This is a genomic window from Nocardiopsis sp. NPDC006938, assembly GCF_042869555.1.
Classification (GTDB): Bacteria; Actinomycetota; Actinomycetes; order Streptosporangiales; family Streptosporangiaceae; genus Nocardiopsis.
This window is the reverse complement of sequence record NZ_JBIAGA010000007.1, coordinates 236,232-287,394: the sequence shown is the minus strand read 5'-3', so window position 1 is coordinate 287,394 and position 51,163 is coordinate 236,232. Positions and strand designations below refer to the sequence as shown.

42 protein-coding genes are annotated in these 51,163 nt (G+C 71.1%); 12 read left to right on the top strand and 30 right to left on the bottom strand.

Features of this window, described 5'->3' with window-relative positions; all coding sequences use genetic code 11:
* Positions 1-1,124 (bottom strand): trehalase-like domain-containing protein (locus ACFYL4_RS14020; protein WP_387518621.1); only part of this gene is annotated, 1,124 nt, incomplete at its 3' end.
* A 268-nt stretch (positions 1,125-1,392) separates the two neighbouring features.
* On the opposite strand from ACFYL4_RS14020, the gene ACFYL4_RS14015 reads away from it, so the two are divergent.
* On the top strand, positions 1,393-3,078 hold the full coding sequence (locus tag ACFYL4_RS14015; protein WP_387518619.1) for an ATP-binding cassette domain-containing protein: 1,686 nt from the start codon (positions 1,393-1,395) through the stop codon (positions 3,076-3,078).
* A gap of 28 nt (positions 3,079-3,106) precedes the next feature.
* On the opposite strand, the gene ACFYL4_RS14010 is transcribed toward ACFYL4_RS14015, so the two are convergent.
* Positions 3,107-3,358: a hypothetical protein gene (locus tag ACFYL4_RS14010; protein WP_387518617.1), complete on the bottom strand. Its 252-nt coding sequence runs from the start codon at positions 3,356-3,358 to the stop codon at positions 3,107-3,109.
* Between the two features lie 757 nt (positions 3,359-4,115).
* On the opposite strand from ACFYL4_RS14010, the gene ACFYL4_RS14005 reads away from it, so the two are divergent.
* The 4 genes from ACFYL4_RS14005 to ACFYL4_RS13990 all read left to right on the top strand — a co-directional run bounded on the left by ACFYL4_RS14005 (position 4,116) and on the right by ACFYL4_RS13990 (position 9,027).
* Entirely contained in the window at positions 4,116-4,817 is a 702-nt protein-coding gene (locus ACFYL4_RS14005) for a hypothetical protein (protein WP_387518615.1), read from the top strand.
* Positions 4,814-6,040 carry a hypothetical protein gene (locus ACFYL4_RS14000; protein ID WP_387518614.1) on the top strand — a complete coding sequence of 409 codons (1,227 nt, stop codon included), beginning with the start codon at positions 4,814-4,816 and terminating at the stop codon, positions 6,038-6,040. The genes ACFYL4_RS14005 and ACFYL4_RS14000 overlap by 4 nt, the downstream gene beginning before the upstream one ends.
* The gene (locus ACFYL4_RS13995) at positions 6,037-7,251 is read left to right on the top strand and encodes a hypothetical protein (RefSeq protein WP_387518613.1); all 1,215 of its coding nucleotides are present in this window, start codon (positions 6,037-6,039) and stop codon (positions 7,249-7,251) included. Before ACFYL4_RS14000 ends, ACFYL4_RS13995 begins: the two co-directional genes overlap by 4 nt.
* A 330-nt stretch (positions 7,252-7,581) precedes the next feature.
* On the top strand, positions 7,582-9,027 hold the full coding sequence (locus ACFYL4_RS13990) for a nucleobase:cation symporter-2 family protein (RefSeq protein WP_387518612.1): 1,446 nt from the start codon (positions 7,582-7,584) through the stop codon (positions 9,025-9,027).
* A 181-nt stretch (positions 9,028-9,208) separates the two neighbouring features.
* Here the strand turns inward: ACFYL4_RS13990 and ACFYL4_RS13985 are convergent, their stop codons facing one another.
* The 7 genes from ACFYL4_RS13985 to ACFYL4_RS13955 all read right to left on the bottom strand — a co-directional run bounded on the left by ACFYL4_RS13985 (position 9,209) and on the right by ACFYL4_RS13955 (position 15,563).
* A complete protein-coding gene (locus ACFYL4_RS13985) occupies positions 9,209-10,153 on the bottom strand; it encodes a hypothetical protein (protein WP_387518610.1) in 945 nt (314 codons plus the stop codon).
* A 168-nt stretch (positions 10,154-10,321) separates the two neighbouring features.
* The gene (locus tag ACFYL4_RS13980) at positions 10,322-11,563 is read right to left on the bottom strand and encodes a cytochrome P450 (RefSeq protein ID WP_387518608.1); all 1,242 of its coding nucleotides are present in this window, start codon (positions 11,561-11,563) and stop codon (positions 10,322-10,324) included.
* A gap of 75 nt (positions 11,564-11,638) precedes the next feature.
* Positions 11,639-12,856, bottom strand: a complete 1,218-nt coding sequence (locus ACFYL4_RS13975) for a cytochrome P450 (protein ID WP_357769989.1) — start codon at positions 12,854-12,856, stop codon at positions 11,639-11,641.
* Positions 12,853-13,467, bottom strand: coding sequence for an ATP/GTP-binding protein (locus ACFYL4_RS13970; protein ID WP_357769988.1), 615 nt, complete (start codon positions 13,465-13,467; stop codon positions 12,853-12,855). Before ACFYL4_RS13970 ends, ACFYL4_RS13975 begins: the two co-directional genes overlap by 4 nt.
* Positions 13,448-13,804 carry a DUF742 domain-containing protein gene (locus ACFYL4_RS13965; protein ID WP_357769986.1) on the bottom strand — a complete coding sequence of 119 codons (357 nt, stop codon included), beginning with the start codon at positions 13,802-13,804 and terminating at the stop codon, positions 13,448-13,450. Before ACFYL4_RS13965 ends, ACFYL4_RS13970 begins: the two co-directional genes overlap by 20 nt.
* Positions 13,801-14,205: a roadblock/LC7 domain-containing protein gene (locus tag ACFYL4_RS13960; RefSeq protein ID WP_357769995.1), complete on the bottom strand. Its 405-nt coding sequence runs from the start codon at positions 14,203-14,205 to the stop codon at positions 13,801-13,803. The genes ACFYL4_RS13965 and ACFYL4_RS13960 overlap by 4 nt, the downstream gene beginning before the upstream one ends.
* The gene (locus ACFYL4_RS13955) at positions 14,205-15,563 is read right to left on the bottom strand and encodes an ATP-binding protein (protein WP_387518606.1); all 1,359 of its coding nucleotides are present in this window, start codon (positions 15,561-15,563) and stop codon (positions 14,205-14,207) included. The genes ACFYL4_RS13960 and ACFYL4_RS13955 overlap by 1 nt, the downstream gene beginning before the upstream one ends.
* A gap of 902 nt (positions 15,564-16,465) precedes the next feature.
* Here ACFYL4_RS13955 and ACFYL4_RS13950 point away from each other — a divergent pair.
* Positions 16,466-16,849, top strand: a complete 384-nt coding sequence (locus ACFYL4_RS13950; protein WP_211717860.1) for an RNA polymerase-binding protein RbpA — start codon at positions 16,466-16,468, stop codon at positions 16,847-16,849.
* A gap of 89 nt (positions 16,850-16,938) precedes the next feature.
* On the opposite strand, the gene ACFYL4_RS13945 is transcribed toward ACFYL4_RS13950, so the two are convergent.
* The 5 genes from ACFYL4_RS13945 to ACFYL4_RS13925 form a co-directional block, all read right to left on the bottom strand.
* Entirely contained in the window at positions 16,939-17,742 is an 804-nt protein-coding gene (locus ACFYL4_RS13945; protein ID WP_387518604.1) for an HAD-IIA family hydrolase, read from the bottom strand.
* 70 nt (positions 17,743-17,812) lie between these two features.
* The gene (locus ACFYL4_RS13940; protein ID WP_387518603.1) at positions 17,813-18,613 is read right to left on the bottom strand and encodes an SCO1664 family protein; all 801 of its coding nucleotides are present in this window, start codon (positions 18,611-18,613) and stop codon (positions 17,813-17,815) included.
* Positions 18,614-18,620: 7 nt separating this feature from the next.
* Entirely contained in the window at positions 18,621-19,205 is a 585-nt protein-coding gene (locus ACFYL4_RS13935) for a DUF3090 domain-containing protein (protein ID WP_387518602.1), read from the bottom strand.
* 163 nt (positions 19,206-19,368) lie between these two features.
* On the bottom strand, positions 19,369-20,154 hold the full coding sequence (locus ACFYL4_RS13930) for an MSMEG_4193 family putative phosphomutase (protein WP_387518600.1): 786 nt from the start codon (positions 20,152-20,154) through the stop codon (positions 19,369-19,371).
* A gap of 113 nt (positions 20,155-20,267) precedes the next feature.
* Positions 20,268-21,107 carry an undecaprenyl-diphosphate phosphatase gene (locus ACFYL4_RS13925; protein WP_357768660.1) on the bottom strand — a complete coding sequence of 280 codons (840 nt, stop codon included), beginning with the start codon at positions 21,105-21,107 and terminating at the stop codon, positions 20,268-20,270.
* Positions 21,108-21,289: 182 nt separating this feature from the next.
* Between ACFYL4_RS13925 and ACFYL4_RS13920 the strand changes: the two genes are divergently transcribed.
* On the top strand, positions 21,290-22,243 hold the full coding sequence (locus ACFYL4_RS13920) for an aldo/keto reductase (protein ID WP_357768662.1): 954 nt from the start codon (positions 21,290-21,292) through the stop codon (positions 22,241-22,243).
* A 64-nt stretch (positions 22,244-22,307) separates the two neighbouring features.
* On the opposite strand, the gene ACFYL4_RS13915 is transcribed toward ACFYL4_RS13920, so the two are convergent.
* Positions 22,308-24,572: an LLM class flavin-dependent oxidoreductase gene (locus tag ACFYL4_RS13915; protein ID WP_387518599.1), complete on the bottom strand. Its 2,265-nt coding sequence runs from the start codon at positions 24,570-24,572 to the stop codon at positions 22,308-22,310.
* Positions 24,573-24,666: 94 nt separating this feature from the next.
* On the opposite strand from ACFYL4_RS13915, the gene ACFYL4_RS13910 reads away from it, so the two are divergent.
* Both ACFYL4_RS13910 and ACFYL4_RS13905 read left to right on the top strand, forming a co-directional pair.
* Positions 24,667-25,185, top strand: coding sequence for a MarR family winged helix-turn-helix transcriptional regulator (locus ACFYL4_RS13910; RefSeq protein ID WP_387518597.1), 519 nt, complete (start codon positions 24,667-24,669; stop codon positions 25,183-25,185).
* A gap of 129 nt (positions 25,186-25,314) precedes the next feature.
* Positions 25,315-27,450, top strand: a complete 2,136-nt coding sequence (locus ACFYL4_RS13905) for a helix-hairpin-helix domain-containing protein (RefSeq protein WP_387518595.1) — start codon at positions 25,315-25,317, stop codon at positions 27,448-27,450.
* Positions 27,451-27,910: 460 nt separating this feature from the next.
* Here ACFYL4_RS13905 and ACFYL4_RS13900 read toward each other — a convergent pair whose 3' ends face one another.
* The 14 genes from ACFYL4_RS13900 to ACFYL4_RS13835 form a co-directional block, all read right to left on the bottom strand.
* Complete coding sequence (locus tag ACFYL4_RS13900; protein WP_387518594.1) at positions 27,911-31,342, bottom strand: phosphodiester glycosidase family protein; 3,432 nt, start codon at positions 31,340-31,342, stop codon at positions 27,911-27,913.
* Positions 31,343-32,357: 1,015 nt separating this feature from the next.
* On the bottom strand, positions 32,358-32,708 hold the full coding sequence (locus ACFYL4_RS13895) for a hypothetical protein (RefSeq protein ID WP_387518593.1): 351 nt from the start codon (positions 32,706-32,708) through the stop codon (positions 32,358-32,360).
* A 403-nt stretch (positions 32,709-33,111) separates the two neighbouring features.
* The gene (locus ACFYL4_RS13890) at positions 33,112-33,666 is read right to left on the bottom strand and encodes a pentapeptide repeat-containing protein (protein ID WP_387518592.1); all 555 of its coding nucleotides are present in this window, start codon (positions 33,664-33,666) and stop codon (positions 33,112-33,114) included.
* A gap of 9 nt (positions 33,667-33,675) precedes the next feature.
* The gene (amcA, locus tag ACFYL4_RS13885) at positions 33,676-33,840 is read right to left on the bottom strand and encodes a multiple cyclophane-containing RiPP AmcA (protein ID WP_387518591.1); all 165 of its coding nucleotides are present in this window, start codon (positions 33,838-33,840) and stop codon (positions 33,676-33,678) included.
* Positions 33,841-33,843: 3 nt separating this feature from the next.
* Positions 33,844-34,944, bottom strand: coding sequence for a cyclophane-forming radical SAM peptide maturase AmcB (gene amcB / locus ACFYL4_RS13880; RefSeq protein WP_387518590.1), 1,101 nt, complete (start codon positions 34,942-34,944; stop codon positions 33,844-33,846).
* 342 nt (positions 34,945-35,286) lie between these two features.
* The gene (locus tag ACFYL4_RS13875) at positions 35,287-35,823 is read right to left on the bottom strand and encodes an ATP-binding protein (RefSeq protein ID WP_387518589.1); all 537 of its coding nucleotides are present in this window, start codon (positions 35,821-35,823) and stop codon (positions 35,287-35,289) included.
* Positions 35,824-36,067: 244 nt separating this feature from the next.
* Positions 36,068-37,279 carry a helix-turn-helix domain-containing protein gene (locus ACFYL4_RS13870; RefSeq protein WP_387518588.1) on the bottom strand — a complete coding sequence of 404 codons (1,212 nt, stop codon included), beginning with the start codon at positions 37,277-37,279 and terminating at the stop codon, positions 36,068-36,070.
* A 14-nt stretch (positions 37,280-37,293) separates the two neighbouring features.
* Positions 37,294-37,800 carry a flavoprotein gene (locus tag ACFYL4_RS13865; RefSeq protein ID WP_387518587.1) on the bottom strand — a complete coding sequence of 169 codons (507 nt, stop codon included), beginning with the start codon at positions 37,798-37,800 and terminating at the stop codon, positions 37,294-37,296.
* Positions 37,801-37,935: 135 nt separating this feature from the next.
* Positions 37,936-39,900, bottom strand: coding sequence for an NACHT domain-containing protein (locus ACFYL4_RS13860; RefSeq protein WP_387518631.1), 1,965 nt, complete (start codon positions 39,898-39,900; stop codon positions 37,936-37,938).
* Between the two features lie 756 nt (positions 39,901-40,656).
* A complete protein-coding gene (locus tag ACFYL4_RS13855; protein ID WP_357768676.1) occupies positions 40,657-41,415 on the bottom strand; it encodes an SDR family oxidoreductase in 759 nt (252 codons plus the stop codon).
* A gap of 122 nt (positions 41,416-41,537) precedes the next feature.
* Positions 41,538-42,302 carry an enoyl-ACP reductase FabI gene (fabI, locus tag ACFYL4_RS13850; protein WP_357768678.1) on the bottom strand — a complete coding sequence of 255 codons (765 nt, stop codon included), beginning with the start codon at positions 42,300-42,302 and terminating at the stop codon, positions 41,538-41,540.
* A 54-nt stretch (positions 42,303-42,356) separates the two neighbouring features.
* Positions 42,357-43,061 (bottom strand): 3-oxoacyl-ACP reductase FabG, encoded by a 705-nt coding sequence (gene fabG / locus ACFYL4_RS13845; protein WP_357768680.1) that lies wholly within the window; start codon positions 43,059-43,061, stop codon positions 42,357-42,359.
* A 228-nt stretch (positions 43,062-43,289) separates the two neighbouring features.
* Positions 43,290-43,949, bottom strand: a complete 660-nt coding sequence (locus tag ACFYL4_RS13840; RefSeq protein ID WP_387518586.1) for a response regulator — start codon at positions 43,947-43,949, stop codon at positions 43,290-43,292.
* Entirely contained in the window at positions 43,924-45,231 is a 1,308-nt protein-coding gene (locus ACFYL4_RS13835) for a sensor histidine kinase (protein ID WP_387518585.1), read from the bottom strand. Before ACFYL4_RS13835 ends, ACFYL4_RS13840 begins: the two co-directional genes overlap by 26 nt.
* Positions 45,232-45,576: 345 nt before the next feature.
* On the opposite strand from ACFYL4_RS13835, the gene ACFYL4_RS13830 reads away from it, so the two are divergent.
* The 3 genes from ACFYL4_RS13830 (at position 45,577) to ACFYL4_RS13820 (ending at position 50,781) form a co-directional block, all read left to right on the top strand.
* Positions 45,577-46,341 (top strand): ABC transporter ATP-binding protein, encoded by a 765-nt coding sequence (locus ACFYL4_RS13830; RefSeq protein ID WP_387518584.1) that lies wholly within the window; start codon positions 45,577-45,579, stop codon positions 46,339-46,341.
* A 5-nt stretch (positions 46,342-46,346) separates the two neighbouring features.
* Positions 46,347-49,085 (top strand): ABC transporter permease, encoded by a 2,739-nt coding sequence (locus tag ACFYL4_RS13825; protein WP_387518583.1) that lies wholly within the window; start codon positions 46,347-46,349, stop codon positions 49,083-49,085.
* A 103-nt stretch (positions 49,086-49,188) separates the two neighbouring features.
* Positions 49,189-50,781, top strand: coding sequence for an MFS transporter (locus ACFYL4_RS13820; protein ID WP_387518581.1), 1,593 nt, complete (start codon positions 49,189-49,191; stop codon positions 50,779-50,781).
* A 6-nt stretch (positions 50,782-50,787) separates the two neighbouring features.
* On the opposite strand, the gene ACFYL4_RS13815 is transcribed toward ACFYL4_RS13820, so the two are convergent.
* Positions 50,788-51,081, bottom strand: a complete 294-nt coding sequence (locus tag ACFYL4_RS13815) for a hypothetical protein (RefSeq protein WP_357768692.1) — start codon at positions 51,079-51,081, stop codon at positions 50,788-50,790.
* Positions 51,082-51,163: the final 82 nt, after the last annotated feature.

The following is a 51,163-nucleotide window of genomic DNA, read 5'->3' as shown; positions in this document are numbered from 1 at the left end:
GGCCCGAACACGTCGAGCTGGACCTGGTGGTCGGCGAGGTTCCCGATCCGGACCGGCCGTGATCCGGCGTACCCGGACAGGGACTCGATGACCTCTTCCGGGCCCAGGTCGGTGCCGCGCAGGCTGTACAGGGGACGCAGCAGCTCGGGAGAGGGCAGGGAGGCCACGACCCGGTGCACCCAGTCCAGGAACGCCTCGGCCTCGGTGGTCGAGCCCAGCGAGACCAGGGCCTGCACGGTCAGGGCGCCATCGCGCAGCCAGCAGTACCGGTAGTCCCAGTTACGGACCCCGCCGATCTCCTCGGGAAGCGAGGTCGTCGCGGCGGCCATCACACCACCGGTCGGGGTGCACAGACCCCGCAACGTCAACGCCGAACGGGCGACCAGATCACTCTGGGTCCGCGGCAGGTCGACCCCCGCCAGCCAGTCGCTCCACTCGCTCTCGGCGCGGGTCCGGCGCCGGGTCTCGGGGACGGGGTGCGCGGTGAGGGAGTCGGTGCCGCAGCGCAGTTCCAGTACGACCGGCGCGCCCTCGACCGGTTCGAGGGTGGCGCGGGCGGTGTCGTGGCCGTCCTCGGACCCGATGTGCCAGCGCACTCCCGGGGAGCGCAGGACCAGTGGGAAGTCGGCTCCGTGGACACGCAGTCCGTCGTCCTCGGCGACGATCCGTACCGGGGCGCGGCCGAAGTCGGGGCGGGGCGCGAACTCGACCGTGGCGGGGGTGACGCCGCCGATCACCCGGACCAGGTCGGTGCGGCCCGGCCCGGTGTCGTGGGAGAGGTAGTCGGTGACCTCCAGGCGTGACCAGCGGGTGCGTACGGTCATCGTGCCCGGCAGGTAGCGCTGGCCCAACGGCATCCGGCCGTGGGCGGGCGCGATCGCGAACACCCCGGCCCGGCGGCCGCCCAACACCTCGGCGAACAGGGCGTTGGAGTCCGGTTCGGGGTGGCAGAACCACAGCAGACGCGCGTCCGGGCCCAGGAGCGCCACCGACGCCTGGTTGGACAGCATCGACATGCGCTCGATCGGAACCGGGCGCTCGCCGGGCTCGGCGCAGCAGGCCCGATGGGCCGGGCCGAACCCCGTCGCCTCGTGTGTGCCCGCCGCTCCCTGTGTGAGAGTCACCCCGCCGCCTTTCTCCGCCGCCTTCCGGTCCGGTGACCACGTCGTCCCCGGTCCGCCGGTCACTGACCGGCGAGAAGAACCTAGAACAGGGGTGAACGCGCACACACCGGACTTCACCGGACCTTAGGTGTCAGCTAAGGGACTCTTAAGGTCGCGCGGGCCCCGGACCGGCGAAAACCCTTTGCCGGGCCGCGAACCGCCGTGGAACGCTGACCTTCCGCGCCGCCGACGGGCCCGCGGGAGTTCACGGGAGTGGGGAAGAGCGGTCGTGGGTTACGTCGACGTCAACCAGGTGACACACACCCTGCCCGACGGGAGGGTGCTGCTGGACGGGGTGTCGTTCCGGGTCGGCGAGGGGTCCAAGACCGCGTTGGTGGGGGCCAACGGCGCGGGCAAGAGCACCCTGCTGCGACTCGTGCGCGGCGAGTTCCCGCCCCAGTCGGGCGCGGTCACCGTCGACGGTGACCTGGGGGTGATGCCGCAGTTCGTGGGGCACGTGCGGGACGCCACCACGGTGCACGAACTGCTGGTGTCGGTCTCCCCCGAGCCGGTGCGGCGGGCCCACGCGGACCTGGAGGCGGCCGAGGCCGCCATGATGCTCGCGGAGGACGAGGCCACCCAGATGCGCTACGCCGGGGCGATCGCCCGGTACGGCGACGCCGGGGGCTACGAGGCCGAGGTGGTGTGGGACCAGTGCTGTGTGGCCGCGCTGGGCCTCGCCTACGAGCGCTGCCGCTGGCGGGAGGTGCGCACGCTCTCGGGCGGTGAGCAGAAGCGGCTGGTCGTCGAGGCTCTGCTGCGCGGCCCGGCCCCGGTCCTGCTGCTGGACGAACCGGACAACTACCTGGACGTGCCCGGCAAACGCTGGCTGGAGGAGGCGCTGCTCGCCACCCCCAAGTCGGTGCTGTTCGTCTCGCACGACCGTGAGCTGCTGAGCCGGGTCCCGGACCGGATCGTCACGGTGGAGTTGGGCGCGGCGGGCAACGACACGTGGGTGCACGGGGGCGCCTTCGACACCTACCACGAGGCGCGGCGCGAGCGGTTCGCCCGACTGGAGGAGCTGCGCAGGCGGTGGGACGAGGAGCACGCCAAGCTGCGGTCCCTGGTGGCCATGTACAAGCAGAAGGCGTCCTACAACTCGGACATGGCCACCCGGTACCAGTCCGCGCGGACCCGGTTGCGGCGGTTCGAGGAGGCGGGTCCGCCCCAGGAGCGGCCCCGGAACCAGAACCTGCGGATGCGCCTGCGCGGCGGTCGCACCGGGAAGCGCGCCCTGGTGTGCGAGGGTCTGGAGCTCACCGGGCTGATGCGCCCCTTCGACCTGGAGGTCTGGTACGACGAGCGGGTGGCGGTGCTGGGCTCCAACGGGTCCGGGAAGTCGCACTTCCTGCGTCTGCTGGCCGGGGGCGGTGACGACCCGGAGTCCTCCCTGGTGCCGGAGGAGGAGCGTGCCCGGATCGAACCGGTGCCGCACACCGGGCGGGCCCGGTTGGGCGCGCGGGTGCTGCCGGGGTGGTTCGCGCAGACCCACGAGCACCCGGAGTTCGCGGGTCGGACGCTGCTGGACATCCTGCACAGCGGGCAGGGCGAGCGTGGGGGCCTGCCCCGGGACGAGGCGGGCCGCGCCCTGGACCGCTACGAGCTGGCCCTGAGCGCCGACCAGACGTTCGACACCCTGTCAGGCGGCCAGCAGGCGAGGTTCCAGGTGCTGTTGCTGGAACTGTCGGGCACCACCATGCTGCTGCTCGACGAGCCCACGGACAACCTGGACGTGGTCTCGGCGGAGGCGTTGGAGGCCGCCCTGGACGCCTACCAGGGGACGGTACTGGCGGTCACGCACGACCGCTGGTTCGCGCGCGGGTTCGACCGTTTCGTGGTGTTCGGCGCCGACGGCCGGGTGTACGAGGCGGACGAGCCGGTGTGGGACGAGTCCCGGGTCCGGCGCGCCGGATAGGGCGGCCGGGCCCGGGTCCCGCCTGGGGTCAGTCCAGCGGCAGGGAGAGGAAGACCTCGCCGTCGCATCCGGTGACGCACTGGAGGACCACTTCGACGGTGCCGCCCAGTTCGGAGGTGTCGAACAGGAGCCGGACCTGCCCGGGAGAGCCGGGGGTCACGTAGTCCTGGCCGGTGACCCCGTTCATGAGGTCCATGGGCGCGAGGGCACCGCCGGGTCCCTCCAGGGTGGAGTCGACCAGGCTGACCTCGGCCGATTCCGTCTCCAGGTCGACGAACACGGTCGTGTTCCCGCCCCCCGCTCGCGTAGTAGCCGCTGGCGACGGTTCCGGTGACACCGTCGCGGGAGTCGCTGCCTCCGCCCGGGAGGAAGTTGTCGCTGACCAGGTTGCCGTTCACGCGGAAGTCGGCGACCAACCCGTCCACGAAGAGGAAGTCGCCGAAGGTGACGCATCCGTCGTCCAGGCACAGCTGGATGTTGTCACCGCGCACTTCGGTGGAGCCGTCGGGCGAGGAGTAGCCGCTGACACGGTTGGCCCGGACGCCGTCCGCCTGGTGCTGGAGGTACCCGTGGGCGGGCCAGTCCGGGTGGGCGAACTCCAGGCCCTTCTCCACCAGCTCGGGGGCGCCCCTGGCGGCCAGGGGCTCGATGTAGGGAAGGGCGTCCTCGGCGCTGCCCGGTGCGGGGGTGGCGTCCTCGGTCCGGGTCTCCTCCGCGGCCTCCACAACCTCGGTGTCGTCGGAACCGGCCCGGGACTCGACGGGTTCCGGGGCCTCGCCCAGGACTCCGCACGAGGTGAGGGGAACGATCAGGGTCAGGACCAGGGCGCCGAGCGCCAGCCTGGATCGGGTCATGTGGGGGACCTTCTGGTTCGGGGGATGGGGCGTGCCGCGAGGGCACGCGCCCCCGGACACACGGGAAGGCTCCATGGGCGCGGGAGGGAACCGATTCCTTTCTAGCAGACGTCGGATGAGGGACCCTCTCGGAAACGGACATAAACTGCCGCTCGACAACAGAACATGAGAAGAAGGCCGCACATGCCACATCCCCCAGGCCGTGGGAACCGTCTGACCCCACTGCTTCTCCTCGTCGTTTGGCTGGTCGCGGTTTCGGCCACCCCCGCGCGGGCCTACCCCAGCACGGAGTCGCCCGACTTCTACGCGGACATGCTCTTCGCCCACGACCGCGTGTTCGTCAGCGAGGAACTCGCCGGTCACCTGGACCGGCCCCAGCTCGCCGACGACCTGCGCGCCCGTGTCCACGAGGAGGGTCTGCGCCTGGACGTGCTGGTGGTGGCCCACCCAACCCACACCGACCTCGACTGGCTGGCCCAGAGCGTCCGCCTCAGCAGCGGTCGGCCGGTCGTGGTGTTCTCCCCGCACACCAACCGCGTGGGCGCCTCGCACCTCTCCAAGGCGGGGCTCCCCTCCCTGGTCGCCGACTTCACCACGTTCACCGGCGCCTATCCGGAGGACCCGCGCGAACAGCTGGACCGGTTGCTGCGCGCCGCCTCCTACCCCGACCTGGAGGAGCGGACCGCCCGCGCCGAGACCGAGGTCCTCCTCAGATCGGGCCACGAGGTGGGAGGGGACGCCGCCCCACCGGGGTGGCCGACCCAGCGCTGGCTCACCGTCACCTGGCCTTCCACGGTGGGTCTCGTCGTCAGCGCCGCCGGTACCACCTTGCTGGTGATGGGTGGCGTGGGCGTGCTCCGCCGGTTGCGGAGGGGAACGGTATGAGGCTCCCCCGCTTCCCGGCGCTCGCCCTGGCCGCGCTGTCGGCACCGGCGCTCCTGCCCGGGGCCGCCGCCCTGGCGGAGACCGCGTCCGCGGGCCCGGGCACGGTGGCCGAGATCGACGACCCGTCACGCGTCCTGCGCGTGGCGGAGGCCCTCCAGCGGGAACCGGTGTACGTGAGCCACCTCGTGGACCCGCAACCCGACCGGGGGGAGCTCCGCGCGATCAACGCACGGGTTTCGGAGGCGTTCGACGGCGAGGTGCCGCTGTACGTCGTCCTGTACGCGGCGCCGCCGACGGACGAGACCGGCGGGCAGCCCACCCTCTTCCTCCACGCCCTGCACGAGATGAGCGGGGCGGACGGGGTGTACGTGGCGGTGACGACGGACGGCCGCCACGCCACGGCGGCCTTCGACAGCCCGGTGACCCCGGTCCTCGACGGGGAACGGCTCCCGGACTCGTTCCGTCCCCTGGAGACCGTCAGCGCGATCGTGGAGGCGGTGGAGGAGTCTCCCCGGAACCCGGTGGCGGCCACCCCGCTCACCCGGGACGCCGAACCCGAGGTGGAACAGCGGACCTTCTCGCCCTTGTCGCGCTCCGCGACCCTGTGGAACCTGGCGTTCCCCGGGGTCCTGACCGGGCTGCTGGTCGCGGCGCCGTACCTGTGGTGGTCCTCCCGGACCCTCTCCCCCGCCCCCGACCAGGGCTCGGGGCCGTGGTTCGCGAACGCGGGCCGGGGATCACGGTGGCGTGTGCGCAGGCGCCTGGACGGGGAGCTGCGCTCGCTGCGCCGGGAGTTCGAGTCGGCGCCGTCCCGGCACGCGGGGCTGCCTCGGGCACGGGAGGCCTACGACGCGGCCGGACTGATCGCCGCGACCCCGGGCCTGCCCGTCACGGCGCTGGTCTGCGGCATGGTGCTGGCCCGGCACGGGCGGCGGGCCCTGACCCGCCCCCGGGGTGGTGACGGACTCCCGCCCTGCCAGGTGAACCCGCTGCACGCCCCGGCCGCGGAGCGCCGCACGTTCTACCTGGACGGCAGGCTGCGCAAGTGGCGGGTCTGCCCCGCCTGCTTCGACGCCCAGGTGCGTACGAAGCAGGCCCTGTACCTGCGCCACGACGGAGCGCGCGTCCACGTGTCCGACCTCGACGACCCCTGGGCCGAGACGGCCCTGAACCTCCGGGACCCCTTCGCGCGGGCCCGCTCGCTCCTGGGAGTGCGATCATGACCCGAGTCCTCACGGCCCTGCTCCTGGCGGCCCTGGTCCTGCTGCCCGTTCCCGCTGGAGCGGCCGGGGCGCCGGCGGACCCCGCCACGAGCCGAGTGCTCTCCCCCGGGGTCGTGGCCGACCACCTGGCCGAGGCCCCCCTGTACGTCCACCCCGACCGGTTCGGGGCCGCCGATGGGGAGACGGCGCTGTCGCGGGAGCAGTCCCGCGAGCTGAACCTGCGGGTGGCCGAGGAGGTACCGCACCTGTACGTCGCGGTGACGCCGTGGGGGGACGAGCCGCTGTCGATGGGCACCGCCCTGGCCAACCGTGCCGGCCTGGAGGGCACCTTCCTGGTCGTGGGCGAGGGCCCCACGATCGTCGCCGTCCACTCCGCCGCCGACGAGATCCCGGGCCCCGCCCCGGAGACGGTGCGCATGGCCGTGGAGCTGGTCAACGAGCGCTCCGACCTGGCTCGGGCCGACCTGTACGACCGGTTGGGCGTCCTCGTGGACCTGGTGACCGACGAGGAGTCGACGGCCCGGGCCCACGAGGCGATGACGTCGGGCCCGTCCACGGCCCGGTTCCCGTTCCCGGTCTGGACGGTGATCCCGGGCTTCCTCGTCGTGCTGCTCGTCGCGGGTGTCACCGCGTGGGTCCTGCGCAGGCGGGCCCTGCGCCCGCTCCGGGTCGCCCCGCTCACCGAGGCCGTGGCCGACACCGTGGACTCCTCCGTCAGGGAGCACGAGCACCGGGAACTGGTCCGGGTCCTGCCCTCCTACGGGCGCAGGGTGGCCCGCTTCGAGGGGCCGGAGCGTCGCACGGCCGACGCCCTGGCCGCCTACGAGGCGGCCGCGCGGGTGCTGGACTCCGCCTCGGACACGTCCGACCTGGTCGGGGTGCGCGTGCTCCTGGACCACTGCGAGGCGGCGTTGACCGGGGCCGCCGCCCCGCGCCACTGCTTCTTCGACCCCCGGCACCGGGGCCAGACGCGCCCGGTACGCCTGCGGGTGCCGGCCAGCCCTCGGGCGGTGTCGGTTCCGGCCTGCGCCGAGTGCCGTGCCGACGTGCGGGCACACCGGGTGCCCGCGTCCGTACCGGACTCGTCACAGGGGCAGCCCGTCCCCTACTACTCGGTGCCCTCGGAGCGGAGCGTGTGGGCGGCCACCGGATACGGCACGCTCGCGCCGGACCTGGTCAACCGGGTCCTGGGCGGTGGTGTCCGGGGGTGACCCCCACGGCACCCGCCGCCGTCCACGGCGGCGGGTGCCGGAGGGCGTTCTTCGTCACGTCGGGGCCCGGTCGCGCGGGGGTGCGCGACCGGGCCCCGACGTCGGTACGGCGGTCGTCCCGCGCCCCGTAGGCGCCGTGGGGCAGGCGGTGCGGACTCCGGTGGCGGCCCGGGGCCCGGTGGCGGGCGCGCGGTGCCGGCGACGGAGGGTCACACCACCGACCCCTTCCGCTTTTGGTGGTTCCTCCAATCCGACCCCCCGAATTTGCATGTCAATTCGGATCATCCGATGATTTGGAGCGCGACAGATCCACACGGAAGGCCCCACCACATGAAGTTCCCCAAGGGCGGCTCGGACACCGCGCCCGCAGACCGGGCCCCCGCCACGGCCGAGCGGCCCGAGGACGAGCGCCCGCCCCTGCGCCACCTGGTCACGTACGGCGTCCAGCACATCCTCGCCCTGTACGCGGGAGTGGTGACCCCACCGCTCATCATGGCCGCGGCCGTGGGGCTGGACCCGGTGGAGACCGGCCTGATCATCAGCGCGGCCCTGCTGGTCGCCGGTCTGATGACGCTCGTCCAGACACTGGGCGTGTGGCGGTTCGGTATGCGCATGCCGCTGGTGATCGGCGCCTCGTTCATCCCCATCACCGCGATGACCGCGATCGGCGGGTCCAGCGGACTGCCCGCCGTCTTCGGCGCCTCGATCGTCGCGGGGCTGTTCGGCATCCTCATCGCCCCGGTCATGGCGAGCCTGATCCGCTTCTTCCCCCCGGTGGTCACCGGAAGCGTGATCACCATCGTCGGCGTCTCCCTGATCCCCGTCGCGATCGGCTGGATCACCGACAACAGCGAGACCGGGACCCCCTCCGACACCAACCTCCTCCTGGGCGGCGGGACCCTGGTCATCATCCTGGTGCTGTCCCGGGTGCTGCGCGGGGTGTGGGGCCGGGCGAGCATCCTCCTCGGCATGGTGCTGGGCACCCTGCTGGCCGCCGCCCTGGGCGAGGTCGACTTCGGCGCCGTGGGCCAGGGCCCGGTCTTCTCCCTGCCCACCCCCTTCCACTTCGGTCCGCCGGAGTTCCAGGTGGCCGCGATCGTCACCATGTGCGTGATGATGATCGTCATCCTCTCCGAGGGCATGGCCGACATCCTCGCGGTCAGCGCGGTCGTGGGCAGCAAGGTCGACAGGCGCCGTCTGGCCGACGGTCTGCGCGCCGACGCCGCGACGGCCGTGGTCGCACCGGTCCTCAACTCCTTTCCGGGCAGCACGTTCAGCCAGAACATCGGCCTGATCGCCCTGAACAAGGTCCGGAGCCGCTACGTGGTCGCGGCCGGCGCCGTGCTCCTGCTCGTCATGGGTCTCTTCCCGATCCTGGGCCGGGTCGTGGCGATGATCCCCTCGCCCGTCCTGGGCGGCGCCGGGCTGGTCCTGTTCGGCTCGGTGGCGGCCGCCGGCATCCAGACCCTGGGCAGAGTGGACTACGAGGACAACCAGAACATCGTGATCGTGGCGGTCGCGCTCGGGTTCGGCGTGCTGTCGATCGTCTCGCCCGACTTCTTCGCCACCTTCCCGGACTGGGCCACGATGATCCTGCACTCGGGCATCGTCACGGCGACGGCCTCCGCGCTCCTGTTGAACGTGTTCTTCAATGTCTGGGGCCTCGGCCGGAGGAAGGCCGCCGACGACCCGGACGGTACGGGGACGGACCCGGCCCCCGGGACCGTCGACGACGGCTCCACCCAGGGCTCCCCGACCTCCTCAGCCGGAGTCTGACCCGCACACTCCCAGCGGGCACGCTGGAACGCGGCCGGGGCCGCCGACACTGTCGGCGGCCCCGGTTCGCGTCGCCGAGGGGGGTTCAGTGCTCCGGCGCGCCTCGCGCAGGACGCCGTCCATCGGGGTCCCGTCGGTGAGGGGGCGGGGCTCAGGTCAGCCAGCGCGACGCGGGTGCCGGTCACTCGACCGGGAAGCGCAGGTCGACCAGGGCCTGGCACTCGCTGAGACATCCGGTGACGGTGAGCTCCCCGCCGAGCCGTGCCCCCGGGTAGGTGAGGACGGTCTGGGTGGTGGCTCCGGGGTCGAGCTCGTACTCGCCCACGGCGTCCCGCGGGCGGTGCGTGTCGCCGTCGGGACCGGTGTAGACGGCGCCGGGGAGGTCGATGTCGGCGGCGTCGACCGTGGTGAACTCGGCGGTGACGACGAGACCGTCGACGGCGGCGTCCTGGTAGGCGGTGAGCAGGTGCACGTCGACGCCCTCGGAGCTGGCGGTGACACCGTGCCCGGTCACCAGTCGTTTGCCGGGGTCCGCCCCGTCGACGAGGAAGCCGGTGAGCAGGCCGTCCTCGGCGGCGAAGTCGGTGAAGACGGCGCAGTCCGTGCCCGGGTCCGCCCCTCCCGCCCCCGGGGAGCCGCCGCAGAGCTCGAATCCGTCGTCGGCGGGTGTGAGCGAGGCGTCCGGGGAGGGTTCTCCCGCGGCCTCCCTGGCGCTGGCGACCTGCGTGGCGTGGCGCAGGTAGGCGTGGGCGGTGGAGTCCTCCTCCGCGAGAGTGAGGCCGTCGCGCATCCGTGCGGGGTCGTCAGCGGCGGCGAGCGCGGCCATGTAGGCGGCCGCCTCCTCGGGCACTCCCTGTCCCGCGTTCTCCTCCGCTCCCCCTCCTGCTCCGTCGGAGGCTGAGGCGGAGGGGGAGGGGGCGGTGGTGGGCGCCTCCGGGGAGGGGCCGGGGGTCGGGTCGGGGCTGACCGGCGCGTCGGCTCCGGGGACGGGCGGGGACTCCGACGGTGCGCCGCCACTCGGTGGCCACCGGTCCTCGGGGGCCGACCCGGTGCCCCCGTCCTGCCCCGGGCCGCAGCCGGCCAGGAGGAGGGACAGGGCGACCACGGCCGCGGCCGTTCTCGACATGTCCCACCCCCAGGCACGGCACTCGGACTGCCGATCCTAGGGGCGATTTTTATCCATTGTCCGCTTTCGTCCATATTTGGCGAAGTCCTGGGCCTCCCCTGCCCTGGCATGACCCGGAGCCGCCCCGACCCCTCGCGAAGCGGCCCCGGCAGACGCCGAACAGCCGGACTACCCCTGTGGACGCAGCAGGACCGGCAGCTCCTTGAGGCTGTTCACCACGATGGACGGGTGGTTCTCCAGCTCCTCGTCGGCGACCGCGAGCCGCAGGTCCGGGAAGCGCTCGAACAGCAGCGGCAGGGCGATCTGCCCCTCCATACGGGCCAGATGGGAGCCCGGGCACACGTGCGGCCCGTACCCGAAGGAGATGTGGTGCCCCCGCTCACGCGTGAGGTCGAAGGTGTCCGGGTGCGGCTCCTCACCGTGCTCGTCCCGGTCCCGGCTGATCGCACCGTAGGAGGTCATCAGCGCCTCCCCCTTACGGATGGTCCTCCCCCCGAGCTCCACGTCCTCGGTCGCGAACCGGAAGACCATGTTGGAGGTGGGCGGGTCGAAGCGCAGGGTCTCCTCCACCACAGCGTCCCAGCCCACCCGGCCCTCCTTGACCAGGTCGAACTGCTCGGGGTGGGCGAGCAGGGCGCGCACCGCGTTGCACAGCAGGTTCACGGTCGTTTCGTGCCCGGCCGCCACCACCACCTGGAGCGTGCCGCGCACCTCCAGGTCGGAGAGGGCGTCCCCGTCCTCCCCGGCGTTGAGCAGCTCGGTGGTCAGGTCGTCGCCCGGCTCGGCCCGCTTGGCCTCGATCATGCCGTCGTAGTAGCGCTCCAGCGTCGCGTAGGTCTCCATGAACTCCCGGGGGCTCGTGACCGCGCTGAAGAACTTCACGTACATGTCGCGCAGGTAGCCGTGCTCGGCCTCCTCCACGCCGTACAGCTCACCGATCACACTCATCGGAAGCTTGAAGGCGAACTCGTTCTTGAGGTCCAGCGGCTCGTGCGCCCCCGCCTCCAGGGCGTCCAGCAGACCCACGGTCAGCTCACGCACGCGCGGGCGCAGCCGCTCCACCCTGCGGGCGGAGAACGCCTTCGCGGTGAGCAGGCGCAGCCGCCGGTGCTCCGCGCCGTCCGTCCCCAACAGGTTGGTCGGGGTGGGCGGGATGGTGCTCAGCAGCGGCCAGGCCTCGGGAATCCGACCCTGCTGGAAGTCGTCCCAGTGCGCGACGTCCTTCACCAACCGGGGGTCGGTGAGCGCCGCGCGGGCCGCCTCGTGCCGGGTCACCGCCCAGGCGGTGACCCCGCCGGGCAGCTCGACGCGGGTGACCGGACCGGCGGCGTGGAGGATCTCCCGCTCGGCTCGCAGGTCCTTGACGTAGGGGTCCAGGGTCACGGTTCCATGCTGCACGGGACAGGACATCGGTGCTCCTCGGGTCAGTTCGGGGGAAGGTGGGATCGACGCGGGGATCGGGAACGCGGGGACGTACGGACCGGGTCAGGCGGCCCCGTACGGGTCGGTGGGGGTGAAGGCCACGGGGAGGGAGGTCACGCCGCGCACCCACGGAGAGGGACGCCAGCGCAGCTCCGACTCCGGGACCGCGAGTTCGATGTCCGGAAGACGGTCCACCAGGACCTCGACCCCGGTGACGGCGATGATCTCGGCGATCTCCCGAGCCGGGTAGGGACACTGGTGCGGGCCGTGCGAGAACGACAGGTGGGCCTGGCTGCCCCGGTCGCCGATCCGGCCCGCCGTGGTGCGCACCAGGGGGTCGCGGTTGGCTCCGGCGATACCGAGAAGCAGCATGTCGCCCTTGCGGATGATCTGGCCACCCAGCTCCACGTCGTGGGCGGCGAAGCGCCCGGCCTGGATCTGGGTCGGGGTGTCCTCCCACAGGACCTCGTTGAGCGCCTCCTGCACACTGTTGCGGGCGCCGGCGATGGAGGCGCCGAACCGCTCGTCGGTGAGCATCAGCCGCAACGCGTTGCCCAACCACTCGGCGGTCGGCTGGTTCCCGCCACCCAGCAGGACGATGAGCTCGGGGACCGCCTCCTCGTCGGAGTACCCGGCCGGGTGGGCGAGCAGGCGCGAGACCACGTCCGGGCCGGGGCGGGCCCGGCGCTCGGCCACCAGCTCCGCCATCGCGGCCATCAGCGCCTGCTGGGCCACCATGGCGTCCGGGCCGCCGTCGATCATCGTGGTCATGTTCGCGGCGAACGCGTCGCCCCGTACGGAGTCGAGCCCGTACATCCAGCTGAGGACCAGGGCGGGGAGCCGCCCCGTGTAGGAGGCGCGCAGGTCTGTCTCACCCGAGGAGCAGAACCCGTCGACGAGCCGGTCCGCCATGCGCGCCGTGGTGGTGCGCAACTCGTGCAGGTCGGTCCCGGCCAGGGCGTCGGTGATCGCCCCTGCGCGGCGGCGGTGGTCGGCGCCCTCGGAGTTGAGCACCATCGGCAGCTGGATCACCAGGGGCAGCATCGGCCAGTCGTCGGGCACCAGGTGCCAGGCGTTCCACCGGCCGGAGCTGCGCGCGAACACCGAGGTGTCGTTCACCACCTGGTGCACCTCCCGGTAGCCGACCACCAGCCACGCGGGGACGTCGCCCTCCATCCGGACCGGTACGACCGGCCCGTGCTCCGCGCGCATCCTCTCGTACAGGCCGCCGGGGTCGGTCTGGAACTCGGGACCGTACATCCGGACGGGGCAGCCAGTCATCGGGCACCTTCCGTGATCAGGGAACGCACGTGTTCCACCAGCGAGATGAGGACCCTCTTGGCCGAGTCGCGCTCACGGGCGTCACAGCGCAGGAGGGGGATGCCCGGGTCGAGGTCCAGGGCGGTCCGCACGTCCTCCAGGGAGTACTCGGACTCGCCGAAGTCGTTGTGGGCCACCACGAACGGCGTTCCCTGCTCCTCCAGGCGGTCGATGGCGTAGAAGCAGTCCTCCAGACGCCGGGTGTCGACCAGGACGACCGCGCCCAGCGCCCCGGTGAACAGGCGGTCCCACAGGAACCAGAACCGTTCCTGGCCGGGGGCCCCGAAGAGGTACAGGACCGAGGTGGCGTCCAGCGTGATGCGGCCGAAGTCGAAGGCCACGGTGGTGGTGCGCTTGCCCTCGACCCCGTCGAGGTCGTCGACGCCCGCCCCGGCCCGGGTCATGGTCTCCTCGGTGGTCAGCGGACGGATCTCGCTGACCGAACCGACCATCGTGGTCTTGCCGACCCCGAACCCGCCGACCACGGCGATCTTCAGGGCCTGTTCGGTGCTGTCCGCCAGCGGGGTGACCCGCTGGTCGGCGGGGGCGGCTTCAGAGGTTGTGGAGTGCAACGAGCACCTTCTCCAACACGTCCGGGGAGGCGAGGGGATGCGCCGGTGAGGGCGCCGGGGCCGGATGGCGGGCGGTCACCCGGCCGGTGTCGAGGAGGTCGGTGAGCAGGATGCGCGTGACCGCCACGGGCAGCCGCAGGTGGGCGGCGACCTCCACCACCGCCACGGGGCTCACGCACAGCCGCAGGATCGAGGCGTGCTCGGACTGCATGCCGGGCACGGGTCCGCTCTCCGCGACGATGAGGGTGACGGCGTCCAGGGACTCGTCGGCGCCGCGGCTGCGGCCCGAGGTGATGATGTAGAGCCGGTCCGGGCTCTCCCGTCGGTACGGGCTCACGCCGGCTCGGCCCCGGCTCGGGACGGCGTGGTGAGGTGCTCGCCCATCTGCTCGACCAGTTCGTTCATGTTGTGGCCGACCAGCCCCGGCTCGGCCTCACCGTTGGTGATGACCGCCAGGTGGGTGCCGTGCCCCGCCTCGACGATGAAGAGGAGCCCGCCGTAGAACTCGGCCATCGCCTGGCGGACCCCGCCACGGCCGTCGCCGAACTCCACCGAGGCACTGTGCGCCAGGCTCTGCACCCCGGCCGCGATGGCGGCCAGGTGGTCGGCGCTGTCGGTGTTCAGACCCGAGGTGTGGCACAGCTTGAGGCCGTCACGGGAGAGCACGAGCGCGTGCCGGGTGCCGGGTGTGCGTTCCAGCAGGCCTTCGAGCAGCCAGGTCAGCGTCTTGAGGTCCATCATGCTTCCTTCGGTGAGTCGGTCGTGTCCTGGCCGCGCACGGCGGAGCGGAACGCGCCGAACCCCTTGCTGGGGGTGCGCGGACCGGCCTCTTCGTCCGGGGCGGGGCGGTTGCGCTCGGCCGCGGCGAGAGCCTGACCCCGGCGGCGCATGGGCAGTCCGCTGTCCGCCTTGGGGGCGGTGTTCGGCGCGGCGGGAGGAGGGGCCGCCGTCGCACGGGAGGAGGATTCGGGAGCGGTGTCCGACTGCTCGGGGACGCTGACGGGCAGCGGTTTGACGATGCGCTGGGGCAGGAGGACGACCACGGCGGTGCCGCCCCTGGAGGAGGGGCGGAAGGAGACCTCCAGGCCGTACCGGTGAGCGATGCGGCCGACCACCGAGAGCCCCAGGCGGGTGCCGGAGATGGTGCTGAGATCGAGGCCGTCGCGGACCGCGGCACGGGCCCGGCGCAGCGCCTCGTCCCCCATGACCAGGCCGCCGTCCTCGATCATGACGGCGATCCCCGCCTGCACCTCCTCCACGTGGACGTGCACCTCTGCCGTGGGCGGGGAGAACTTGGTCGCGTTGTCGAGGATCTCGGCCAGCGCGTGGATGACGCCCTCGGCGGCGAACCCGGCCACCGCCAGGTGGGTGGAACTGTGGGTGCGTACGCGCTGGTAGGCGCCGATCCGCCCCATGGCGCCGCGCAGCACGCTCTCCATGGGAATCGCGCGGCTCCACCGGCGGCCCGACCGCGCGCCGGTGAGGATCGCGATGCTGTCGGCGACCCGTCCGGTCTGTGCGGTGGTGTGGTCGAGCTGCATGAGGTCGCCGAGGACGTCGCTCCCGGCGTCGCCGTCGCCGTGGCGCTCCTGCATACGGCGCAGGTCAGCGAGCATCGTCGTGGACAGCGCCTGGACCCGGCCCGCGGCCGTGGCGCACGCCGCCATGGCGGCGGAGCGGCGCCGCTCCGAGGCGGAGATCTCGGTGGCGACGGCGCGCAGGACGGCGGAGACCGACGGGTCGTCCACAGCTGGCATCTGGTGCAGGACGGTGTCGGCGGAGTCCCCGGCGCGCAGCCGTTCGACCATGCGCGGCAGGAGCTGGGTGGAGAGCGCGGCGGTCTGGGCGCGCGCCGTGTCGACCCGGTCCCGGAGTTCGGCGAGCTGGCGGTCGCGGCGGACCATCATGAGCGCGAGCACGAGGAGGAGCAGGAGTCCGACCGCGCCCGCCGCCAGGACCGGTGTCTGTTCGTCCGGGTGGACCGCCCAGAGCGCCCAACCCCAGGCGGGCAGGGCCGGGACCAGGACGAGCAGCCAGCGCGGGGCGGCAGCGCCCGGAGACCGCGCTCCTTCGGAGCCGGGGGTGGGGTCAGTCATGGTGCTCCATGTCCGGACACGTCCTCACTCTTTGCACACACCGAAGGGCACGCATAAAGGGTGTTCACCACCCACGTGCACTGTTATGCGACACGGGCGGCGCCATAGTGCTCAACCAGCCCTTCGATCACACAGCGAGCAAAGATACCACTTGCCCCACCTGGCGCCCATGGGAGGACAATGACGAATACCGGACGTTATCGGCTCCGCGGCCCACGCCGTGCCGCGGGCCGATACCACGCCGCGGCCGGAGGCGGAGGGGCCACCCGGAAAAGTCGCGGGGAACACGCACCGAACCCCCGCGAACCATTCCTGAACTGCACCGACGTACGAATAGCCAGAAGCCGGAATATCCGGCTCGCCCCGGGAATCACGTCGCCGCTCACCGCGCTGGGGAAAGTGACCGGCACACGGCGGATGAGATTCCGGCACGCGGGTGTGGCGGGGTGGGTGTGTCGGGGCGGGTGCGGGGACTTCGGCGGTCGGGCGCCTAGGGCGTGTTCCGTGGATGCTTTCGGTTGGTTCGGCGCTCGCGCCGATCGACGCGAGAGGCCTCCAGGCAATCTCTCGCAAGACGAGGAGCGAAGCTGCCCCTACTGTGCTCTGCTCCGCAAGCTCCGCAGTGTCGCACAGCGGGGGCCCGCCCGGGTTTGGCTGTCCGAGCGAAGTCGGCGCAGCGAGAGGCAGCCTGGTGGTCGCGAGCCCGGAATGATCCGCGGAACACGCCCTAGGGTGGTGCAGGTCATCACCGCGGGCGGGGCTCGGTGTGACGGGTCCTCCGTGGCGCGGACGGGGTCCCGCGCCCGCCGGGGAGGTTCGACCTCAGGTCAGTGGGGAATCTTGACGTGGACCGACGCGTTACACCCCGCGAGACCGCACGAGCGCCTGGAGGCACCCACACGATGGCCGAGCGAGCACTTCGCGGCACACGGCTCGGGGCGACGAGCTACGAGAACGACCGCAACACCGACCTGGCTCCCCGGCAGGAAGTCACCTACGACTGTACCCGGGGTCACCGCTTCGCGGTAACCTTCGCGACCGAGGCCGAGATCCCCGCGGAATGGGAATGCCGTTTCTGCGGCGACCGCGCGCTGCGCCGTGACGGCGGCGGCGAGGAACCCAAGAACACCAAGCCGGTCCGCACCCACTGGGACATGCTGCTGGAGCGCCGCAGCATGGAGGACCTGGAGGAGGTCCTCGCCGAGCGGCTGGAACTGCTCCGCGCCCGTCGCCGCGAGGAGGCGGCGAAGGTCGAGGAGATCGCCAAGCAGCGGCAGAGCGCCTGACCCCTGGGACGGCCGCGACGGCCTGCCCCACGACGGATACGGGGGCGGTGGACACGGTCCACCGCCCCCGTCGTCGTGTCCACAGGGTGTCAGGCGGGGGTGTCGAAGGGGCTCTGGGTGTGGCCCACGAGTTCCTCGACCGAGCCGATCACCCGGGTGGGCCGGTAGGGGAAGTGGTCGGCGGTGTCCCGGTCGGAGATGCCGGACAGGACCAGGACGGTCTGTAGACCCGCTTCCAGACCGCTGAGCACGTCGGTGTCCATGCGGTCGCCGACCATGAGGGTGTTCTCGGAGTGGGCGCCGATGCGGCGCAGCGCCGACCGCATCATGAGGGGGTTGGGCTTGCCCACGAAGTAGGGGCGGCGCCCCGTCGCCTTCTCGATCAGGGCGGCGACGGCGCCGGTCGCGGGCAGCGGGCCCTCCGCGCTGGGCCCGGTCTCGTCCGGGTTGGTGGCGATGAACCGGGCGCCGTTGCGCACGAGGCGGATCGCCCGTGTGATGGCCTCGAAACTGTAGGTGCGGGTCTCTCCCAGGACCACGTAGTCCGGGTCGCGCTCGGTCATCACGTAGCCCACGTTGTGCAGGGCGGTGGTCAGGCCCGACTCACCGACCACGTAGGCGGACCCGCCGGGGCGCTGGGTCTGGAGGAACTGCGCGGTGGCCAGCGCGGAGGTCCAGATGGACTCCTCGGGGATGTCCAGCCCCGTGTTGAGCAGTCGTGCCCGCAGGTCGCGCGGGGTGTAGATGGAGTTGTTCGTCAACACCATGAACGGGGTCCCCTGCTGTCGCAGCTCCGCGATGAGCGTGTCCGCGCCGGGGACCAGGTGTTCCTCGCGCACGAGGACGCCGTCCATGTCGAAAAGGTAGTTCCACTCGTTGCTCACGTGCCCCATTGTGCAGGTACGAACCGCTACGGCGCCATTCCCGTTGTCCGGTTTCCGCGTGTTGGGGTGTTGAGACTGCTCACACCGGAGGCCAGGGGACCGAGGGCCAGTCGGGTGCGGGGTAGGGGTGGATGCCGTGGTGGATGAGCAGGTCCACCCGTTCCCGGACCGCGTACACCTCGGGTCCGGTCAGGTGCGCGGAGAGCAGCGCGCCGAGCGGGTCGCTGGCGTCGCGCAGCCGGGTGCGCAGCGTGGCCAGGGAGATCAGCGCCTCGTCGGTGAGGGGCTGCCCCTGCCACTGCCACAGGACCGTGCGCAGCTTGTAGTCCTCGGCGAAGGACACCCCGTGGTCGCAGCCGTACAGGTGCCCCTCGGGGGTGGGCAGCAGGTGGCCGATCTTGCGGTCGGAGTTGTTGATCACGGCGTCCAGGACGGCCATCCTGCGCAGCCCCGGGTGGTCGGTCTCCCGGGAGAGGGCGACGAGGTCGACGGTGGTGTCGCCGTGCACCCACAACTGGACCATGCCCTCGCCGTAGGGGCCGTCGCGGTGGACGGTGGGCGGTACCACGGACCAGCCGAGCGCCTCGGAGACGGCGTGCGCGGACACCTCGCGGCCGGCGAGCGTGCCGTCCGGGAAGTCCCACAGGGGCCGCTCCCCCGCGACCGGCTTGTACACGCACGCGGCCGACACCCCGCCGTCGGAGACCGTGCAGTACAGGGTGGCGTTCGAGGCCGCGGTCAGGCGCCCCTCCACGGTGATCTCGCCCCGGCGCAGCAGGTCGAGCCCCTCGGACGGGGAGAGCCCTCCGAAGGCCGTCGTGGTCACCTCGGGCGGGGGGACGGCCGCGGTCGGAGCCGCCCCGGTGGTGTCGTCGTCCACGGCCGCCTCAGACGAGACGGTCCGGACGGTAGCCGTTCTGCCGCGCGCAGATGTGGCCGTTGGGGTCGAGCGGTCGTCCGCACAGCGGGCAGTCCGGGCGCCCGGCGGAGACGACCTTGAGGGCACGGCCGGCGAAGGCGCGCGCCTCACCGGGGGTGAGGTAGACGCGCAGGACGTCACGGTGGGCGGGGGCCTCCTCGGCGAAGACCTCCAGCTCCTCCTCGTCGTCGTCCTCGACCAGTTCCTCGGTGGCGGTCTCGTCGATCTCCTGGGCCTCGATGATGACGCGGGCCGCCTCGGCGTCCCAGGCCAGGGCGAGGGTGCCCACCCGGAAGTCCTGCTCGATGGGCTGCTCCAGCGGACCGTCGTCCTCGGGCGGTGTCACGTCGTCCGGCGGTGCGCCAAAGCGTCGGTGCACCTCTTCCAGCAGCTCCTCGATGCGGGTGGCCAGGGCCTCCACCTGGGCCTTCTCCAGCACAACACTGGTGATGCGACCCTCACCGACGGCCTGGAGGAAGAAGGTGCGGTCCCCAGGCTGGCCCACGGTTCCGGCGACGAACCGTTCCGGCGGATTGAACTGAAAGACGGGCATGACTAGCACCCTAAGGGATGACGGTGACGCCGTGCGATACGGAGCGGCGCGCCTCGCGGCGGGTGTCCCGGACACGGCCGGGGCGGCCGCCGGCTCGGGGCGCGCCGGTCCCGGCCGATCCGGCGGTCCCGGGCGGTCAGGGCGATCAGGACGTCCCGGGCGGTCAGGCCGTCGCGGACGGTCGACCCGCTCCCCCGCCGACCGCGGCGTCGCCCCTGGTCTCCGACGCGGTGGGCAGGGCCGCGGCCAGGGGTTCGCCGGTGTCGTTCAGCTTGTTCAGGAAGGGCCGGGTGCGCGTGTAGGTGATGGAGCTGACCGAACACGGGTCCACGCGCAGGCGTTGGAACAGGTCGAGGTGCATGCCCAGGGCGTCGGCGACGATCGCCTTGATCACGTCTCCGTGGCCGCACACCACGTACACGGGCGGGGCGGCGCCGGGCGCGGCCCGTTCGAGCAGGCGCCCGTTCCAGTCGCGGACGGCGTCCACGGCGCGCGAGGAGGTCGTGGCCAGCGCCTCCCCTCCCGGGAACCGCGCGGCGCTGGGGTGGTCCTGGACGACCCGCCACAGGGGTTCGGCGGCGAGCTCGGTGAGGGAACGGCCGGTCCAGCTGCCGTAGTCGCACTCGACGAACCGCTCGTCGGTGGTGACGGGCACGCCCAGCCGTTCGGCGACGGCCTCGGCGGTCTCCTGGCAGCGTTCGAGCGGGCTGGAGACGAGCGCGGCCGGGGCCAGCCCCTCCAACCGGGCGGCCAACCGGGCGGCCTGGGCCCGACCCGCGTCGTTGAGGTGGACCCCGGGCGCGCGCCCGGCCAGGCGCGGTCCGGTGGCGTCGGTCAGGCCGTGCCTGACGAGCAGGAGGGTGATCGCCTCCGGTGCGGACGTCGCACCGCTGGAGGGGTTCCCGGGTGCGGCGGAGGTGTCGGCTGGGGTGTCAGCAGGTGTGGCCATGGCACCAGGGTAGGTCGGCACGGCCCCCGGGGCGGGCCGCCGTGACCGGCGGTCCGCCCCGGGGGTGTGCGCGTGCGGGGTGCGTCCGGCGGGTGTCGCCGGGTTCGGGGCCGCTATCCGACTCCGGCACCACCCTGCGGGGAGAGGACACCGGTGGTGACCAGCACGAGGATGAGCACGCCCAGCGCGATGCGGTAGTACACGAACGGCATGAAGCTGTGCGTGGAGATGAACTTCATCAGCCAGGCGATGACGACGTAGCCGATCACGAAGGCCACCAGGGTGCCCACGATGGTGGCTCCCCAGCCCGCGTACTCGTTGCCGCCGATGTCGAGCATCTTGTACAGGCCGGAGGCGAACACGGCGGGCATGGCCAGCAGGAACGCGAACTCGGCCGCGGCCGGTCGGGTGAACCCGAGCAGACGGCCACCGGTGATGGTGGCACCCGAGCGGGAGACGCCCGGGATGAGCGCGAGGGTCTGGAACAGGCCGAACGTCAGGCCCCGCCCAAGGGTGAGGTCCTCCAGTTCGTTCTGCTTGCGGGCGAAGTGGTCGACGGCGCCCAGGATGAGGCCGAAGACGATGAGGGTCAGGGCGATGAGGCGCAGGTCGCGGAAGACACCGTCGATCTGGTCCTCGAAGAGCAGACCCAGGACGCCGATGGGGATGGTCGCGAGGATGATGTACCAGCCCATGCGGGCGTTGACGTCGCCGCGCAGGTCCCGGTCGACCAGTGAGCGGCACCACACGGAGATGATCGCCCACACCCGCTTGCGGAAGTACACGACCACCGCGAGCTCGGTGCCGATCTGGCTGACGGCGGTGAAGGCCGCACCCGGGTCCGACCAGCCGAAGAAGGCGGCGAAGACGCGCAGGTGGGCGCTTGAGGATACGGGCAGGAACTCGGTGAGCCCTTGGATGAGGCCGAGAACGACCGCCTCGAAGATGGACACTCGGTACGGACTTTCGTGACGGGTCCGGGCCCCGGGGACTCGGACACGAACCAAATGGGTGACGACCCGGACGGCCCGCGTGGCGGGAGGACGCGCGTCGGCACTGTTCGGGACTGCGCCGACAGTACGCAGCGAAGGTGTACCCAGGGCCTACTTCCGATGAACACGGTACTCTCCGCCGCATGGAACAGCGACAGGTGGGCAGATCAGGGCTCTGGGTGTCTCGTACCGCCCTGGGCACGATGAGCTGGGGGAACGACACCTCCGAGGAGGAGGCGGGGCAGCAGCTCACCGCGTTCGTGAACGCGGGCGGCACGCTCGTGGACACGGCGGACATCTACACGGGCGGCCAGAGCGAGCGCATCCTGGGCCGGCTGCTGCGCGGGACGGTGCGCCGCGAGGACGTGGTGGTGGCCACCAAGAGCGGGCACACGCCGGAGGCCTACCGACCGGTGGACGGCTCCCGGCGCCACCTCCTGGCGTCGCTGGACGCGTCGCTGCGGCGTCTCCAGACGGACTACGTGGACCTGTGGCAGCTGCACGTGTTCGACCCGCACACGCCCCCTGAGGAGACCCTGTCCGCCATGGAGGCGGCGGTGGCCTCCGGCAAGGCGCGCTACGTGGGCACCGGAGACCTCAAGGCCTGGCAGTTCGCCACGCTGGCGACGTGGCAGCGCGCCCAGCCGGGGCGGGTGCCGCTGGTGAGCGCCGGCACCGAGTACTCACTGCTCAACCGCGGCGCCGACCACGCGCTGCGGCCGGCCGCCGCAGCCGCCGAGGCCCGGGTGATCGCGTGGTCGCCGCTGGGCCGGGGCGTGCTCAGTGCCAAGTACCGCAACGGCGTCCCGGCGGACTCCCGGGCGGCGTTCCCGCACATGGCGCCCTACGTGGAGCCCTACCTGGACGACCGCAGCCGCCGGGTGGTGGAGTCGGTGTGCACGGCCGCCGAGGGCCTGGGCGTGTCGCCGCTGGCGGTGGCGCTGAGCTGGGCCCGCGACCAGGAGGGCGTGGCGGCCGCCGTCGTGGGCCCGCGCACGCTGTCGCAACTGGAGGAGATCCTGTCCGTGGAGCACGTGCGGCTTCCCCCCAAGATCCGCGACGCCCTGGACGACGCCACGGCCGCGCCCGAGCGCTGAGGCCGGGCGCCGCCGACCGGGGAGGGCACCCGTCGGCGGCCCTCCCCGGCCCCCTCGTCGGGGGTCAGGACAGCGGCGGGATCGGGAAGTTCTGGTCGAAGACCTCGTGCGGGTCGTACACGGCCTTCAGCTCGCGCAGACGCCGCAGCGCTGGTTCGGGGAAGGCCTGGGCGAGCACCTCCGGGCCGGTGCGGGTGTCGAAGCTCAGGTAGAGCCCCCGCGCCGCGCCGCCCAGCTCCGCCCAGCGGCGGTCCAGCGGCTCGGCCCGGCGCCCCATCGCGGCCAAGGAGAACCCGGCCGAGCGGTGGGGGTAGGCGGTGGCGTCGGCGGCCACGTCGTTGACCGCCCCGCCCACCTGGCGCAGCTGCGCGAAGTAGGCGTCGCCGGTGGCGAGCGCCCGGGCCACCGCCCCGGCGGCCTCCTCGGTGACGTGCTCCAGGAGCGCCGAACGGGAGACCGGGGTCCCGGAGCCCTGGTGCGGCCCGGCGTGGCCCACCAGGACCGCCGGGTAGGGGGCGACCTGGGCTCGCTGGTCCAGGACCGGACCGACCTCGAGGAAGGGTTCCAGCGCCCGGACGGCGGCGTCGGTGTCGTCTCCCGCGTACACGACCATCGCCTGGGCGGCGGGGCCCTGCCCGCCCCGGCCGGTTCCGAGGGTGAGGAACGCGGTGACCTCGCGTGGGGCCGACCCGGCGATCTCGCCCCAGGCTCTCAGGAACGCGGCGGTGTCCGAGGCGTCGTAGGCGAACTGGCCGAGGACGACGTCCCGGACCGGGGCGGCCACGGCCTCCACGGCGGTGACCACACCGAAGTTGGCTCCGGCGCCGCGCACCGCCCAGAAGAGGTCGGGGTGGTGGTCGGCGTCCACCCGCAGGCGTTCCCCGGCCGCGGTGACCAGCTCGACGGCGGTGAGCCGGTCGATGGTCAATCCGTGGGCACGGGACATGTACCCGAGCCCGCCGGTGGTGGCGATCCCGCCGACGCCCACTCCCCCGTGGTCGCCGGAGCTGATCGCCAGGCCGTGCGGGTGCAGGGCGGCGCCGACCTCACCCCACCGCGCCCCGGCACCCAGCCGGACCAGACCCGAGCCGGGGTCCAGGACCTCGACCGCGTTCATGCGGCCCAGGTCGAGAACGACGCCTCCGTCGTTGGTGGAACGCCCGCTGATGCCGTGGCCGCCGCTGCGCGCGTTGAGCGGGGCGTCCTGCTTCAGGGCGTAGGCGAGGGCTTCGGCGACCTGCTCGGGTCCGGTGGGCCTGAGCACGAGCCCGGGGCGCCCCTGCTGCATGTACCCGTGCCGGACGCCGGTGTAGCCGCGGTCCCCGGGCTCGACCGCGCCGTCGCGCAGGGACGCCGGGACGGAGTCGTAGTCGATGCCGGAGCGGCGTGCGGCCAGGGCGGCGGAGGGGCGGGCGGGACCGGTCGGGGTCCCGGCTCCGGCGCGTTCGCGATCGACCGCCTCGCGTAGGGCGGGCGCCACCTCGGCTCCGAAGGTCTGGACGGTGCGGGGGTCGTCGGTGGGCAGGACGAACGTGGCGACACCGAGCTCCAGGGCCAGGGGCAGCAACTGTTCGACCCACTGTTCGGGCGGCCCCTGGAGGAATCCACCGCTGGTCGGGGTGAAGGCGGCACCGGTGAGGTTGAGCAGGCGGCGGACCTGCCGGGGGTCGCGGCCGTGCTCGCGGGCGGAGTCGTCGATGACCGCGTTGAGTCCGGCCAGGTCCCCGACCTCGACGTAGCCGAGACTGGGCAGCCAGCCGTCGGCCTTGGCCCCGACCAGGCGGAGCATGCGGGGCTTGTAGGCGCCCAGCCAGATCCCGATGTCGTGGGCGGGTTCGGGGCCGCGCTTCATGCCCTGGACGGCGTAGTGCTCGCCCTGGAGGCGCACCCCGCCCCGGACGTCGGTGTCCCAGGCGGCGCGGATGAGGTCGATGGCCTCCGAGAGGGCGTCGACGGACTGCCCCGGTGTGCGGAGGGGGCCGCCCATGGCGTGGATGGCGTCGCGGAAGCCCCCGGCGCCCAGGCCCAGTTCGAAGCGGCCCTTGGAGAGGCGGTCGAGGCTGGCGGCGGCGCGGGCGAGGACGGCGGGCGGACGCAGCGGCAGGTTGAGGACGTTGCCGGAGACGCGCAGGCGCTCGGTGCGGGCGGCGACCCAGCTGAGAAGGGTCCAGGTGTCGAGGAGGTCGGGGTTGTAGGGGTGGTCCTGGAAGGTGGCCAGGTCCAGTCCGGCGGCCTCGGTGAGCTCGGCGAGCCCGACGGCGCGGTCGGGGTCCTGGGCGGACGGCGTGAGGAAGGTGCCGAACTCCAGGGGGTGTCCGTAGTCGGGCATGGGGCCTGGCCTCCTGCATGGAAAATGTTTGTGTGTCAAACGATACTCAGCACAACTTATCTGCCGTGACACCTATTCCTGCTACGCTCGGACCATGACACCCACCACTCCGGAGCCGGGCGTCGGCGAGCACAACCTCGGCTGGTCCCTGGCCGTCCTGCTGCGCCGCTGGCACGAGCTCGTGGAGACGGTCCTGGCCGATCTCCCGCACGGCAGCCGCGGCTACCACGTGCTGGCCGCCGCCTCGCGGGGTGACGCCCCCACCCAGGCCGCGCTGGCCGAACGGCTGCTCATCGACCGCAGCGTGATGACCTACCTGATCGACGACCTCGAGGCCGCCGACCTGGTCCGGAGGCGGGCCGACCCGGGCGACCGCCGCGTGCGCAGGGTGTGCCCCACCGACCACGGCGTCGAGGTCCTGGCCCGCGCCGACGCGCTGGTCGAGCACGTGGAGGAACGGGTGCTCGACGGGTTGGACGAGGACCTGCGGGCCCAGTTCCGCGCGGTCGCGACGCGCGCCGCCACCGCCGTGCAGGAGGCCGCTCCCGACACCGACCCGTGCGCCGCCGTGCTCCGGGTCGTCGGGGAGGGCGAGGCGTCCACCGGGTCGTGACCGCACGAGACACCCCGGAACGTGACCCCGGTGCTGGACCGGAGGCGGCCTGTGGACGGCCGACACCGGTTGACGGCGCGAGTCGGTAGGCTCCCAGCGAGTCCACGAACCACCTGACGAGGGGAACCGGTGTCCGAGGCTGTCGAGAAGGTCCGAGCCGTCCTTGACCGGATGGGCGCCCCGCACGCCCTGGCACCGCGCCTGGCGTCCGTGCTGGGCCCCCAGCCCGCAGCCGAGCTGGACGCCAACCCCTGGCTGTTGCTGCGCCTGCCCCAGGTCACCGTCGACCAGGCCGACTACTGCGCCCGCAGGCACCTGGGCGACGCCGCGCGCCCCGACGACCCCCGGCGCCTGGGCGCCCTGGTCGGGCACACCCTGCGCACCGCCGCTCGGCGCGGACACACCGCGATCGAGGAGAAGCGGCTGGCCACGGTGGTCGGCCAGCTCGGTGTCGCCGACCCCCGCGCCGCGCTGGAGGCGGCGGTCGCCGCCGAGGAGGTCGCGCTGTTCGAGAGCGGCGACGAGGCCGACGACGACACCGACTTCGAGGAGGGCGGGGTCCCGGACCTGCCGGACCTGCCCGACCCCGAACGCCACTACGCGCCCTACGACGTCGGCCACGCCGAGGAGCGGCTCGGTGAACAGCTCCTGCGCCTGATCGGCGGCAGCGAACCGATCATGGACCCGATGACCGCCGCCGAGACCCTGGACGCCGCCACCTCCGACGGCGGTTTCGCGATCTCCGACACCACCCGGGAGGCGCTGCTCACCGCCACCCTGCGCCCGGTCACCGTGGTGCGCCACGGCCCCGGCGACCAGGCCGAGGCCGCCCGCACCCTGCTGTGCCTGGCGGCGATCGCCCGGGAGAGCCAGGTGGGCATCGCCGTGGTGGCGCCCACCGCGCAGACCGCCGCCGCCGTCAACGCCGACCTGGACCGGCTCCTGGGTGCCGACGACGCGGTGAGGGACGACGGAGAGCGCGGGCCCGGGGACGGTGACGGCGCCGGGGAGTCCGGCGCGAACGCCGGGGCTGGCGGAGTCGCCGGGGCTGGGGCGGCCGACAGGTCCGACGGGGCCCCGGAGACCGACGGGGCTGGAGCGACCAACGAGAGTGAGGGGGACGACTGGGCTGAAGGGTCCGAAGAAGCCGGGGAGACCGGCGGGCCCGGGGAGACCGGCGGGGTCGAAGGGCTCTCAGGGCTTCAGGAGTCCGGCGCGGGCGCCGGGGCCGGAGAGGCCCCGGGGCCTGAGGGAACCAGCACGACCGAGGTCACCCAGGGAGCCGCGGAGACTCGGGGCCCCGGAGGGACCACGGGGAACCAGGGGGCCACGGCGAACACCGGTGAGGCTCCCGTCCGCGCGGTGTCCCTGGCCGCACTGCTCTCCGGCGCACCGGCCACCGCCGGGATCGTGGTGCTGTGCGAGTCGATGTCGCTGGGCGTGGCCCGGATGGCCGACCTCGTGGCCCGCTGCGTGGACGACGCCCACCTGGTGCTGCTCGCCGACCCCGACCAGGCACCCTCCGCCTCCCCGGGCCGGGTGGTGGAGGACGTGGCCGCCTCGCGCACGGCGCACGTGGCGGTCCTCGCCGACGACGGCACCCCCTCCCCCGTGGCGGTGCTCGCCCGCGCGGTGTCCGAAGGTGAGTGGCCCGACGTGGCGGCGCCCGACCGCGAGGTGGTGCGCGTCCCGGCGTCCTCGGGTGAGGAGGCCGCCCACCGGGTGACCCAGCTGGTGACCGACTCCATCCCCCGCGCGCTGGGGATCGACGCCGACCAGGTCCAGGTGGTGACCTGCCGAGAGGACGGCCCGGCCGGAGCCCGTGCGCTCAACACCGCCTGCAAGGAACGCCTCAACCCCGGCCCCGGAGCACACGGCGGATTCGACGTGGGCGACCGCGTGGTGCTCGTCGCCGAGGGCCCGGGCTACGGTCCCGGCGACACCGGGTACCTGCGCGCGATGGCCGAGGGCGCGGTCATCGAACTGACCGGCGGCACCCGGGTCACCGTCACCGACCCGTCCGCGCTGCGCCCCGGCTGGGCGGTGAGCGTGGCCGTCGCGCACGGGGGCCGCTGGCCCGCGGTGGTGGCGGTCTTCCCTCCCCAGGTGACGGTGTCCCGCCCGCAGGCGTACACGGCCCTGACCAGAGCCACCCGGCACGTGTCCGTGGTCGACGCCACCGGCGGCGCCCTGGAGACCGGCGTGCGCGAGACCCTCGCGCCGGACCGCAGCACCCGCCTGGCCCTCGTACTGCGCGCGGGCTGAGCCGGGCCCGCTCCCGCGCTCCCCGGGCGAGGGAAGGCAGGGCGTTTCGGCTCCCACCCGAACAGATCCGCTTCCTGCCCACCAGCGCCCCTCCTCGGACTACGGGCAGGGGAAGGCAGGACTGACCTGGGACAGCCCCCTCCTCGCTCCTTGGGCGAGGTAGTACCAGTGCCGGTCAGGGCCTCACCCCTCTACGGGTCGAAGGATGAGGGAGCGCTGGCCCGGTTCGTCCCCGCTCTCCGAGTGAGGACAAGGGGGAGCTGGCCGGGGCCCTACCGCCCCCGGAGCAAGAGCGAGGTGCCTGGCCCGGACCCTCCCGCTCGATGAGGGGAGCCGAACACGGATCGGTGGCCCGCCCGTCCTCCGATCGCAGAAGGGGGCCCGACCGTGTGTCCCACGGTCGGGCCCCGTCCCCGGTCGCCCCAGGCCTCTGGGCCCCAGGTAGCTGGGCGTCAGGGCGTCAGGGCGTCAGTTCGACGGTGACCTCCTCGGTCACGCCGTTGACGGTGACGTCGAGCTCCACCGTGCCCTCCGCGAGCGCGGTGAACCAGCCCGTCCTGGGGTCGAACGCGGCGACGTGGTCCTCACCCGCGTCGTCCGCGCGACCCACGTGCACACCCGCCGAGCCGGACCAGTCCGCACTCACCGGGTAGGCGACCGGCACGTCCGTGCCGTCGTTGTCCACCGTGGCCGCGACCCGCACCCGTTCGCCGACGGTGACCGACTCGGGTGCGTCCACCTCCAGGCCGTCCACGTGCGGGCGCAGCTCGGTCACCACCCAGTCCTGCCCGGGGTCGCCGCCGGTGTCCACGCCCCACAGCGACCAGCCGGTGAACCCGCCGTCCGAGGGACCGGCGGAGGGGTTCTTGCCGACGTTGCCGCTGATCACGTAGGGCACGCCGTCCACCCGGCCCGCGTGGAACAGGCCCGCGTGCGCGCCGATGAACGCGGCGCCCTTGCCGGTCTCCGCCTGGAAGCCGGCCAGCCAGGCCTCGACCGTGGCCGCCTCCTTGCGGTCCGAAAGCTCGCTCGCCTTGGTGGGCAAGGGGTCGCGGAAGGGCACATGCTGCGCCACCACGACCGACGTCACCGCGGGGTCGTCCGCCGCCGCGTCCAGCTGCTCGCGCAGCATCCGCAGCTGCGACCAGTCGCTGGCCAGGTACGAGAAGCGGGCCGTGTCCAGGAGGACGAACCGGGTGCCGTGGTGGTCCACCACCCGCTGGGTGTCCCCGAACTCCTCCCTGAAGTTGTCGAGCGTGCCCCCGGACACCTCGTGATTGCCCGGAACGTAGTAGTAGGGCAGCTCGCCCTCCAGTTCCTCGTCGAGGATGCGCCGCGCCAACGCGAGATCCTCCGGGGCGGCCTCGTCCACGAAGTCGCCGTTGATGATCAGGAACTCGGCGTCGCTGGCGCGGATCTCCCGGAGCGCGCGGCGGGTGTAGGCGACGATCTCGCTGTCGGGGTCACGGGCCACGAACTGGGCGTCGGAGATCACGGCGAACCGCCAGTCCCGGGCCGCGACAGCCGCGCCGGGGGCCACCACCGGGTCGACGACCGGCGCGGCGGGAGGTACGTCGACCGACGGCGGCACCAGGGCGGTGATCTCGTCGATGACCACCTCACCCTGGTAGCTCGCTCCGGGTTCGGTCTCGGCGAAGTACACGCGGCGCAGCGAGAGCGGGTACTGGGTGCCCGGAGGCACGGTGAAGACCAGCTGCTGCCAGCCTGGCTCGTTCAGGTAGCCGGAGCGCAGCGCGGGCAGGAGCTGGCCCGCGCCGTCCCAGACCTGGAGGCTGGCCCACTCGCCGTTGCCCTCGGCGTGGACCCAGGCGCGCAGCTCCTGTGGCTGGCCGGGGATCTCCCGGGTGCGGCCGGGAGGCAGGGCTCCGCCCGTACGGGTCCCGGTCGAGGCGGTGAAGTCGTAGGTCAGCCGCACGCCCCGCCCGTCACGGCCCTCGGCCGCGGTGACGTCGCCGTCCGCGCGCTCACCGAAGTAGCTCCACTCGTCGGCGTCCTCGAAGTCGGCGACCACGACCTCCTCCAAGCCGACCGTGACCGCCATGGTCGTCTCGACGTCGCCGACCCGGACCGTGGCCAGGGTGGAACCGCTGTCGGTGGCGGCCCGGACCTCGAACCGCCCGTCCTCGGTCACCGAGACGCGTGCGACGCTCTCGTCGACGGTCAGCTCGACGTCCTCCGGCTCGATCGGGGCCGCGAACCCGTCCGCGTCGTAGCCGGTCACCTGGACCACGGCGGACGCCTCGGAGTCGGCGAGACCGACCCTGCCGGGGGTCGTCTCGATCCGGGCCAGCTCGCCCAGCACGGTCAGCTCGATCTCGCCTCGGGCCCGCAGCTTGCTCGCGGTGACGGCGGCGGTTCCCGGCGCGTGCGCGGTGAACACGCCATCGCGGTCGGCCACCCCGACCCGGCCGTTGTCGGAGCGCCAGTTCGGCACCGCGTCGGCCGGTCCGTACGTCTCGTCGTACCCGGCCGCCGTGAGGGTCCGGGTCAGACCGGGGAAGACCCGGTCCGGGCGGCTGGGCCGGGTGTATCCGGAGGCGCCCGCACGTTCGGGGGCGATCCGGGTCTCCACCCAGAAGCCGTCGATCTGGCCGCTTCCCTCAGGGGCGAACAGGCCGAGCCCGTTGGGGACGTGGCGCTCGGCTCCGTCCGAGGGCCGGTTCTCCACCCGCACCTCCTCGGCGCCGGGGGTGCGGGCCACCATCGTGGCCGATCCGCCGCCGTCCAGGTTGAGCGCGGTGTGCGCACCCGCCTCGACCATCATCGCGCCCAGCTCGTCCAGGCCGACCCCCGCGGCGAACGACGGCTGACGCCCGTCGACGCTGAGGAGGAACATCTGGGAACCGTCCTCGGAGAACCCGACCGCCATGCGCGGGGCGCCGGGGTTGTTGTCGCTCTCCCTGCCGGGCCGTACCTGGCCGTCGACGACGAGCATCTGCCGGCCGTTCAGGGCGGCGTGGATCTCCTGGTCATCGCTGGATCGGGCCTCGTAGTCGATACCGACCGGGTCGCCCACCTCCAGGTCCGCGAGGGCCCGGGCGCCCGCCTCCCTACCGACGAGGACGAACGAGTCGTCGGGAATGTCGCCCTCGCGGGGCTCCTCCACGACCTCGGTGACGACCCCGTCGGTGACGACGACCTCCAGGGCGTCGTCCGTACCCTCGACCGCGCGGCAGCGGCAGTGGGAGCCCCACAGCGGGGTGAACGCGGCGATCTCGCCGGGGCCCAGAGTCGGCTTGTTGACCGCGTCCAGGGAGGGGGTGTCGCCGCTGGGCAGCTCGACGGTGCCCTCGAAGAACACCTCGCCGATCGCGCCGAGCCCGTCGGGGGTGACGACCACGGAGGACTCACGGTAGTCGTCGGTCATCGGCGACTGGACGAGTTCACCGCCGTGCACACCCACGCCCAGGGGCGCGCCGGAGCCGTTGATGTCGAAGAAGTCGCCGTTGACCGCGGCGACCGCGCCCTCCCGGTCGGCCTGTGTGCTCAGGGGCTCCCGGTCGGTGACCCGGCCGGGGAAGAGGTAGTCGACGCTGACCCCGGCGGTGAGGTCCGTGGTCAGCAGGTCGGCCTGGAGCCAGGACGGCGTGCCGGTGTACCCGTCCGGGCCGTAGGCGTCGAACGAGGTCAGGGTGGTGCCGGGGGCGACCGGGCGCTCGGACTCGAACGTCTCCATCCGGGGTTCGGGGGTGTCGGCCCTCGCGACGGAGCCGTTCGGCGGGATCTCGACGGTCTCGCTGAACCCGGTGTGTTCCCGGGGGTCGTCGCGGGTGTCGGCGGCGGCCGCGACGGGTGTGAGGGTGAGGACCAGGACGGAACCCGCGGCAGCGAAGGCGCTGGCACGTGAGCGGGTCGACCACCGGCGTTTCATGGACAGCCTCCGGGCGGCGGGGGGATCGAGGAAGCCCTGCGCGTCAACTTCCTACCATTCGTCCCCTCCGATGTGTAGGAGGTGAACGCATGCCGTTCCCCCGGGCCCCTTCCGGGAGTGGTGGGCCATTCAGGGCCCTGACCTGGACGGACGGATGGCCTTCACTCCCCCGGAGGCGGTTCCGCCCAACGCGGATTTCACCCCGCGCCATCCCGTTCTTCATCAGGAGTACTGCCGGTGGCGGCCCGATCCCCGGGTTCGCGGACGTTACCTCCGCGACGTGACCATCCGATCCGCGTTCGGCAGGGCACGGGGCGGCGCATCCCCGTACCAGGCGTATTCGAGGGCGGACAAACCACCCGATTCGGCCCACAGGAGGATCTCCCCATGGAGTTCACCGTCGTCGTCCAGCACCACGCACGTCACCGGCACGATAGCGCCTCCCGGCGGTTCATACCGGGGATTGACGACTACCATCCTGGAGATGCCTACTCCTGAAGAAATCGACGCAGCCCGTACTCCCGCTGGCGGTTGGACCCGAGACCAATTGGCAGCATGGGGAGTTCCTTGGCCTCCCCCGAAGGGGTGGCGCAAACGACTAGAAGCAGGACTGCCGATCGAGAACGGCGCGCGGGTCGGAAGTACCGAACTTCCCGAAACTCTTTTCTGAAGTTCGCCACCAGGGAACTGACGCGGGATGGAACGACACGAAGTGCCACGGGACGCCAGCCGGGCGCAGGACTTCTCACCCTAGTTCAGACGGGGTACGCGAGGATCTCCGAGGAGGTCCTCGCCGTGTTTGAGGGCTATGTGTTCTCCTGCGCTCCCCAGTCGCAGCATCACCCGACGGCAACCTCACAGATGATCACTAAGACGCATGCCTGGTCTCATTGAGCAACCGGACGGCTAGTAGCAATGATCGGCCTCCGAGATCCCGACCCGAACACCGATCAGCGAAGGGGCCGCCCGAGGGGCCTGGGCAAGACCCCCCTATTTCTGGTGGGGGTGATCGCCGCTACAACGGGATTTCCGCGATTGTGAGATCCAAATCGCGGATCATGACCACGCTCAACTGTCGCAGCTGGATCTCGGTCACCTTCGCGCCGTGCTGCGAGGCCAGCCCGGACAGGTTCGACAGGTCGCTTCCGATGATCTCGGTCCTTGAAGAAGCAGTCCCGCCCAGACCAGGTCCACGACCTTGGGCCGGACGCCACGCCGGCAGTGGTTGACGCGCCTCGGTCACGGGTCGAGTGCTCTGCCCGGTCGGGCTGCAGAACACGGCGGCGAGCACCGCCCCCAGTACCCAACGCAGGTGCTCGCCCCAACCCTGTCGGCGCTTGCGGTGCCGCCCGCTATGCTTTTCCACGATCTCCTCCTGCTGATTCCAGGTGGGGATTCAGCCCCGGCGCGGTGTTGGTAGCACCGTGTCGGGGCGCCTCCACTTCTTCGTTCTCCATCAAGGTGTGGCCTGGTTGGGTGTCAATGGCCCCGGGGGCGTACGCCATCCGAAACTGCGCTTCCCACCCACACCACACAAAGGGCACAAAAGCCCCTAAAGCCCGCAAGGAATGCGCTGTTCGTGCGGGGCTGGTTGATGTTCGCTTGGGCGAGCGAGGCTCTTCAAGTCCGTTCTGCGGAAAAGCGTCACGGACCTGGGCGAAGGCACACCCGTAAGGCCAGTCAGGGAATGCCCGCTGGGTGTAAACGCCGAGGGGCCTCGCCCGGTTTATTTGGGTGAAGCCCCTCGTTTCTTGCTGGTGCTGCCGCGCCTACAGCGGGATTTCCGCGATCGTGAGGTCCAAATCGCGGATCATGACCTCGCTGAGCTGTCGGAGCTGGATCTCGGTCACCTTCGCGCCGTGGAGCGAGGCCAGCCCGGACAGGTTGGACAGGTCGCTGCCGCGCAGGTCGGCGCCGGACATCTTGGTGTTCTTGATGTCCGCGGCGAAGGTGCAGTCGTCGAAGACCGCATCGCGCAGGTCGCTTCCGATGATCTCGGCTTCCTTGAAGGAGCAGCCGACGAACGCCACATCACCGGTGACCTTGACCTGCTCCCAGCTGGCGTAGTCGAACTGGCAGCCTTCGAAGAGCACGTCAGTCATCGAAACGCGCGCCAGTGACACTCCCATCAGCCGTGAGCCGGTGAACCGGCACCGGTTCAGGATGGTGTCGACCAGGCGGTGTGAGGTCAGGTCGAGGGAGGTGAAGTGGATGTTGGCGACCTTCTCCTGCTCCAGCGGATTGGGGTAGGGCCAGGCGCGCACCGTCGGCTCGTCGTCGCTGGGCAGGAGCACTTTCGCGCCCCGGATCTCGGCGGTCTGCACAGGCTTCCCCTACTTCTTCCAGTTGTCCCACGTCGAACGGTTGTCCCAGGGGCCTCCACCGACGTTGTCCCAGGTGTCGCGGTTGTCGAACAACCCCACGGGGGTGGTCGGTTGGAGCCGGTCGATCAGGTCGGCGGCCCGCTCGGATGCTTCCAGTCCGGCCAGAGTCGTCATCGGTCACACTCCCATCTTCTCGCCCAGGGCGCGGACGAGTTCTTGTTTGGCGTTGCGGCAGTAGGTGGTTTCGGTGGTGGTGAAGCGGCCGGTTTCGAAGTACTTGTTGGAGGCCTGTCCGCCTTGGCAGAAGGTGAAGAACTCGCATGTTCGGCGGCATTGGCGCACGCCGTCCAGGTGTTCGCGGACGTAGGCGGCGTGTGGGGCTCGGGCGAGGATGGTGGGCAGTTGCTCACTCAGGACGTTGCCCAGGACGAAGTTGTCGTACTGGTCGTCCTTGACGCCGAGTAGTTCTGGGGAGAGCACGACCACGTCGCCGTTGGTCCCGATGGTGGGGATGGGGTCGATCAGTGCGGTTTCCCAGCGGTCTTTGCGCCCGGCTCTCACGTCGGCCAGGTAGCCCAGGAGTCGGTCGGCCTCGCGGGCGCGAAGGGTGCTGCCGTTGTCGATGCGGTCGAACATCGTGCGCCAGAAGCAGCGGACGTGGGCGGGGTCGACGTGCTGGCGGGTGTCGTTGGCGCCTTCGAGTTCTTCGATGTTGAAGCCGACGCTCTTGGCGCCCAGGCCTTCGAAGAAGTCGAGCAGGGTGTGGGGGTGAGTGATGGTCTGTGCAGTGACGACGCAGATGGCGGTGAAGTCGATCCCGTGGGCTCGGAGGTGGGAGATGCCGCGTTCCACGCGGGAGAAGGCGGGTCGGTTGGACCAATCCGCTCTGGACAGATTCGCCGCCGCGGGGCCGTCGATGCTCACTCCGACCCGGAAGTCGTATCTGGTGAAGAAGTCGCACCAGGCGTCATCGATGAGGGTGGCGTTGGTCTGCACGCAGTGGCGGATCCGGCCTTCTCGGAGCAGGGGCTCGAACGCTTCCACGAGGTCGCGGAAGTGGTCTCGGCGTGTGGTGAGGGGTTCGCCTCCGTGCCAGACCACGTCCACGACCTCGCTCGTGTTCTGTGTATCGATGCCGGCGGCGAGGGCTTGGGCGACCTCGATCGGCATCTCGGTGCGGGTCTTGCGTTCGTGGACCGGCAGGTAGCAGTAGGAGCAGTTGAGGTTGCACAGCGTGGTGGGTTGCAGGATCACCGAGTGGAAGTGAGGGGCTATCACGGCACCTTCTCGCGGGAGGAAGTCGAGAGTGGCCAGGGCAGGCCGGTGGGGCGCAGGTCAACGGCTATGGGGAGGCTGGGTGAGCCGCGCGGTCTCAAGGGTGTGCGTCGCGGCGTAGGTCCGGCGCGTTAGCCGATGGCCGACGTTGCGAACCTGCTGGCGCAGGCCTTCGAGCGTGGGATCGGACAAGATCAGAGGGGCACAACCTCCTCGGGCGAAGGCCCAGAAGCGCCGCGATCCCGGCCCCCACAGAACCACCCAGTCAGCTCCGAGGTGGTGCTCGAGGCGTTCGGCATCGGCGTAGAAACGCGTGTCGTCGGCGCGCGTCCAGGACATGAGGGATCAGATCCGTCTTGCTCGGCGGTCGATCTCGAACCACACGGTGGTGCGACCGTTCTCCTGGAGGGTGCCCCACCGGCTCGCCTCGGCGGCGACCAGGTGCAGGCCGAACCCTCCCTCGGTACACGCATCCAGCGGGCGTGGGCAGGGGAAGACGGGCTCGCCTTCCCGTGGCCCCTGGTCGGTAACCTTGACCTGGAATCGGTCGGGGAGTTTGAAAAGAGCCACCGTCACCTCGCCGCCAGGCTCTCCGCTGCGGGTATGGCGCAAGGCGTTCGTGAAGAGCTCATCGGCCAACAGCACCAACGCCTCTGTCGCTGAACCGAGGGCACCAGCCCGGGAGCGGATGCGTCGTCGCATCACCGCGGCCTGCTCCGGTTCTCCAGGCAGGTTGACCGCTGCCGCCTGCTGCGGTTGGGCGGTGTTGGTGGCGATCGGGGTGTTCGCGCGCGGATCGCTCGTGCGCCGAGGAAGCCGTTGCACGGACTGGGCCTTGTGGGCGCGAAACCGGTCCACGTCCACCTCGATCACCTGTGCCACGCCGCCACCTCCTGCAGACCGAACAGGGGGCATGCGACAGGCCGACCGAGCCGATGGTCAGCCCCGCCCTGTTGAAGAGGGTGTTGGCCGAGGTGTCGCTGCTGAGGAATCGAGGCGGGAAGTGGTGATCGCCCGGCGGGTCGGGAGCAGTGGGAGAGTGACATGCGGTGACCGTAAGACGCGGACAGCGCACGATTCCACAGCCGCAGGAGGGTAAAAGACCCGCAGGAATTTGCGGGTTGGCTCAGGCCACCCCGGCCCTGCTGGCCAGAGGGCGCAGTTCCGGTGTTGAACGCCGGTGCTCCCTGCGCAGCAGTTCGGTCAGCACCCCGGCTGTTCCGGGGTGGTAGCGGATGAGTTCGGGGGCGAGCCGTTCGGCGTCCAGCAGGGTGTGGACCGCTGCGGCGTCCTGGCGGCGCTGGGTGTAGGCGCGGGCCAGGTCCAAACAGACCTGGGCCCGCCGACCAACCAGACCCGCAGGCAGCGTACCCACCTCCAGGTCCTCCCCCGCTTCCACAGCGGCGCGGGCGTCACCGATCGCGACGGCAGTGCTGATGGTGTGGATGGCCACGTTTGTCGGACCGAAAGCGGTCCCGTACAGGTTGTGGTCACCGCCCAAACGGACCGCAGCACGGCGGGCCTGGCCTAGGAAGCGCGGTACCGCCGCACGGTCGAACTCCGCAGCGGCGGCTGTGGCGGCGGCGAGGTGGAGTCCGCCGTAGACGCTCAGCTCTTCGGGGGTTCCGGGGCGCATGCGGCGCTCCAGCGCTGAGGCCGCGCCCATCGCCAGCTCCGCCGCTTCAGCGGGCCGCCCGCGCGAGATGAACACGTACGCCAGTCGGTAGGCGCCCACTGCGGTCAGCAGCGTTTGGTCGGCCCACTCGGCGGCGGACATGGCGCGGTCGGCGGCCTGCCAGGCCAGGTCCTTCTCCCCGACCCGGCGCAGTAGGGCGGCTGTGGTGTTGTAGACCATGGCTCGGGCTGAGCACACGGCGGGCCGGTCGCAGCCGGGGGTGTGGGCGGCGGCTTCGGCCTCGCGGATGAGCTGGGGCAGGCGGCGTCCGACCTCGTCGTAGCGGGCCGCTTGGTAGGCGGCGTAGGTCTGGTGCGCCTGAACCGAGAGCGAGGCGGGGTCGATGCGGGGTTCGCTGCCGGTCTCGGCGACGATGGTTTCCAGGGTGGAGTAGCGCATCATGGCCCGCTCGATCGCGCGGGCGGCGTCGTAGCGCATGTCGGTGACCGCCTCGGTTTCGGTTCCGGTCAGCTCGGTCAGGTCCAGGCGCAGGACGCGGGCCAGGCGGGTGAGGATTTCGTGGGAGTCCACCGACAAGATGCCGCGTTCGACCTGGGAGAGCCAGGACTCGGAGCGTCCCACGAGTCCGGCGAGCACGCTCTGGGAGTAGCCGTGCTGTCGTCGGGCACGTTTGATCGTCTGGCCTCGAGTGGCGGGGTCCACGCTGTGCCTTTCGGTCAGAGGCGGTTGACGGTGTCGATGACCTGCTGCCAGGAGGGCAGACGGTTCTCGTAGGGGGCGTCGGGGTCGTGCAGGACGGTGACCGGCTCCATCGAGCGCAGGGTCTCCAAGGATCGGGCAAAGGCCGGGTGGGTGGCGAGCTGGGGTTTGCAGTGCGGCACCACCACGGTCGGTACCCCGTATCCGACCATCTCGCACAGCAGGGCGATCGCGAAGTTGTCCGCCAGCCCCTGGGCGAACTTGTTCGTGGAGTTGAAGGTCAGCGGACAAGCCAACACCACATCGGCGGGAGGAAGGGGTTTGCCCTGCCCAGGCGTCCGGAACGCCACGCGGACCGGTTCGCCCGTCAGTTCTGCGAGCTGGTCTTGGTCGTGGAAGTCCGCGCCCGTCGGGGTGGACAGCACCGTCACGTGCCAGCCGTGGCCGTGGAGGGCCTGGACAAGTTCGGTCACCCCTTCCGGCGCGGGGGCTCCGGACAACACCAGATACAGGCTTCTCGGCATGAGCCAGAGTCTAGAGGCGCACCACACGGAGGAGACGTCGCTTCTCGATCCTCGGGTGAGAGGTGGTGGCGAGTGACCGGAGGCGATCCCGGTAGACACCGCGGCTTTCCCCGCACCCACCACCAAGATCGTGAGCTACACCCCTTGATCCAGCGTCTGGGGAATAGAGCCAGAGGTGGGAGCCGACCGACTGGGCCTTGCTTGCTCCCGATAGGTCTGTGCAAGGTAGTCCTGTAACCGGGCATGGCGAAACTGGTAAATCGGGCCGACAGTGCGCAAGAGGCCGACGCGATGCGCATCGTCGAGGAAGGCCATGAGGCGTCGGGGTAGCCGCCGTTTCCAGGCGAGATAGTACGTGGCAACGACGTAGGACGGCCAGGCTGAGTGGTCATTCCGGCTAAGCACGAGCCTTGTCCCAAATATGTGCGCGAAAAAAAATCCCACAGTCACACCCCACCATGGACCAGCGAATAATCCAAATAGCACACCTCCCCCAAATCCGAACACCATACCCCACACCACCCCGCGCACGAGGTTGAGGGATCGATCTTCCCGCCAGGAGGAAACTGGAGAATTAACCTTTCCCTCGAGAGAGGAGTTCTGTATCCAATCAAATATTCCACCCACAAAACCGAGCGTAGGAACTATGCAAAAAACAGCAAAAAGGCCGCCAAAAATGCCCACTATAATACCAGCACCAGCGCCTCCCTCTTGCAATGCCACGAACCCCAGCAGAGAACCGTAAAGCAGGAAAGCCACGACACCGGAACGAACCATGCTACGCATAAGGTGTCGGACCAAGCCTCGGAGCCGACCAGTGAGCTCGAGGTTCGCGTACCCTGGACCCTTGGCTGACCACAGTAGGTACTCCTTGCGGTCCACCGTGTTCAGTAGAGCGTTCGCAGAGCCAAGAATAAATCCGCCAAATAGACCCCCCATGAGAGCACTGCGCAACCCGGAGTGGATTCCCCCAACAAAAGCGAAAAAAATCATCCCGAACAAGAATCCGGATAGTCCAAGCAGCCCTCCTAAAAAAATCCGGAAAGATACCCGTTCCCGCCACGTCCGACCCCCAGGAAAGACACGGGGACCCAACTCCCACCAGGCCAGGTTCCGTGTGGCCGAAAGCTCCCCCTTAGCTGAGGTGCGACTGAGCATGTGGGCGAGATATGCTAGTCGATCACGGACTTTCCCTGAGTCGTACCCCTCGCGATCCATAAATGGCAGATCTAGGCTGCCATTTTCATTTTTCTGTTCCCCGTACGTTTTGATCACAGCTTCGATGATCCAGTCAAGCAGAGCTGCTTCGAGTACCTCTCTAGTAGGAAAGCGTTCACTGCCAAGGAGCGGGGCGGGGTCTGCCCCGCTGTCGAGATAAACGGAGCGGACTAGCCATAGACCTAGAGGGGTGGCGGTGATTAAGCGGAGTGAAGAACGAAGCTCGCGCGAAACACGCGGGCTTCGGAGATGAGCCAGGACCGCTTCCCACTTCTGCTGCTGATGACGCGTGCGCAGGCATTTCTCCAGGTACTTAGCAGCGTCATCCGGGTGCAGCTCTCTAGGCATCACGACAGCGGTCGAGGCAAGAACATCACCAGCCTCAGCCACCGATGCAGCGAACTCGCTATAACGACTTGCCAAGATTAGCGGACCATCTCCCAAGGACCTGTTCAGGGCTGAAACCACTGCTGAACGTGACCCCTCTGGAAGTTCGTCAAGCCCGTCGAGCACCGGTAGAAGTGCACCGCGTGTGGCCAGATGGTGAGCAGTTTTCTTTCCTAGAGCGGAAGCCCGAAGGAAGGGAATGTCTTGGTCCAGTCGGTGGGTTAGCCAGGAAGCCAGGGTGGGATGCTCATCGGTGTCCCATCCAGCCATGGACACCAGCACAGGCACCGGCCCTTCCTTTTCCCTAGTCCAGTCTACTAACAGGCGCAATAAGAGCTGCATTGCCAGAGTGGTTTTACCACTCCCCGGCCCACCCAGGATAGCGAGGCGCTGACGGGGTAGAGCCCGGAACCGATCAGCCAGGGCATCGATGTTGTCACTGGTTCCCTCGAAGGAGGTCTCTCCTATCCCCAAGACATTAGTAGTCCGATCCATGAGTTCCTGGCGTCCGGTGAGTTGCCAGCGCACTGGCATCGGGACTGGATCGTGCAGAAGGCGAATTTTAGCCTCACGCTCCCACTGCTGCTTCAAATGACCGGCTAGCCTGTCCTTGACCTGATCGAGGTCAGCGGTAGTCGGTGCCTCAGCGGCCCACGAAGAGCGTCGGACAACCCAACTGAGTGCTCCCACGGGCAATGCTAGAGCTGCCACAATGCCAGCGACCCATCCGCCAGCTTCCCAACCCGAACGGCTGGCCGGTCCTCCACCCAGCCATAATGCTGCCCCCAACGCACCCACAACTGCGAGTGCGGACCCTACAGCGACCACAGTGGGCACAATCCGCGTCAGTCTAGCTACCATGCTGCTGATTGTGCCCTACATGAAGTCATCCCGGCCATGGAGGGAAGTCTGTATCAGAGAAACGGCACAAAGGTGTGGGTTTCGAGAACTGGATAACACTCTTCGCCGAAGATCCGAGTAGCGGCGAGTGCACCGAGAACCTCGCGAGGTGCCTTCGGACGCCGCCATCGGCCCGTGTGTGCTCCGTTTGTGCTCCGCAGTTCTGGACCGGGACGTCAGCGGGCGACACGACGCGGCACATGACTGTGCCGTACTCGGATGGCGCCGGACACTCGACACGGGGCGACACCCGGGCGCCGGACTTCTCATCCGATGGTCTCCGCGCATGGGAAACCCGGGCGCCCACAGGACGCCCGGGTGGGGCCGACTGCCCGGGAGGGCCTGGCCGGGTCAAACCTGGTCGAGGAAGCCGCCGTCGACGACCAGGTTCTGGCCGGTGACGTAGGTGGCGGCGGGGCTGGCGAGGAAGGCCACCGAACGGGCCACCTCCTCCGGGCGGCCCAGGCGGCCGTAGGGGACGCGCTCGCGCACGCTCTCGTAGAAGTCCGGGTCGCTGTCGCGGCGCCGCTCCCAGCCGCCGCCGGGGAACTCGATGGGCCCCGGCGAGACCGTGTTGACGCGCACGCCGTCCGGCGCCCACTCGCGGGCGAGCGACGACGCGTGGTGGTTCAGGGCCGCCTTCACCGCGCCGTAGGAGCGGGCTCCGGCGGGCGTCGTCACGTGCAGGGCCGAGGTGGTGGAGACCAGCACCACGGCGCCGCGCTCGGAACCGATGAGGAAGGGCCGCGCCGCCTCGGTGAGGCGCACGAACGGCATGAGGTCCGCGTTGAACCCCCGCTCCCACTGGTCGGGGGTCGGCGCGCTCCCCCCGGACACGTTGGAGACCAGCACGTCGAGGCCGCCCAGCTCGGAGGCGGCGTCGTTCACGAACGACGGCAGCGCGATGTGGTCGGTGACGTCCAGGGCGCGGGTGAACACCTTCGCGCCGGTCGCGGACAGCTCGCGCGCCGCCTCCCCGAGGGCCTCCGGGCCGCGCGCGCAGATCGCCAGGTCGGCGCCCTCCTCGGCGAACACCTGGGCGATGGCGCGGCCGATCCCCCTGCTGGCCCCGGTCACCACGACCCGCGCTCCCGACAGTCCCAGATCCATACCGTCCGCCTTCCGAAACGACACCGTGCCGCCGGTTCCCACACGTGTACCGGCGGGGCAGATGGTACCGGTGCGGCGAACACACGTGTGGGCGGCGCCCCGCTCGGGGCACCGCCCACGGATCAGGCTCCGGTGGAGTGGAACCCGCCGTCGACGTGCACGATCTCGCCGGTGGTGGCCGGGAACCAGTCGGACAGCAGGGCCACGACCGCCTTCGCGGCGGGCTCGGGGTCGCTCACGTCCCAGCCGAGCGGCGCCCGCTCCGGCCAGTGCCGCGCCAGTTCCTCGAACCCGGGGATGCTGCGGGCCGCCATGGTGCTCAGCGGACCCGCCGAGACGAGGTTGACCCGGATGTTCCGGTCCCCCACGTAGCGGGCCAGGTAGCGCGCGGTGGAGGTCAGCGCCGACTTGGCCACGCCCATCCAGTCGTAGACCGGGTAGGAGACGCTGTTGTCGAAGTCCAGGGCGACGACCGATCCGCCCTTGTCCATGAGGGGCAGCAGCGCGGTGGTCAGCGACTTCAGCGAGAACGTGGAGGTGTGCATCGCCTGGGCGACGTCGTTCCACTCGGTGTTGAGGAAGTTGCCGCCCAGGGCCCCCTGGGGGGTGAAGCCGATGGAGTGCACGATCCCGTCGAGACCGTCGACGTGTTCGCCGACCCGCTCGGCCAGGCTCGCCAGGTGCTGGTCGTCGGTGACGTCCAGCTCCAGGACGGGCGGTGTCTCGGGTAGGCGCTTGGCGATGCGCCGCACCAGGCCCATGCGTCCGTAGCCGGTGAGCACGACCGTGGCGCCCTGCTCCTGGGCGAGGCGGGCGATGTGGAAGCCGATGGAGGAGTCGGTGAGCACCCCGGTGACGAGGATGCGCTTACCTTCGAGGATTCCCATGGTGGGATGGTCCGTCCTGTGTGTGGCTGGGGTGGGGCTGGTGGTCGTTCCGGCTCAGTGGCCCATGCCCAGTCCGCCGTCGACGGGGATCACGGCGCCGGTGACGTAGCCGCCGCCGGGACCGGTGAGGAAGCCCACCGTCTTGGCGATGTCGTCGGTGGAGCCGAGACGGCCCAGCGGGACGTTCTTCTTGATCTCCGCCTGGCGGTCCTCGCTGAGGGCGGCGGTCATGTCGGTCTCGATGAAGCCGGGGGCGACGACGTTCACGGTGATGTTCCGGGAGCCCAGCTCGCGGGCGAGGGAGCGCCCGAAGCCGACGAGACCGGCCTTGGAGGCGGCGTAGTTGGCCTGGCCGCCGGAGCCGAGCAGGCCCACGACGGAGGAGATGAGGACGATGCGGCCGAAGCGCTTGCGCATCATGCCGCGCACGGCGCGCTTGGCCACCCGGAAGGAGCCGGTGAGGTTGGTGTCCAGGACGGAGGAGAAGTCGTCCTCGCTCATGAGGGCGAGCAGCTGGTCCTTGGTGACGCCAGCGTTGGCGACGAGCACCTCCACGGGGCCCTGGGCCTCCTCGACCTCCTTGAAGGCGGCGTCGACCTGGGCGGAGTCGGTGATGTCACAGCGCACGCCGAGCAGGCCCTCCGGGGGCTCGCCGGAACGGTAGGTGACCGCCACGTTGTCCCCACCAGCCGCGAGCTCACGGGCGATGGCCAGACCGATCCCTCGGTTGCCACCGGTGACCAGTACCGAGCGCGACATAGGGGCTCCTCTTCTCTGCGGCTGTTGAACAGCCACGACGTGATGTTCCGGGTGCGGATCGCCTTGCAGGTTACCGAGCTACCGGCCGGTAGACGCAACCGAGGCGGGTGGGGGCGCCTTCCGGGACGATCCGGGCGTTCGCGGGCGGCGCGCAGCCCCCGGTGGCGGGGGGATGCGGTTCGGTACGCGCGACGGGGTGAGGCCGGTCACCCGTGCCCGTCGGGGGTCTCAGGCCCAGCCCGCGTCGTGGGCGAGGATCGCCGCCTGCACCCGGTTGGACATCTCCAGCTTGGCGAGGATACGGCTCACGTGCGCCTTGACGGTGGTCTCGCGCATGTCCAGCGCGCGGCCGACCTCGGCGTTGGACTTGCCCTCGGCGACGGCCACCAGGACCTGGCGTTCACGCTCGCTGAGCACCGAGAGCCGGCGCAGGGCCTCGGTGCGCCCGGCCGCGGAGTCGGCGGGCGCGGGGGAGGCGAAGCGTTCGAGCATGCGCTTGGTGACGCTGGGCGCGAGCATCGCGTGGCCCTCGTACACCGTGCGCACCGCGTTGATGAGTTCCCGGGGCGGGGTGTCCTTGAGCAGGAAGCCCACCGCTCCGGCGCGCAGCGCGGCGTGCACGTACTCGTCGAGGTCGAAGGTGGTGAGCAGGACGACCCGGGGCGCGTGCGCCAGGGTGTTGAGCCGCGCGGCGGCGGCCAGTCCGTCGGTGCCGGGCATGCGGATGTCCAGCAGGACCACGTCGGGGGTGAGCTCCTCGGCCAGGCGCACGGCCTCCTCGCCGTCGCTGCCCTCTCCGACCACCTCGATCCCGGGGTCGGCCTCCAGGATCATCCGCAGGCCGGACCTGACCAGGAGTTCGTCATCGACCAGGAGCGTGCGGATCACCGTCGGTGCCCTCTTCCTCGGCTTCGGAGCTGTTGGCGTCGGGGGCCGTGTCCTCCCCCACCGGCAAGATAGCGCGCAATCGCCATCCTCCGTCCGGGCACACCCCCGAGCTGAGCTCTCCTCCGGCCAGGACGACGCGCTCGCGCAGGCCGGTCAGGCCGAACCCGCTGCGCGGCGGCGCGTGGACCGGCGCGGTCGCCGGGTCGTTGGCCACCTCCACCTCCAGCCGGTCCTCGCCGTGGTGCAGCCACACCTCCACGGGGGCGCCGGTGGCGTGTTTGGCGGCGTTGGTGAGCCCCTCCTGCACGATCCGGTAGGCGGTGCGCTGGACGGAGACGGGCAGGGGCCGGACCCGCCCGGTCTTCTCCCATCTCACCCGCATCCCGGCCCCGCGCCACTCGGCGACGAGCCGTTCGAGGTCGCCCAGGACGGGCTGGGGTGCGGTAGGGGCGGTGTCGGTGTCCTCGTCGCGCAGCACCCCGAGGATGCCGCGCAGCTCCGAGAGGGCCTCGCGCCCGGTGGTGCGGATGAGCCCGGCCGCCTCGACGGTGCGGGGGTCGGCGGTGGAGACCTCCAGTCCGCCCGCGTGCAGGACCATGAGGCTGACCCGGTGGGCGACGACGTCGTGCATCTCCCGGGCGATGCGGGTGCGTTCGGCTCCGATGGCCTGTTCGGCGAGCATGTGCTGTTCGCGTTCCAGGCGTTCGGCCCGTTCCTTCAGGCGGTCGATGAGCTGGCGCCTGGTTCCGATCCACAGTCCGCCGATGACCGGCACGACCAGGTAGAACACGGCCAGGACGACGAAGCCGACCGGGGTGGAGTGGTAGAGGGCGCCGAGGCTGAGCAGGGAGACCGTGAACCAGCCGACGAGGGGCGTGCGGTCGCTGAAGTGCGCGGGGTAGGAGTACAGGCCCACCATGAGGGGGACGGGGTTCCCGTACAGGACCAGCATGAGCAGCCCGGCGACCATCAGCCACGCGGGTCTGCTGCGGCGCCACAGCATCGTGACCGAGGCCAGCGTGCCGGGGAGGGCGTAGGCGAGGAAGCCCGCGAGGACGGCGGAGCGGGGATCGTCCACCAGGGCCATGCCCATGTCGAACGGCGTGGCCAGCAACCCCGGGCCGGTGGCGGTCCCGGCGAGCATCATCAGCCCGCTGAAGGGCAGCGTGAAGAGGGCGTAGCACCAGTCGGCGACGCGCAGGCGGCGCTTCCACCACCAGTGCCAGTTGTGGCGCAGCAGGGCGCCGAAGTCACGCAGGCGATCCTGCGACCACGTCTTCATCCGCCAGAGTCTACGGTGGCACCTCGCCCGGGGGTCGTCCGTTCGGCCGACCCGGAGCGCCGACCCGACGAAAGTGACTCTGGCGACGTTCTCGCAGTTCACGGCGGTTTCGAGCACGGGCGGGCGCTGCGCGCGGCGGGCGCACCCCCTACGAAAGTCGGGGGTCGGCCCTGACGAAGGAGTCCCGAACCCGCCCCATGTCATGCCTTTGGCCGGGGTGAGGATCAGCCCGGAGGCCGAGGTGGCGGAGGGCGTCGGGGATCTAGCGTGAAGGAACACGCCGAGGAGCACGGGGGCCACCCCGCTCACCGGCACCCGCCTTTCCCGATCTCTGGAGTTGTCGTCGTGACCGAGTCCGCTGTGAAGCCCACGTCCCCGGTCCAAGCCCCGCCGGTGGTGGTGGCTCGGGGGCTCACCAAGACCTACGACACCGGCGGCAGCCAGGTGCACGCCCTCGCCGGTGTGGACGTGGAGTTCCACCGGGGCGCGTTCACCGCGATCATGGGCCCCTCCGGGTCGGGCAAGTCGACCCTGATGCACTGCCTGGCCGGGCTGGACGTCCCCACCTCCGGCACCGTGCACCTGGGCCGCACCCAGATCACGGGAATGCGTGACGCCGAGCTGACGCTGCTGCGCCGCGACCGGATCGGCTTCATCTTCCAGTCGTTCAACCTGCTGCCGATGCTGACCGCCGAGCAGAACATCCTGCTCCCCTCGCAGATCGCCAAGCGCAAGGTCGACCAGCAGCGCTTCGACCACATCATCGACGTGGTGGGGCTGCGCGACCGGCTCGACCACCTGCCCACCAAGCTCTCCGGCGGGCAGCAGCAGCGCGTGGCGGTCGCCCGCGCCCTGCTCAACGCCCCCGAGGTCGTCTACGCGGACGAGCCCACCGGCAACCTGGACTCCCGTTCGGGTGCCGAGGTGCTGGCCTTCCTGCGCGACTCGGCCAAGGACCTGAACCAGACCATCGTCATGGTGACGCACGACCCGGTCGCGGCCTCCTACGCCGACCGCGTGGTCTTCCTGCGGGACGGCGGCCTGGTGGACGAGGTCCACGCGCCCACCGCCGAGGTCGTCTCCGAGCGCCTGCTGAAGCTGGAGGCCTGACCTCCATGCTCCGCACCACACTCGCCGGGCTCAGGCTCCACAAGTCCCGGTACGTCACCACCGTCCTGGCCATCCTGCTGGGCGTCATGTTCGTGTCGGGGACGCTGGTCTTCGCCGACACCCTCAAGGCCAGCTACGAGAAGTCCGTGATGGGGTCGGCGACCAGCGTCGACGCCATCGCCGTCCCCGAGGCGGAGGAGGGTGAGGACGAGGACGGCTTCCCGCTGGAGCCGGTTCCCTTCACCGACTCCGTGCTGAACGAGATCCGCGCCCTGCCCGAGGTCGCCGGGGCCGACGGCCTGGTCCGGGGCGAGGCCGTGCTCCTGGACGCCGAGGGCCGCGCGTTCGGCTTCACACCTCCCGCCGCCATCGCGTTCGGCGAGACCAGCCGGTTCTCCGCCAACGAGGGCGAACTGCCCTCCGCCGACGACGAGATCGCGCTGGCCACCTCGACCGCCGACCAGACCGGCTTCGAGGTCGGTGACACCGTCACGGTGCTCGACCCCGAGCAGGAGAAGCGCGAGTTCACCGTCACCGGCCTGGTCGACTTCGGTGTCGACCCGAGTTACAGCTTCGGCGGCGCGGTGGTCTTCGCCCCGGACACCGTCCAGGGGATGACCGGCGCCTCGGGCTACTCCGAGATCGACGTGCGCGCGGCCGAGGGCTCCACCGACGAGGACGCCGCCGAGGCGGTCGCCGCCGTGACCGGTACCGAGGTGCAGACCGGCGCGGCCTTCGGCGAGGAGATGGCCACGAGCGCGGGCGCCCAGACCGAGGTGCTGCGCGTCGCTCTGCTGCTCTTCGGCGTCATCGCGATGTTCGTCGCCGGGATCGTCATCTACAACACCTTCGCGATCCTCATCGCGCAGCGTCAGCGTGAGCTGGCCCTGCTGCGTTGTGTGGGCGCCAAGCGCGGCCAGGTCTTCCGTTCCGTGCTGGGCGAGTCGTTCGTGGTGGGCCTGGTGGCCTCCGCGCTCGGTGTGCTGGCCGGTGTGGGCGTCGGCGCGGCCGGTGCCCGGTTCGGCGGGCAGCTGATGGGGTCCGACGTCACCGCGTCCGTGGTGGTCAGCCCGACCGCCGTGATCGTGGGCCTGCTGGTCGGCACCCTGATGACCGTGTTCTCCGCGCTGGTTCCGGCCACCCGGGCCACCCGTGTGGCGCCGCTGGCCGCCCTGCGCACCAGCGCCACCGCCTCCGGGCTGGAGAAGGGCACCGGATGGGTGCGCGTGGTGTTCGGCCTGCTGGCCTTCGCCGCCTCCGCCGGGCTGGTCGCGCTGAGCCAGGGCATGGGCCCGGACCCGAACGGCCTGTTCGTCGTGACCGGTGCCGCCCTGATCGCCTTCGTCGGCGTGGTCGTCCTCGGTCCCCTGCTGGTGCGCGGCATCGTCAGGGTGGTCGGCGTCCCGCTGCGGCGGGTGGGCGTTCCCAGCATGCTGGCGGTGGACAACTCCACCCGGAGCCCGCGCCGCGCGGCGACCGCGATGATCGCGCTGACGGTGGGCGCCACGCTCATCACCGGCTACTCGGTGATCAGCACATCCTTCGAGTCCACGCTGACCAAGCAGCTCGACGAGCAGTTCCCGGTGGACTACCAGATCAGCGCCCAGTACGCCCCGGAGGGGCAGAACGCCGCCGCACCGGAGGAGGGCGTCGACGGCGCCGAGGACGGTGCCGAGGGCGCCGTCGAGGGAGAGGGCCCCGAGGACGCGGCCCGGGCGGCCCAGGAGGGCGACCCTGTCGAGGGTGCCGTCGAAGGCCCCGTGGAGGAGACCGGCCCGGAAGAGGGAGTCTCCGAGGACGCGGTCGAGGAGGAGAGCACCGAGGCGCTCGTCCCGCAGGAGGTCCAGGAGAAGCTGTCCGAGAGCCCGCTGCTCGAGAAGGTCATGGCGCAGCGTTCCACCTTCATCGAGGACGACTCCGACCCGACCGCCATGGGTCTGCCGGTGATGGCCTACTACGGTGCCGAGATCGGCGTCGACATCAAGGGCGAGACGGTCGAAGGCGACCTGGCCGACCTGGAGTCGGGCAAGGTGGTCGTGACCCAGACCTACGCGGAGGGCCGGAGCGTGGGTGACACGTTCACCGTTCCCGCCCCCAGTGGGGACCTCGATCTGGAGATCGCCGCGATCGCCGAGGACGGTGCCGCCTTCTGGGGCGCGGTCGTCACCTCCGAGGACTTCTCGGCGGCCTTCCCGGAGATCAGGGACAGCCAGTTCCTGCACCTGCGCGCCGCCGACGGCGCCGACGCGGCGCAGGTGCGCGAGGCCGTCTACGCGGCGGTCGACGAGTACCCGATGGTGCAGGTCATGTCGGTCGCGGAGATGAAGAACCAGTTCTCCGAGATGATGAACATCGCCTTCTACTCCATCGCTGCGATGCTGGGCCTGGCGATCATCATCGCGGTGTTCGGTATCTCCAACACGATGGCGCTGTCCGTCCTGGAGCGCACCCGGGAGTCCGCCCTTCTGCGGGCGCTGGGCCTGGGCAAGGGGCAGCTGCGCCGGATGCTGAGCGTCGAGGCCGTGCTGCTGTGCCTGATCGGCGCGGGCATCGGCATCTCCCTGGGCGTGCTGTTCGGCTGGGCGGCCGGTGCCGCGGTCCTGCCGGGCCTGGTGTTCAGCGTCCCGGTCGCGCAGATCGCGGTGTTCATCGCGATCGCCGTGCTGGCCGGGCTGTTGGCCGCGGTCCTGCCCGCCCGGCGGGCCGCCGGGACCTCGATCACCGGAGCGCTCGCCAGCGAGTAGCCGGCGGTCAAGACCGCACAGGACGACGAAAAGTCGGCGCGGGCCCCCTCCTCCGGGAGGGGGCCCGCTCCTATGGTGGCGGTAGTCCTGGGAGGTGTGTCGTATGAGTGGTTCGGTGCCGGTGCCCGCCGGTCAGGTGGCGTGGGGGACGCCCGCGGCCCGGTGGATGCTCACCGCGACGGTCCTGGGTTCGGGGATGGCGTTCCTGGACTCCACGGTGGTGACGGTGGCGCTCCCCGCGATCCAGGGGGACCTCGGCACGGGGTTGGCCGGGCTCCAGTGGATCGTCAACGGGTACATGGTCACCCTCTCCGCGCTGATCCTGTTGAGCGGCTCGCTCTCGGACCGGTTCGGTCGGGTGCGGCTGTTCATGGCGGGTGTGACGGTGTTCGCGCTGGCGTCGGCGCTGTGCACGTTCGCGCCGGACCTGGGGTGGCTGGTCGCCGGGCGGGTGATCCAGGGGGTGGGCGGCGCGCTGTTGACCCCGGGGAGCCTGGCCATCCTCCAGGCGGGTTTCCGGGAGGACGACCGGGCGCGGGCGATCGGCGCGTGGTCGGGCCTGACCGGTGTGGCGGCGGCGGTGGGGCCGTTCGTCGGCGGTTGGCTCGTGCAGATCGGTGACTGGCGCCTGATCTTCCTCATCAACCTGCCGGTCGCGGTCGTGGTGCTGCTGATCGCCCGGTTCCGGGTGCCGGAGTCGCGGGACACCTCCAGCCAGGGGCGTTTGGACTACGGCGGGGCGCTGCTGGGCGTGGTGGCGTTGGCGGGCGTCACGTACGCGCTGATCCAGTGGGGCGCGGTGGGTCCCACCCCCGCCGTGTGGACCGGCGCGGTCGTGGGTGTGGCGGCGCTGGCGGTGTTCGTGTTCGTGGAGGCGCGCACCGCCTCCCCCATGCTTCCGCTGGGGCTGTTCCGCTCCCTGCCGTTCAGCGTGACCAACGGGGCCACGGTGCTGATCTACGGTTCGCTGGGTCCGCTGCTGTTCCTGTTGGTGATCTTCCTCCAGGAGGTGGCGGACTACTCCCCCGTCGCCGCCGGGGCCGCGTCGTTGCCGATCACCTTGTTGATGCTGCTGTTGTCGGCGCGATCGGGCAGGCTCGCCTCGCGGATCGGGCCGCGGACGCAGCTGGTGGTCGGTCCCCTGCTGCTGGCCGTCGGGTTCGCGGTGCTGTCCCGGCTGCACGGCGACGCCCCGTACCTGACCGGGGTGCTGCCGGGGGTGCTGCTGGTGGCGCTGGGTCTGTCCACGACCGTGGCCCCGCTGACGGCCACCGTGCTCGCCTCGGTTCCGGAGCGGCACGCGGGGCTGGCGTCGGGGGTCAACAACACGTTCGCCCGGGGCGCGCAGCTGATCGGGGTGGCGGCGGTACCGGTGCTGGCCGGAATCGGCGGGTCCGGAGGCCAGGGGGCGGGGTCGCAGGGGCACTCGGCGTCGCTGGCGACGGGGTTCGGCACGGCCATGCTGATCCTCGCGGGCCTGTGCGTGGTGGCGTCGTTGTGCGCCCTCGTGCTGCCGCGCGGTCGGATGCCGGAGGCGGCCGAGGCGGCGGGGCGGGGTTCCCTGCCCGAGGAGACCAGTGCGGTGGAACCGCTCGGCGAGGAGCAGCCGGTGCGGTTCTGCGGCGTGACCGGCCCGCCGCTGCGCTCCTGTCCGGGGTCGACCGCCGGGAACGGCGGCGGCCGTACGGAGCGCTGAGGACGGTTAGGTCCCGTGCCCCTCCGGGGGCCGGTCGTTGACGGCGTCGGGGTCGAGGACCACGCTCAGCGCCTCCTCCTCGGCGCTGCGGTACCCGCCCCAGCGCTGTCGGGGGACCACGCCGGTGCGTTCGGCCCGCACCTCTTCGGTGATGCCAAGGCCGCCGCGGCTGTCGTCGTCCTCGAAGTCGTAGCTGAGGATGTCGAAGTCGGGGTCCAGTACGCGCTCTCGTTGGGCGACCTCGGTCTCCTGGGGATCGTCTCCGAGGTCCAGGTCCACGTCGTAGGGTCGTTCGGTCACGTTGTCCGCCTCCCTACCAGGGTCATCCCCGCTTTGACCTCGAAGATCACATGTGTTGGCGATCCTGTGGACAACACCCCGG

Bases quoted from the DNA above. Each gene is read 5' to 3' on its own strand.
- ACFYL4_RS13835 (WP_387518585.1), bottom strand. From the start codon at position 45,231: ATGAAGACGTGGTCGCAGGATCGCCTGCGTGACTTCGGCGCCCTGCTG.
- ACFYL4_RS13975 (WP_357769989.1), bottom strand. From the start codon at position 12,856: ATGACTGGCTGCCCCGTCCGGATGTACGGTCCCGAGTTCCAGACCGAC.
- ACFYL4_RS13945 (WP_387518604.1), bottom strand. From the start codon at position 17,742: ATGGGGCACGTGAGCAACGAGTGGAACTACCTTTTCGACATGGACGGC.
- ACFYL4_RS13900 (WP_387518594.1), bottom strand. From the start codon at position 31,342: ATGAAACGCCGGTGGTCGACCCGCTCACGTGCCAGCGCCTTCGCTGCC.
- ACFYL4_RS13930 (WP_387518600.1), bottom strand. From the start codon at position 20,154: ATGGCCACACCTGCTGACACCCCAGCCGACACCTCCGCCGCACCCGGG.
- ACFYL4_RS13995 (WP_387518613.1), top strand. From the start codon at position 6,037: ATGACCCGAGTCCTCACGGCCCTGCTCCTGGCGGCCCTGGTCCTGCTG.
- ACFYL4_RS13960 (WP_357769995.1), bottom strand. From the start codon at position 14,205: ATGGACCTCAAGACGCTGACCTGGCTGCTCGAAGGCCTGCTGGAACGC.
- amcA (WP_387518591.1), bottom strand. From the start codon at position 33,840: ATGACGACTCTGGCCGGACTGGAAGCATCCGAGCGGGCCGCCGACCTG.
- fabG (WP_357768680.1), bottom strand. From the start codon at position 43,061: ATGTCGCGCTCGGTACTGGTCACCGGTGGCAACCGAGGGATCGGTCTG.
- ACFYL4_RS13860 (WP_387518631.1), bottom strand. From the start codon at position 39,900: ATGGATCGGACTACTAATGTCTTGGGGATAGGAGAGACCTCCTTCGAG.
- ACFYL4_RS13935 (WP_387518602.1), bottom strand. From the start codon at position 19,205: ATGCCCGTCTTTCAGTTCAATCCGCCGGAACGGTTCGTCGCCGGAACC.
- ACFYL4_RS13865 (WP_387518587.1), bottom strand. From the start codon at position 37,800: ATGCCGAGAAGCCTGTATCTGGTGTTGTCCGGAGCCCCCGCGCCGGAA.
- ACFYL4_RS13855 (WP_357768676.1), bottom strand. From the start codon at position 41,415: ATGGATCTGGGACTGTCGGGAGCGCGGGTCGTGGTGACCGGGGCCAGC.
- ACFYL4_RS13980 (WP_387518608.1), bottom strand. From the start codon at position 11,563: ATGTCCTGTCCCGTGCAGCATGGAACCGTGACCCTGGACCCCTACGTC.
- ACFYL4_RS13915 (WP_387518599.1), bottom strand. From the start codon at position 24,572: ATGCCCGACTACGGACACCCCCTGGAGTTCGGCACCTTCCTCACGCCG.
- ACFYL4_RS13920 (WP_357768662.1), top strand. From the start codon at position 21,290: ATGGAACAGCGACAGGTGGGCAGATCAGGGCTCTGGGTGTCTCGTACC.
- ACFYL4_RS14000 (WP_387518614.1), top strand. From the start codon at position 4,814: ATGAGGCTCCCCCGCTTCCCGGCGCTCGCCCTGGCCGCGCTGTCGGCA.
- ACFYL4_RS13825 (WP_387518583.1), top strand. From the start codon at position 46,347: ATGCTCCGCACCACACTCGCCGGGCTCAGGCTCCACAAGTCCCGGTAC.
- ACFYL4_RS13910 (WP_387518597.1), top strand. From the start codon at position 24,667: ATGACACCCACCACTCCGGAGCCGGGCGTCGGCGAGCACAACCTCGGC.
- ACFYL4_RS13990 (WP_387518612.1), top strand. From the start codon at position 7,582: ATGAAGTTCCCCAAGGGCGGCTCGGACACCGCGCCCGCAGACCGGGCC.
- ACFYL4_RS13985 (WP_387518610.1), bottom strand. From the start codon at position 10,153: ATGTCGAGAACGGCCGCGGCCGTGGTCGCCCTGTCCCTCCTCCTGGCC.
- fabI (WP_357768678.1), bottom strand. From the start codon at position 42,302: ATGGGAATCCTCGAAGGTAAGCGCATCCTCGTCACCGGGGTGCTCACC.
- ACFYL4_RS13955 (WP_387518606.1), bottom strand. From the start codon at position 15,563: ATGACTGACCCCACCCCCGGCTCCGAAGGAGCGCGGTCTCCGGGCGCT.
- ACFYL4_RS13950 (WP_211717860.1), top strand. From the start codon at position 16,466: ATGGCCGAGCGAGCACTTCGCGGCACACGGCTCGGGGCGACGAGCTAC.
- ACFYL4_RS14005 (WP_387518615.1), top strand. From the start codon at position 4,116: ATGCCACATCCCCCAGGCCGTGGGAACCGTCTGACCCCACTGCTTCTC.
- ACFYL4_RS13820 (WP_387518581.1), top strand. From the start codon at position 49,189: ATGAGTGGTTCGGTGCCGGTGCCCGCCGGTCAGGTGGCGTGGGGGACG.